This window comes from Pseudomonas sp. NY15354 (assembly GCF_048068075.1).
GTDB classification, from domain to species: domain Bacteria; phylum Pseudomonadota; class Gammaproteobacteria; order Pseudomonadales; family Pseudomonadaceae; genus Aquipseudomonas; species Aquipseudomonas guariconensis_C.
The window spans coordinates 1-54,861 of sequence record NZ_JBLUPV010000019.1 but is presented as its reverse complement, the minus strand read 5'-3'; the positions used below and the strand labels follow the sequence as shown (position 1 = coordinate 54,861).

Genomic DNA, 54,861 nt, shown 5'->3' with positions numbered 1-54,861 from the left:
TAGGTGGCATGTTGCGCCACCTGCGCGAGTCGCTGTTGCTGTTCTGCCCCAACGCCAACTCTTACCGGCGATTCCAGGCCAACAGCTATGCGCCGCTGGCGCCCACCTGGGGCGTGGACAACCGCACCGTGAGCCTGCGCGTACCGGGCGGGCCTGCCAACAGCCGGCATGTGGAGCACCGCATCTGTGGCGCCGACGCCAACCCCTATCTCGCTGCAGCTGCGATCCTCGCCGCCGCCCACCGGGGCGTGCGCGAACAGCTCGATCCCGGCGCACCGGTCGAAGGCAATGGCTATGCCCAGGCCAAGGAACACCTGCCCACCGAGTGGCTCACCGCCCTCGACGCCCTGGAGCACTCGGTCTGGGCTCGGGAGGCCCTCGGCGAGGCCTTCCTTGGCGTCTACCTGAAGGTCAAGCGCGCCGAGTATCGCCAGTTCATGGCCGAAGTCGGCGAGCAGGACTGGCGCTGGTACCTGCACCAGGCCTGAGCCCCTATTCACAGTAAGGAACGAACATGAATGCAGCAGTGAACAACGGACCGGCCCAGCGCGCGCCGTCCTATTACACCGCCACTCTCAACGACCCGACCCAATACCCGACCCTGACGGGAACCGAGCAGGTCGACGTCGCCATCATCGGCGGTGGCTTTACGGGCGTCGCCACCGCCGTGGAGCTGGCCGAGCGCGGCCTGAAGGTCGCCATCGTCGAAACCAACCGCATCGGCTGGGGCGCCAGCGGACGCAACGGCGGCCAGGTCACCGGCAGTTTGTCGGGCGATGAAGCCATGCGCACGCAGATGCGCAATCGCCTGGGTGAGCAGGTGGATGACTTCATCTGGCACCTGCGTTGGCGGGGTCACGAGATCATCGAGCGGCGCGTGCAGCGCTACGGCATCGACTGCGACCTCAAGCGCGGGCACCTGCACGCGGCAATGAAGCCGTCTCACATGAACGAGCTGCAAGCGAGCTACGATGAAGCCCAGCGCCGTGGCATGGGCGACCTGGTGCAGTTGCTCGATCGCAATGCGGTCGGCGAACACCTGCAAAGCCCGTTGTACCTGGGCGCACTCAAGAACCGCCGCAACCTGCACCTGCACCCGCTCAACCTGTGCCTGGGCGAGGCCCGGGCGGCCCATGGCCTGGGTGCGCTGGTGTTCGAGAATTCCGAGGTGCTGGAGATCGTCCATGGGCCGCGTCCGGCGGTGGTCACCGCCCGAGGCCGGATCGAGGCGCGCCAGGTGCTGCTGGCCGGCGATGTCTATCACAAGCTGGAAAAGCGCCAGCTCAAAGGCAAGATCTTCCCGGCCATGGGCGGCATCGTCACCACCGCGCCACTGGGCGCGCTGGCCGACCAGATCAACCCCCAGGACCTGGCGGTGTACGACTGCCGTTTCGTCCTCGACTATTATCGCCTGACTGCCGACAAGCGCCTGCTGTTCGGTGGCGGCGCCAACTATTCGGGCAAGGATTCGCGAGACATCGAAGCCGAACTGCGCCCGTGCATCGAGCGCACGTTCCCGGCGCTCAAAGGGGTGCCGATCGAGTTCAAGTGGAGTTGCGCCATGGGCATCGTGGTCAACCGCATCCCGCAATTGGGCAAGCTGTCGGACAACGTCTGGTACTGCCAGGGTTACTCCGGGCACGGCATCGCCACCAGCCACATCATGGGCGAAATCATGGCCGAGGCGCTGACTGGGACACTGGAAAAGTTCGACACCTTCGCGGCGTGCAAGCACATCAAGGTGCCGATGGGGGACTTGCTGGGCAATCCGCTGTTGGCGGCGGGGATGTGGTACTACCAGATGCTCGAGAAACTGCGCTGATCTCTTGGGGCTATTGCGATGGGCCGCGCAGCGGCCCTGGAATCCAATGCCTTGTGAGCAGAGGGCTGCGATGCAGCCCTGGCTCGATGACCTCAGGCGATCTTCTTCAGGCCCTGCTTCTTGAGCTCTTCATCACGCAGCTCGCGGCGTAGGATCTTGCCAACGTTGGTGGTCGGCAGCGCATCGCGGAACTCGATATGGCGAGGGACTTTGTAACCGGTGACGTTGGCGCGCATGTGCTCCATCACCTGCTCTTTGGTCAGGGTCATGCCCGGCTTGACCACGATGAACATCTTGATCACTTCGCCCGACTTTTCGTCCGGCACGCCGATCGCCGCGCACTGCAGCACACCCGGCAGGCTGGCGAGGACGTCTTCGAGCTCGTTCGGATAAACGTTGAAGCCCGAAACCAGAATCATGTCCTTCTTGCGGTCGACGATGCGCATGTAGCCATCGGGCTGGATGACCGCGATATCGCCCGTCTTCAGCCAACCGTCCTGGTCGAGGATTTCGGCGGTGGCCTCTTCGCGCTGCCAATACCCCTTCATCACTTGCGGGCCCTTGACGCATAGCTCACCGACCTCGCCCAGGCCCAGCTCGCGGCCGCTGTCATCGATCACCTTGCACAGGGTCGACGGCACCGGAATGCCGATGGTCCCGACCTGATTGGCCTCGGCGGGGTTGACCGCCGCGACCGGGCTGGTCTCGGTCATGCCGTAGCCTTCGCAGATCGCGCAGCCGGTAACGGTCTTCCAGCGCTCGGCTACGCTCAATTGCAGAGCCATGCCGCCGGAGAGGGTGATTTTCAGGGCTGAAAAGTCCAAGGCGCGGAAGGCGTCGTTGTTGCACAGGGCAACGAACAGGGTATTGAGGCCAACGAAGCCGCTGAACTTCCACTTGCCCAGTTCCTTGACCATGGCCGACAGGTCGCGGGGGTTGCTGATCAACACGTTGTGGTTGCCGATCAGCATCATCGCCATGCAATGGAAGGTAAAGGCATAGATGTGGTACAGCGGCAGCGGGGTAATGAGGATCTCGCAGCCTTCCTGCAGGTTCGCCCCCATCAGGGCGCGGCATTGCAGCATGTTGGCCACCAGGTTGCGGTGGGTCAGCATGGCGCCCTTGGCAACCCCGGTGGTACCGCCGGTATACTGCAGCACCGCAACGTCGTTCGGTTGCGGATTGGCCTCGGTCACTGCACCGCCCTTGCCAAGCGCCAAGGCATCGTTGAAGCGTACGGCGCCCGGCAGGTTATAGGCCGGCACCATCTTCTTCACGTACTTGATCACGCTGTTGATCAACAGGCGCTTGAGCGGTGGCAGCAAGTCGGCCACTTCGGTGACGATGACGTGTTTGACCTGGGTCTTGGGCACCACCTTTTCGGCCAGGTGCGCCATGTTGGCCAGGCACACCAGGGCCTTGGCGCCAGAGTCGTTGAACTGGTGCTCCATCTCCCGCGCGGTGTAGAGCGGGTTGGTGTTGACCACGATCAGGCCTGCGCGCATGGCACCGAACACGGCCACGGGGTATTGCAGGACATTGGGCAGTTGCACGGCAATGCGGTCACCGGGCTTGAGGTCGGTATGCTGTTGAAGCCAGGCGGCAAAGGCGCCCGACAGGGTGTACAGCTCACCATAGGTGAGGGTCTTGCCCAGGTTGCTAAAGGCCGGTTTGTCGGCAAAGCGTTGGCAGGATTGCTTGAGCACCGCCTGGATGTTGGGGAACTCGTCAGGATTGATTTCCGCCGTTATCCCGGCTGGGTACTTATCCTTCCAAAAGTTTTCGATCATGGAAGCCCGCTCCTTCAGCAACAGCGAATTCGTCACGCATTACGCGTTTATTATTGATATGGGATGACGGCTCATTGCAAACCGGATCATCTGAAAACGCGCCGAGAGTAACAGCTTTGCCAGGGGTCGCCTAGAGCCCAAATCGGCCCGCACGGTCACAAAAATGACTCAAAGAAATGTACCGGTCATTTTTAGAGTATTTATCCAAAACGTCGCAATTCAAGCCGAAAACGGCAGGATAGAGCGGTTTATAACCACCCTATTCTGCCGCTCGAAGAAGCCTGCGTGAAAATCAGGCGATATCCCGCAGCTCGCGACGCAGAATCTTGCCCACCGGGGTCATGGGCAGCGACTCGCGCAACACAATGTGTTTGGGCACCTTGTAGCCGGTGAAGTTTGCCTTGCAGTACGCCTTGAGCTCCTCAACGCTCAAGCCCGCCTCTCTGGGCACCACGAACAGCTTCACCGCTTCGCCGGAGCGCTCGTCGGGCACGCCAATGGCCGCGCAGTTGGCGACCTTGGGATGCCCCATGATCACGTCCTCGATTTCGTTGGGATAGACGTTGAAACCCGAGACGATGATCATGTCCTTCTTGCGGTCGACGATACGGGTGAAGCCATCCGGGTCGATCACGGCGATATCGCCCGTCTTGAGCCAGCCGTCGACATCCAGCGTCTGTGCGGTGGCCTCGGGTTGGCGCCAGTAGCCTTTCATTACCTGCGGCCCCTTGATGCACAGCTCGCCCCGCTCGCCCAGGGGCAGCTCATTGCCCTCATCATCGATGACCTTGAACGCAGTGCCCGGCACCGGGATACCCACGGTCCCCAGGCGCGCCAGCGAGCCATAGGGGTTGGTGCTGGCGACCGGGGAAGTCTCGGTGAGGCCGTAGCCCTCGACGATGCGACAGCCCGTCAGGCTCTCCCAGCGTTCGGCCGTGGCCTTGACCAAGGCCGTGCCTCCGGAGTTGGTGACCTTGAGCGCGGAAAAATCCAGGGACTTGAAGCCGGGGTGGTCCATCAGGGCGACGAACAGGGTGTTCAAACCGAGCAAGCCAGTGAAGCGCCATTTGCCCAGCTCCTTGATGAAGCCGGGAATGTCCCGGGGATTGGTGATCAGCACGTTGTGGTTGCCGGTGACCATCATGCACATGCAGTTCGCGGTGAAGGCATAGATGTGGTACAGCGGCAACGGAGCGATCATCACCTCTTGGCCGTCCTTGATCAGCTTCTGCCCATCCGGGCCGTGCTGGGAGAAACAGGCCAGCACCTGCAGCATGTTGGCCACCAGGTTTCCATGAGTGAGCATCGCGCCCTTGGCCAAGCCGGTGGTGCCGCCGGTGTACTGCAGCACGGCGACATCATCCAGGTTCAGGGGCACCGGCGTGGGCTGCTCTGCCCGTCCCTGGCGCAGCACCTGCTTGAACGATACGGCCTGCGGCAGCCGGTAGGCCGGCACCATCTTCTTCACTTTGTCGACCACGGTATTGACCAGCCAGCCCTTGGCGGCCGGCAGCAGGTCGCCCATCTTCGCCTCGATCAGGTACTCGATGTCGGTGTCGCCCAGCACCTGCTGCACCCGCTGGCCGAACATGTTCAGGTAAACCAGGGCGCGGGCACCGGAATCCTTGAACTGATGGCGCATTTCGCGCTCGGTGTAGAGTGGGTTGGTGTTGACCACGATCAGCCCGGCGCGCATCGCGCCGAATACGGCGATGGGGTATTGCAGGACGTTGGGCATCTGCACCGCGATGCGATCGCCGGGCACGAGGTCGGTGTGCTGTTGCAGCCAGGCGGCGAAGGCAGCGCTATAGCGCTCGAGGTCGTGGTAGCTGAGGGTCACGCCCAGGTTGCTGAAGGCCGGCCGGTCGGCGAAGCGCTTGCAGGAGCGCTCGAACACGTCGACGACCGATTGATAAGCAGTGATTTCGAGGGAGGAAGGCACGCCCGCCGGGCGTTTGTCATTCCAGAAGTCGGCTTGCATCTTGTTGTTGTTCCTCTGCCATGCGCTGTCCCTGACCTGCCTGCCCCAGGCTCGCGAGCGGGCAGGAAGGCGTTGGATCGACGTTAGCAGGTAAGCAAGAGACGGCATATACGCCAAGTGCCGCCATTAACATTGTGAATCTTATTTGTGCCCTTCCTGCAATCGGGTCCATTGGGCATACACTGTCTGCAACCCATGAGCCAAGGACTCGCCATGCCCCATGACGCCTTCTGGCTGCCTGCCAGCGAGCATTGCAGCCTATATGTCCATCAGTGGCTGCCGACAACGCCGGTCAAGGCCGTGGTGCTGCTGGCCCACGGCATGGCCGAGCACGCCGGCCGCTACCAGCGCCTGGGGCATGCCCTGACCGACGCAGGTTTCGCCCTGCTCGCCCCGGACCTGCGAGGCCATGGCCGCACAGCGGAGCTCGGCAATCTTGGCCTGTTCGCTCGTCATCATGGCTGGAACACCGTGGTCAACGACCTGGGGCTACTGGCCCAGCACATCGGCCAGCAGTTTCCCGGCACGCCGCTGTTCCTGTTCGGCCACAGCATGGGCAGCTACATCGCCCAGGCCTATCTGCTGCACCACAGCGCCAGCCTCCAGGGCGCTGTGCTCAGCGGTTCCAACTTTCAGCCGCCGCTGCTCTACCGCACCGCCGCGCTGATCGCACGCCTGGAAACCTGGCGCCAGGGGTATCTGGGCAAGAGCGCACTGATCGAATGGCTGTCCTTCGGCTCATTCAACAAGGCCTTCAAGCCCAACCGCACGCCCTTCGACTGGCTCAGCCGCGATGCCGACGAAGTCGACAAGTACATCGCCGACCCCCTGTGCGGTTTTCGCTGTTGCAACCAGCTGTGGATCGACCTGCTCCAGGGCCTGGCACAGATCAGCCGGCCCAGGAACCTTGCGCAGATCGACCCGAATCTGCCAATTCTGGTGATCGGCGGTGAATGTGATCCGGTCAGTGCCGGCAAGCGTCTGAAGAGTCTGGCCGACGCCCTGCGCGCGACCGGCAATCGCCATGTGCAGTTGCGCCTGTACCCCGCGGCGCGGCACGAAGTGCTCAACGAAACCAACCGTGACGAGGTCACCGCCGATATCCTCGGCTGGCTGGAACAGGCGCTGGCCCTTGGCCGCCCTGCCCGCAGTGAATGATGTACACTTCCTCGTCCGCCCTTTAAGGAAGCCCCGATGTCCCAGGTCACCAACACGCCCTACGAAGCCCTCGAAGTCGGGCAGAAAGCCAGCTATGAAAAGTCCGTGGAAGAACGCGACATCCAGCTGTTCGCCGCGATGTCCGGTGACCACAACCCGGTACACCTGGACGCCGAATTCGCCGCCAAGAGCATGTTCCGCGAGCGTATCGCCCATGGCATGTTCAGCGGTGCGCTGATCAGTGCCGCCGTTGCCTGCACTTTGCCAGGCCCCGGCACCATCTACCTGGGCCAGCAGATGAGCTTCCAGAAGCCAGTGAAGATCGGCGACACCCTGACCGTCCGCCTGGAGATTCTCGAGAAGCTGCCTAAGTTCAAGGTGCGCATCGCCACCAACGTCTACAACCAGAACGACGAGCTGGTGGTCGAAGGCGTGGCCGAGATCCTGGCTCCACGCAAGCAGCAGACCGTCGAATTGGTCAGCCCGCCGAACTTCGTTGCCAGCTGACAGAGCCCGTCGACAATACGCCTTCGCGGATAAACCCGCTCCTACAGGGCCTGCGCAGCCCTGAAAGCGGGTTTACCTGCGCCAGCGCTGCCTATCGATTCAACTCTTGCAGGCACCGCTCGATGTGCCGTCTCTCCGGCCCTTGCTGGGTAAGCGCCAGCGCCTGCTGCCAGGCTTTGCGGGCCTGTTCGTCCTGGCCCAACTGACGATGCAGCTCCGCCCGGGCAGCATGCGCCAGGTGATAATCGAGCAGCTCGCCACGCCGCAAAATCGCCTCGATCGCCACCAGCCCCGCCCTCGGTCCGTCACGCTTGGCCAACGCCGCAGCCCGGTTCAGCTCCACCACCGGTGACGGCCAGTGCCGTTGCAATACATCGTACAAGCCTACGATCTCCTGCCAGTCCGTCTGCTCGGCACTTGAGGCTTCGGCATGCACCGCGGCAATGGCGGCCTGCACGCTGTAGGCACCGAACTGCCGGCTGCGCAGCGCCTGCTGTACCAGTTGGCAGCCTTCAGCGATCTGCGAACGGTCCCACAGGCTGCGGTCCTGACGGTCCAGTACCACCAACTCCCCCGCCGCATCGCTGCGCGCCCGCAAACGCGAGGCCTGCAGCAGCATCAACGCCAACAGCCCGAGCACCTCGGCATCCGGCAGCAGTTGGGCGAGCAGGCGCCCCAATCGGATCGCCTCGTCACACAGCTCGCGCTGCACCACATCATTACCCGTGGAAGCTGAATACCCTTCGTTGAACACCAGGTACACCACCCGCAGGACACTTTCCAGGCGCTCCGCCAACTCAGCCAGCGCGGGGACCTGATAGGGAATGCGCGCATCGCGGATCTTGGCCTTGGCGCGCACGATGCGCTGGGCAATGGTCGCCGGGCTCTGCAGAAAGGCACGGGCGATCTGCTCGGTGGTCAGGTCGCAGACTTCACGCAAGGTCAGCGGTACCTGGGCATCGGCCGAGAGAGCCGGGTGGCAGCAGGTGAAGATCAGCCGCAGGCGGTCATCCACCAGGTCTTCCTCCTCCTCGGGGCCCCGGCCTTCATTCTCGAGCAACATGACCAGATCCGCCTGGGAGCGGTCGAAGCGGGCACGCCTGCGCAAAGCGTCGATGGCCTTGAAGCGGCCCGCAGACACCAGCCAAGCTCGCGGATTGTCCGGGATGCCATCGCGCTGCCAACGCTCTACGGCAATGAAAAACGCATCGTGCAGCGCCTCTTCGGCAAGATCGAAGTCGCCCAGCAGGCGAATCAGGGTCGCCAGGATACGCCGGGAATCCCGCCGATAGACCGCCTCGACCTCCCGGCGCACCTGCTGGGCATCGAGCATCAGTCCGGCATCCGCTGAGTCACCACCTCTACCAGCCGGTCCAGGCTTTCGCCCCAGCCCTGGTAGAAGCCCATTTCCTCATGGGCCCGGCAGTCGGCGGCGCTCCAATGCAGGGCACGCGCGGTGTAGCGGGTCTTGCCCTGTTCTTCATCGAAGGTCATCACTGCCGTCATGAATGCTTTGTCCGAAGGCACCCAGCCAGGCCCGAACGCATCGGTAAACACCAACCGCCGCGGCGCGACGATCTCCAGGAACACCCCCTGATTGGGGTACTCGGCACCATCGGGGGCCCGCATCAGGGTACGGAACAGGCCTCCCACCCAGAGTTGCAACTCGCATTCAGGGGTGGTCATGCCATGGGGCCCCCACCACTGCGTCAACCACTGTGGCTCGGTCCAGGCGCGAAACACCTTGGCCGCGGGGGCGTCGATCAAGCGCGTGATGGACAACTCGTGTGGCGACTGAGGCGGGCCGGGTTGTGCAAGGCTCATGCTGGTCATTCTCCGTTGTCAGGGTTGCAGCTCACGTACAGGTCTTACTTCGACGCTACCGACCCGCGCCGCCGGGATGCCCTTGGCGATGTTCAGTGCCTCGTTCAGGTCGCGCGCATCGACCAGGTAAAAGCCTGCCAATTGCTCCTTGGTCTCGGCAAATGGGCCGTCGGTCAGGCTCATGCGGCCACCCCGCACGCGTACCGTCGTGGCAGTCTGCACAGGCTTGAGCGCCTCGGCTGCGAGCATTCGGCCGGCCCCCTGCAGCGACTCGGCGTAGGCCATGCATTCGGCATCTTCAGGGCTGTCGGGCAGGCTATGCAGCAGCCCCTCGTCACAATAGACCAGGCACAGGTATTTCATGGTCGTCTCCAATGCGGCGCAAAGGTGCGGTTGCCGATGAGCGGCAGGTTCAAGGCTGGAGGTTGAACAGGGCTTTCTGGGTTTCCATGTCGAACGGTGCCGACCAGTGCTCATGTATGACCTGCCATTGTCCACCCCTACGACGATAGCCCACTGTCGCGCGGATGAAGCCACACTGGCTCTCGTCATCGGAAGGACCACAGCGGTTGAGCCAATGGGCCAAGCCCAGGTCGCCGTCTGCATGCACGGTCAGTTGTGCCTGTTCGAAGACCATGGGCCCTGTGCAGAAACTCATGCACATCTCCCAGTGCGCCCGGTAGGCGGCCTTGCCTTTGAATTGCAACGCCTTGATGGCATCGAATGCCACGATGTCGTCGGCATAGGGCGCGCAGATCGCATCCAGGTCGCGATCACGCACGGCCTGCATCCAACGTTCGATCAACTGGCTGATTTCGGTTTGGGCGGTATTCATCGGGTTTTCCTCCGATCGGTCATCAGTGGGCGGCGCCGTCTGAATCCGGCGCCTTCATGACTGGTCGAACGGTGATCGGGGAAATCGACAGGGGAGGAGAAAAAAATCAAAGCCGCAAATACGCTCCCAGAATCCTACTGCTGCTTTGCGGATCAGCTGCCAGATGTGGAGGGCAAATCACAGCGCTGATAAATCACAACGCCGGGCTTGCAAGGATGAACTCACGATATCCCGAAAGAACCACATACCCGGCAAAGTAGCAGAAGATCGCCGCCGACAGCAGGTACGACCACGTCAGCAATCGGTCCCCCAGCAAACGCCCGCCATGGCTGGCGATAGCGCACAGGCCGAGGCACCAGACCACCCCGGCGGCAAAGAAGCCTCCCAGGAACAGGCCGGCCTCTAGCAGCCCGCCGGCACCGGAGCGTGAAATCAGCACCCCGCCCACCGCGGCGAACCACAAGATCGCGCTGGGCGAAGACATAGCCAAGAACATCCCGCGCAAAAACTCGCGCCAGGCCGGCTCCACCACCGCCTGCCCACTGGCCTCCAGATGCCCGCCGCGCCAGGCCGCCAGCAACATCTTCAGCGCGAACCACGCCAGCAGGGCCGAGCCCCCCAGCCACAGCGTCCAGCGCACCGCTTCGAACTGCAGCAACACGGTCATGCCCGCCAGCGCGGCGATGGCGTAGATCAGATCGCCCACGCACGTCCCCAGCCCCAGCCACACGCCTTGCATGAAACCGCGTTGCATGGCCAGGGTGATCATGGCGATGTTGGCGACACCGATGTCCAGGCACAGTGACAGGCTGAGGAGGAATCCATTCGAAAAAGGCATGGGAGACTCGGTCATGCAGGTTCAGGGGAAGGCGATTGTGCCTGAGCGCGTCATGGCTTGTTCAGATCTTTCGCGCACGAAACCTCGCCTGAATACCCTCAAGCATCGAGTAACACCCGCGCATAGCGCTCACGGTCGATGTTCGCCCCGCTGAGTACCACCGCCACACGCTTGCCGGCCTGAAGCGCGCGCTCCTGCATCAACGCCGCCAGGGCGGCCGCGCCGGCGCCTTCGGCGGTATTGTGAGTGGCTTCATGGTAAAGGCGCATGGCGTGGGCGACTTCGTCGTCGGTGACGCGCACGATGCGTGCGGCGTGTTCGCGGACCAGGGCGAAAGCATCGGGATGCGGGACTCGGCAGGCCATGCCATCGGCGAAGGTGTCGGCGGTCTCGGTGGTGACGATCCGCCCCTGCTCGAAGCTCTGGGCATAGGCATCGGCGGCGCTGGAAACCACGCCGACAATCTGTGTCTTCAAGCCCAGCAGATTGCGTGCCTGGATCAACCCACAGATCCCAGAACCCATGCCGATCGGCACATAGACGCAATCGAGGTCGGCCACGGCATCGAACAGCTCCAGTGCATAGGTCGCCACACCGCGTACCAGTTCCGGGTGGAACGAAGGCACCATGGCGTAACCCAACGACTCGGCAAGCCTGGCCGCTTCTTCTCGGGCCACGTCGAAATCGACCCCATGCTCCACCAGCTCGGCACCCAGGGCACGCATGGCGGCGTTCTTTTCTCGCGAGTTGCCTTCCGGCACCACGATCACCAACGGCACGCCGGCCTGACGCGCCGCCAGGGCCATGCTCTGGCCATGGTTGCCCCGGGTGGCGGTGACCAGCCCGCGCACAGGCTTGCCAGTGGCCAACAGCGAACGGACATAGACCAACCCGCCACGCACCTTGAAGGCACCGGTCGGCGCGTGGTTCTCATGCTTGACCCACACCTTGCAGCCCAACCGCTCAGCCAGTAAGGGCCAGGCATGCTGCGCGGTAGCAGGAACGTGCTGGTGGACGAAATCGGCGGCTTCACGCAGGGCGGGCAGGTCGAACATGGACGATCATCCTTAATCAAAGAAAGGTCGATCCGATCCTAAGCCCGACCTGATGCCCAGGTAAACCTTATCTGTCCATCGACCGTCTCAGCCCTGGCTGCAGCCCTCACCCATGGCGCGATACTGGATGGTGTGCACCTGCCCCTGATGGTCTTCGTAGGTCATGGTGGCAGGCACCACTTCGCAGACGTTGGGAATGGTCGACAGGCTGATCACCCGCTTGATATCCAGGTTGGTGGAATAGTCGTACTGCTCGACCGCAGGTTGGGTGGTGGCGGCGGTCTTGACCTCATCGGCGAAGGCGAACGAGGACATACCGACCAGTGCGAGAATCAGTAAAGCTTTCATGAGAGGTTGGCCTTAAAAGCAATCAACTCGATTGACTTCATATGCCGTGAATGGCGCGGAGAAGTTGTCATCGACTGCGAAGATGACACGAAGTACCGATCCCGCTTCGTACTGCCGGGGGATGTTTGAAAGTCTACTCCCCGCCTGAAATAGTTGAACCCCGAACTCGGACAATCACTCTTGCGCACGCTGCAACAATCTGCGAAAAAGCCCCTCCCCCACGCCTATGCCCACGACCATGAATCCGCTCCATTGCAGCCCCTTGGGCAGCCTCGAACGCAAGCTGCTCGATCACTTCTACCGCCAGCATGGCACTCGCATGCGCGCCGCGGGCGATGGCCAATGGTGGGTGGCACGGGCAGGAGGCATCGTCGCGGGCATGAGCCTGAGCCCTGTGGCCGAAGGGCGCTGGCTCACGGGCCTGTTCGTTGCGCCACAATGGCGTGGCCAGCAGGTCGCATCGCAGTTGATCGAGGCGGCCTTGCAAACCGCCTGTGGGCCGACGTGGTTGTTCTGTCACCCTGAGTTGGAGGCTTTCTACCAGCGCCAGGCCTTCACCCTGACGAGCACGCTGCCCGAGGCCCTGGCTTCACGGCTGGCGCGCTATCAGCGCAGCAAGCGCCTGGTGGCGATGGTGCGCGGTCAGTCGTCGGGCGCATCAAGCCCTGGGAACAGCACCTCGGTGTAGCCGAACTTGCTGAAATCCTGAATGCGCGAGGGGTACAGCCGGCCGATCAGGTGGTCGCATTCATGCTGCACCACCCGGGCATGGAAGCCGTCGGCGAAGCGGTTGATTGGATTGCCCTGGGGGTCGATGCCCTCGTAGCGGATGTGCTTGAAGCGCGGCACGACACCTCGTAGCCCTGGGACCGACAGGCAGCCCTCCCAGCCGTCCTCGACCTCCGGGGACAAGGGCGTGATCACCGGGTTGAGCAAAATGGTCTGTGGTACGGGTTCGGCGTCCGGGTAGCGCTCGCTGCGCTCGAAACCGAAGATCACCAGTTGCAGGTCGACGCCGATCTGCGGCGCGGCCAGGCCCACGCCGCCCACGTGGCGCATGGTCTGGAACATGTCGTCGATCAGCGCTTGCAACTGCTCGCTGCCGATCAGGTCCGCCGGTACGGGCGGGGCGATGCGCAACAAGCGTTCGTCGCCCATCTTGAGGATGTCACGGATCATCGGGGGTTCGGCTCACTCGGCTGGGGCTCGACAGGATGTTCATGGCCGAGCACGGTCAATGTCTCCTTGGAGGTATGACCTGCGGCTTCCTTCTCGCCAGGGTTCTTGCCTTCGGCCGACATGTGTTCGATCACCGCGTTCATCTCGGCGCCGAGCAACAGCACAGCGGCGGAAATGTAGAAGTACAACAGCAAGACAATGATTGCCCCGATACTGCCGTACATGGCGTTGTAGTCGGCGAAGGTCTTCACATAGTAACCGAAGGCCAGCGAGGCGATGATCCACACCACCACCGCCAGCACCGAGCCGGGGGTGATGAAGCGAAACTCTTGCTTCACGTCGGGCATGACGTAGTAGATCAGCGCCACCGCCACCATCATCAGAATGATGATCGCCGGCCAGCGCAGGATGGTCCAGACCGTGACGATCACCTCCTGCATGCCCACCTGGGCGGCGATCCACTCCATGACCTGCGGCCCCAGCACCATCAGCGCAGCCGCGGCCAAGAGCATGCCGGCGATGCCGATGGTGTAGATCACCGACAGTGGGAGGCGCTTCCAGACCGGCCGGCCTTCGGGGACGTCGTAAGCGGCGTTCATTGCGCTCATCATCAGGCGCACGCCGGCCGAGGCCGTCCACAGGGCGATGACGATACCCACCGAAAGCAGCCCCCCTTTGGACTGCTGCAACTGATCGATCACCGGGTTGACCTGCTCCAGGGCCTGGGGCGGCAGCACCAGCTCCGACTGCAGGCGCAGCCAGGAGAAGAAGTCCGGCAGGTGCAGGAAACCGATCAAGGCGATGAGGAACAACAAGAAGGGAAACAGCGAAAACAGCATCTGGTAGGCCAGCGCGGACGCATAGGTGGACATCTCGTCATCGAGAAATTCGCGGACGGTGCGCACCAGCACGCGGTGCAGGGGCAAACCGCGCAGGTTGGGGAAAAACATAGCGTCTCCTTTCGCTGCAGGATCGTGTCGGATGACGGCCGGCCAACCGGGCAGGCCCATTCAATGATGCAAGTCTAATAGACCACACCGGACACGTTGCAGCTCAACGCCAGGCAAATAAAAGAAAACAGCTACAGCGGGCCGTCCGCCCTCACCGCCCTGCTCTTTCGGCCCAGCGAACCGATCCCCAGGCTTGTTTGCCCGCAGCCGGCCCCGCACAATACCAGGCCTTATCTCGCGTCAACCCGCAGGAACCTGCATGAAACTCGACAAACCCACCGCCATCGCCCGCCGCAACCAAGCGCTGGAGCGGCCGGTGCTCAACCGCGACAACACCCTGCTCGCGATCCTGGACCGCAAACGCAATCTGTGGTGGTTCGATGTGCCGACAGCGCTGTTGCGCAAAGGCCAGCCCGACTGGGTCAACCTGCTGCTGCACACTCCCGAGACCGATGAGCTCCAGCATCTGAAGGTGCCGACCAACTTCCTGCGCGCGCATCAGGAGCAGATGGAAATCCGTCATCCAGGCAAACGGCGCTCGACCATCAGCCTGGCCCTGAGCGCCGACCGCGACTCGCTGCTGCGCGACACCCGCCCAAGTGGCGAGCAACTGGACTTCACGCCCTTCCTGCAGGCCTGATCAGGCCCGTTCGATGCGATCGTCAAGGATGACGATGCGACCCTGCTTGTAGAGGGCGCCGATTGCTTTCTTGAAGTTGCCCTTGCTGACATTGAACAGTCGGCTGATGACTTCAGGGTCGCTCTTGTCGCACACCTCGAGCATCCCACCGGCCGCCTCCAGGCGCGCCATGATCTGCTCGGGCAGGCTGTCGACCAGGACCTTGCCCACCGGCTGCAGGCTCAGGGCGATCTTGCCGTCGTGGCGCACTTCCTTGATGTAGCCCTTCTCGTGCATGCCCGAACGCAGGAACTTGAACACTTCGTTCTTGTGGATCAAGCCCCAATGGCGGTTGTTGATGATCGCCTTGAAGCCCATGGGCGTCTGCCCGGCCACGAGCAGTTCCACCGGCTGGCCGGCCTGGTAGTCGGCCGGGGTGCGGTCCAGGTAGCGGTCAAGGCGCGCGGTGGCGGTGATGCGACGGGTGCGCTTGTCCAGGTAGACGTGCACCACGCAATACTCGCCCACCTTCAGCGGACGCGACTCCTCCGAATAAGGCATAAGCAGGTCCTTGGACAGCCCCCAGTCGAGGAAGATGCCCGCGCCGTTGATGTCCTTGACCTTGAGGCTGGCGAACTCACCGACCTGCACCTTGGGCTTTTCGGTGGTGGCGATCAGCTGGTCCTCGCTGTCGAGGTAGATGAACACGTTGAGCCAGTCGTCGATCTCGGCGTCGACGTCCTTGGGGATATAGCGCTTGGGCAGCAGGATCTCGCCGTCCGCACCGCCATCCAGGTACAGGCCGAAGTCCGTGTATTTCACGATTTGCAAACTGTTGTAACGCCCAAGCAAAGCCATTTACGAAGATCCTCAAGACAAGGCGGCTATTCTACACCTGAACAGCCTTCGCCGCCTGGCCGTCCATAACCAGGAACCGACGGAGCCTCCCTTGCGTCTACTGCCTGGCAAGCTCCAGCAAGGATCCGCCCATGCCCGTCACCCTACGTCCCCTGTTCATCCTCGTCCTGTGCCTGACCCTGGCCGTGGCCGCCTGCAGCCGCATCGACCTGGCCTACCGCAACCTCGACGTGCTGGTGCCCTGGTCCCTGAACGATTACCTGAACATGAACCGCCAGCAGAAAACCTGGCTCGACGAACGTCTCAAGCAGCACTTGGCCTGGCATTGCCGAACGCAACTGCCCGGCTACCTGGAGTGGCTCGACCAGATCCGTCAGATGATCATGACCGACCAAGTCACCGACCAGGCGCTGCGCCAGCGCACCGCTGAGGCCCGCCAGGCCGTCGGCCGGGTCGCCGAGGCGATCACCCCCTCCGCCACGGAACTGCTGCGCGATATGAGCGACGAGCAGGTGTCGCAAATGCGCCAAGCCTTTCGAGATGACATCCGCGAGCGCCAGGCCAACTATGTCGAAACGCCGCTGCCCAAGCAGATCAACGATCGTGCCAAACGCATGGAAAAACGCCTCGAGCCGTGGCTGGGCGAACTCAACGCGCCTCAACGCCTGCGCGTGCTGACCTGGTCCCAGGCCTTGGGAGACCAGAATCGCCAATGGATCGCCAACCGCGCCCACTGGCAAAAGCAGCTGATGCTGGTCATGGCACAGCGCGACACGCCCGCCTTCGAGCCCCGCATCGCGCAGTTGCTGCAACGCAAGGAAAGCCTGTGGAGCCCGGAATACCGCATTGCCTTTCAGAACTCCGAGCAACAGGCCCGTAGCCTGCTGGTGGACCTGATGAAGCAGAGCACACCGGGGCAGCGCCAGTTTCTTCAGGAGCGGCTAACCAAGGTGCGCAATGACTTCAGCGAACTCAAGTGCATGAAGGGGTAGCGCCTTTGCACTGCCGCCTGCTTCCACATCAGGGCGTAGGCTGGTGACAGGCCTGCGATGGGCAGCAAAGCAGCCGCGAACGCTCACCGCACCTTGCGCCGATACGGAAACACATCGATGACCTTCCCCTCACGAATCGTCGCCTGCAGTCCCTTCCAGTAATCGGCGTCATACAGCTCGCCATGCAACCGGCTGAACAGCCGTCGCTGGCCGATATCGGCGAACAAAAACGGCGGAAACTCCTCCGGAAACACATCGTGCGGCCCGATCGAATACCACGGCTCACCGGACATCTCGTCTTCCGGGTATCGCGGTGGCGGGATGTGCCTGAAGTTCACCTCGGTCAGGAAGCTGATCTCGTCGTAGTCATAGAAGACCACCCGACCATGGCGGGTGACGCCAAAGTTCTTGAGCAGCATGTCACCGGGAAAAATGTTCGCCGCCGCCAGTTGCTTGATGGCCAGGCCATAGTCCTCCAGCGCTTCGAGCACCTGGGCTTCGCTGGCCTGTTCAAGATAGAGATTGAGCGGAGTCATGCGCCGCTCGGTCCAGCAATGTCGGATCAACACCGTGTCGCCTTCGAGCTTCACGGTCGAGGGCGCCACCTCCAGCAGCTCGGCCAGGCACTGCGGCTCGAACTTGGCCTTGGGGAAACGAAAATCGGCGAACTCCTGGGTATCGGCCATGCGCCCGACCCGGTCGACGCTTTTGACCAGACGGTACTTGTCGATCACCGTGGCTCTGTCCACGGTCTTGGAGGGCGAGAAGCGGTCCTTGATGATCTTGAACACGGTATTGAAACCGGTCAGGGTGAACACGCTCATCACCATGCCACGTACCCCTGGCGCCATGACGAAGCGATCCTCGGTGCTGGCCAGGTGGTTGATCAGGGCGCGGTAGAACTCCGATTTGCCGTGCTTGTAGAAGCCGATCGAGGTGTACAGCTCGGCGATGTGCTTGCCCGGCAGGATGCGCTTGAGAAAATTGACGAACTCCGCCGGCACAGGCACATCGACCATGAAATACGAGCGAGTGAAGGAGAAGATGATCGACACCTCGGCCTCGTCGGTGATCACCGCATCCGCCTCGATCCCATGTCCTTCACGGTGCAGCAGCGGGATCACCAACGGCCACTGCTCGTCCGGTGTGTACAGCCGGCCCACCAGGTAGGCGCCCTTGTTGCGGTAGAGCACGGGCGAGAACAACTCGACGGCCAGCGCGGGGTCCTTGCAGACCCAATCCGGCAAGCTTTCGCGCAGCTGCTGCTCCAGACGTGCCACATCAGCGTCCAGGTCGCCGTAAGGCACGCTGAACGAGTAATCGGCAAAGATCGCCCGCAACAGGCTGCGGACGCTGCCCTCAGGCTGGTAGGTGCGGGTCTGCGCTGCCCGCTCATGCCCGCGCATCGATGGCCGGGTGGTGTGGATGAACATGCAGCCATCGCTGATCAGGTCATGACTGAACAGGCTACAGAAAATCGAGTTGTACCACGTCTCGGACAGCTCATCGTCCAGGCGCGGGTCGATCAGGCGGATGTAGGCGCTCTTCACCAGTGGCCATTGCTCCACATCCAGCAGCACCGCCTCGGCAAAGCCATCGCGCAGCCAGCCATTGACCTCGACAACCTTTTCTTCATAGAGATTGATGCGTGCCGCCGCAGCCTGCTGGATCTGTTGCCACAGCGCCTGCTCGAAACGCTCCCGCGCCCCCAGGGTGATGCACCGGAAGTGTTCGCGGTAATCGTCGAAGCCATCGAGGATCATCCGGGCGATCTCGGCCGCCGGCCAGGACTGGGACATGCAAGGGACTCCATGCTGGGGTTCAACACGCAAGCTTAGTTGCACCTGCTTTTGTCGTACCCTTTTCGCGGCAAATCCGTCCCAGGGCCAATTCACACAGCAAGAAAGGACAAGAACCACGCACATTCGATGGCGTACACTCGCGCCCTTGCCGATTGCTGGAGACCGCTGTGAGCCCCATCGCCCTTGCCCGTCTGCTGACCCTTGCCGCCGTCTGGGGGGCGAGCTTCCTGTTCATGCGCATCATCGCGCCGGAACTCGGCACGGTGCCGACAGCGTTCTTTCGCGTCTCGATCGCCTGCCTGGGCCTGATCGTCATTCTCGCCGCGGCGCGGGTGCGCTGGGACTTCAACGGCAAGCTGGGCGCCTGCCTGGTACTGGGGATGATCAACTCCGCAATCCCGGCCACCTTCTATTCAGTGGCGGCGCAGGTACTGCCCGCTGGCTACTCGGCCATCTTCAACGCCACCACACCGCTGATGGGCGTACTGATCGGCGTGCTGTTCTTCCGCGAACCCATGACCCTGGCCAAGCTGTGCGGCATTTTCTTGGGGCTGTTCGGGGTCGGCATCCTCAGCGGCGCCGGGCCGGTGGCACTGGATCTTGCCTTGCTGCAAGGCGCCCTGGCCTGCCTGGCCGCGACTACCTGCTATGGCTTTGCCGGGTTCCTTGCGCGGCGTTGGGTCAGCGAGCTGGACAGCCGGTTGTCGGCCTTGGGCAGCATGCTCGGCGCGACCTTGCTGCTGACCCCGGTATTCGCCTGGAGCGCCCTCACCCAGCCACCGGCCAGCTGGGGGGGGTGGTCGGTGTGGCTGTCGTTGCTGGGCCTAGGCCTGCTGTGCACAGCGTTCGCCTACATCCTGTACTTCCGGCTGCTGGCCGAGATCGGGCCGGTCAAGGCCAGTACCGTGACTTTTCTGATTCCGGTGTTCGGCGTGCTGTGGGGCGCCTGGTTGCTGGATGAGCCGCTGTCGATGGCGCACCTGTATGGTGGGATGCTGATCGGCGTGGCCTTGTGGCTGGTGCTACGCCCGGCTAAGAAACAGGCTCCTGCTGGGGTCGCGAGCCAAGCCCGCCCGCACAGGTGAATGGCGTATAGCGCCATCTCCAGAAAAAGGGCCGCAAAGCGGCCCTTCGATGCATCAGGCTTCAGCCGTGCGCAACCCAGGCTTGCGGAACACGAACAACAACCCGACGACGATCAAGCCCATCCCCAGCAGGCTCAGCGGCGCCAGCCGATTGCCGAAGATCAGGAAGTCCATCACGGCAGTCACTGCCGGCACCAAGTAGAACAGGCTGGTGACATTGACCAGGTTGCCCCGGGCGATCAGGCGGTACAGCAGCAAGGTCGCCAACAACGAGACCACCAGCCCCATCCACGCCAGCGCACCGATGAAGCTCGCACTCCATTGCACCTCAAGCGCCTGAAATGGCGCGAACACCGCGCACAAGGCAAAGCCGGCCAGGTACTGCAGCGGCAAGGTACCCATGGGGTTATCGGTGATGCGCTTTTGCAGGATCGAGCCAACGGTCATGCTGGCCAGCGCCAGCAGGGCGAACAGCATTCCCGTGAGAGAGACCCCGCCTAGGTTGAGGCCCTGGTAGACCACCATCACCAGGCCCCCGAGCCCCAGGCTCAGCCCGAACAGCCGGCTCCAGGAGCGCTGGCGCTCCATCAGTACCACGGTAAGGATCGGTTGAACCCCCATGACCGTGGCCATGATGCCGGGGGTGACGTGGGTGTTCAGCGCCAGCAGATAGAAGATCTGGTAGGCGCCCAGCAACACGCAGCCAGTGCCCAGGGCACGCAGGACCGCCCCCCTGCTGCGCGGCCAGCGCAGCCCCAGCAGCGGGCTGACCAGCAGCAGGCCGGCCAGTGCCAAGGCCGAGCGCAGCAGTAGGAAGGCGAAGGGGCTGGCCTGGGCCAAGCCGAGCTTGGAGACGATCGCCCCGCTGCTCCACAGCAGGACGAACAGGCTGGTCGTGGCCGCCGAGGCCACGGATGCTTTGGAAAAGACAGACATGTATTGCCACCTGTATAGGGCAAATGAGCCGAACGGCGGGCTGTCGCGCTAGCGAGGGTAGTAGCCGACCGTGTTCAGTAGGTTGCGAGTGCGATGGGGAGCGGCCAGAGGCCGATCAGCCCAGCACCACTGCGCAAGGAGGCGGAGCTACGCCGCCTACCACGCCACTGACAGGTGGTGGGTAATGACTGATCATGGCCGGCTGCTGGCTGCCACGCACAACCACGCCCGCGACAGGCGCGAGGACGACAGCGGTGAGGGAAGGGATGGCAGGCATGATCAGGTCTTCGGAGAAGAGAGTGTTTCGGAATATAACGGCGAATCCAGGGCCGGGCAATAGCTGTCTTTTGTATCGGCAGATCAGGCCCTTTCTGCGGGCCCCCACAGGCCCACCGCTGCCTTTGAGAGCGGCGCTGTACCTGTGGGAGCGAAATGGCAGGTGAATCAGAACAGCCAGCGGTACAGCAGGTACGCCACCACCACCGCCAGTACCGGCCGCAGAATGCGGTAGGCCTTGGGGTTGGCACGCTTGAACTGTTTCACGCGGGTGCTGATCTTGTTGCTGAAGCGCTTGCTCCAGGCATAGGCCTGGTTGATTCCGCCCACGCGCTCGTCATCGGTGTTCTGCGGCGCGGTGGCGCGGCCGAGGAAGGCACTGACCTTGCGGTTGATACGGGTCATCAGCGGGCTACTCAGCGGACGCTCGATGTCGCAGAACAGAATCACGCGCGTCACGTCGGTCTCGTTCTTCACCCAGTGCACGTAGGTCTCGTCGAACATCACGTCCTCACCGTCACGCCAGGCATACGGCTGGCCATCGACGTAGATGCGGCAGTTGTCCGAGTTCGGCGTGGACAGGCCCAGGTGATAGCGCAGGGAACCGGCAAACGGGTCGCGGTGCGGGTTCAGGTGGCTGCCGCCGGGCAGCAAGGCAAACATGGCGCCCTTCACGTTAGGAATGCGGCTGACCAGCTCGACGGTCTTGGGGCAGAGCATTTCGGCCGAAGGCAGCGGCTTGTCGTACCACTTCAGGTAGAAGCGCTTCCAGCCCTTCTTGAAGAACGAGCCGAAGCCTGCGTCGTTGTCCTTTTCTGCGGCACGGATGTAGCCCTCGTCGAACAGGCGCATGGCCTCTTCGCGAATCTCTTGCCAGTTGTCCTTGAGCACATCGAGCTCGGGGAAACGCTGGCGGTCCAGGTACGGCTTGGACGGCACGCCGGAAAACAGGTACATCAGGCTGTTATAAGGGGCGAACAGCGCCGAATGGTTAACGAACTGGCGCAGTACAGGCAGGCGCGCCTTGCCGCGCAGGTGCACGAACAGCACGCTGCCAAAGAACACCAGCAGGACACCCGCCTTGGCGGCAAAGGAAAAGGTCATGCAACACTCCTTGGAGAAGAAACCAGGCCGTGGCCTGTTCCATCTAAAATCATCCGGCCATCATAAACCCATCTGCCCCGGGTAAAAACATCCAGGGACGCAGTGCAGTTTTCAGGATTGTGCAACAAAGAGTGCGCCGCGGCATTGCGCCGGATCAGCGGTGCGGCATAAAAACGGGACCGCCGCGCGGCCCCGGTATCACCACGGCAGCGCTTTACTGTTGGTTTTCCTGCTCGGTGAACAGGTCACTGAACAGCATGCTCGACAGGTAACGCTCGCCCGAGTCCGGCAGGATCACCACCAGGGTCTTGCCCTGCATCTCCGGCTTCTCGGCCAGGCGCACGGCAGCGGCCATCGCCGCACCACAGGAGATACCGCAGAGGATACCCTCCTCCTGCATCAGCCTCAGGGCCATGGCCTTGGCCTCGTCGTCGGTGACGGTCTCGACCTGGTCGACGATGGACAGGTCAAGGTTCTTCGGCACGAAACCGGCGCCGATGCCCTGGATCTTGTGCGGGCTGGGCTTGAGCTCTTCGCCGGCCAGGGTCTGGCTGATCAGGGGCGAGGCCACCGGTTCCACGGCCACCGAAAGGATCGATTTGCCCTGGGTGTGCTTGATGTAACGCGAAACCCCGGTAATGGTGCCACCGGTGCCGACGCCTGCCACCAGCACGTCCACGGCGCCATCGGTGTCGTTCCAGATTTCGGGGCCGGTGGTCTTTTCGTGGATCGCCGGATTGGCCGGGTTCTCGAACTGCCCAGGCAGGAAGTAGGTGGCTGGGTCGCCGGCGACGATTTCATTGGCTTTCTCGATCGCGCCCTTCATGCCCTTGGCCGGGTCGGTCAGCACCAGCTCGGCGCCCAGTGCCTTGAGCACCTTGCGTCGCTCCAGGCTCATGGAGGCCGGCATGGTCAGCATCAGCTTGTAGCCGCGTGCGGCGGCGACGAACGCAAGGCCAATACCGGTGTTGCCCGAAGTGGGCTCGACGATGGTCATGCCCGGCTTGAGCTTGCCGCTGCTCTCGGCGTCCCAGACCATGCTCGCGCCGATCCGGCACTTGACCGAATAGCCCGGGTTGCGCCCTTCGATCTTGGCCAGGATGGTCACACCACGCGGAGCGATGCGGTTGATCTGCACCAGCGGCGTGTTACCGATGGAGTGGGCGTTGTCTGCGTAGATACGGCTCATGGCAGGAGTCCTTGAACTTTGAAGGAGCAGGGAAAGCTTCAAGGGTAAGCCTGCCCCGAGGGGCAGTAAAGCCTGTTCGAACTCCCCCGGGCCCGCGGCGGTCAACCGGACAACCCGCCCCGGAGAGCCCTCGATGAAAGCTCGCTATCGTTGGCCGCTGATTGGCCTGGCCAGCCTGGTCGCGCTGTTGCTGGCCCTGCATCTGGCCCTGCCCTATTTGGTGCGCAACTACCTCAATGACCGGCTCGCGGACATGGGTGACTATCGCGGGCAGATCGCCGATGTCGACCTCGCCTGGTGGCGCGGGGCTTACCAGATCAACGACCTGAAGATCGTCAAGACCACCGGCAAGGTGCCGGTGCCGTTTCTTGATGCACCGCTGATCGATCTCTCGGTGAGCTGGCGGTCACTGTGGTACGACCATGCCGTGGTGGCCGAAGTCGTCTTCGTGCATCCCGAGCTCAATTTCGTGGACGGGGGCAACAAACAGAACTCCCAGACCGGCCAGGGCACCGACTGGCGCCAACAGCTGGAGAAACTGCTGCCCATTACCCTCAACGAGGTGCGCATCGAAAACGGCACCCTGACCTTTCGCAACTTCAACTCCAAACCGCCGGTCGACCTCAAGGCCACTCAACTGCAGGCCAACATCCGCAACCTGACCAACGTGCGCGACGAAAAAGGCCGCCGCGACGCCCACTTCGACGGCACGGCGCGCCTGCTGGGCGATGCCCGGGTGGAAAGCCGCGCCACCTTCGACCCGTTCAGCGATTTCGACGATTTCGAGTTCCGCCTGCGCGCGACCGACATCCAGCTACGTCGGCTCAATGACTTCGCCAGTGCCTACGGCAAGTTCGACTTCAATGCAGGCCATGGCGATCTGGTGATCGAGGCCCAGGCCGAGAACGGGCGCCTGCATGGCTATATCAAGCCGCTGTTACGGGATGTGGATGTGTTCAACTGGCAGCAGGATGTGGAAGACAAGGACAAGGGGTTCTTTCGTTCGATCTGGGAAGCCCTGGTCGGCGCCAGCGAGACGGTGCTAAAGAACCAGCCCAAGAACCAGTTCGCCACCCGTGTGGAGCTGCGCGGCAGCGTGCATCAGCGCAACATCAGCGCTTTCGAGGCGTTCCTGCAGATCCTGCGCAACGGCTTTATCCAGGCATTCAACGCACGCTACGAGCAACCACCGCCCGATTCCGACTGAACCGGGGCGCGACGCACCATTCAGAGACTGAATGACCGGTCTGCGTTTTCACCCGCCTGGGCCCGCGTTATAGTCGCTGGCAATGACACACACGTAGCGCCCCTTTCGCGACCAAACCCGCACCCACAGAGGCCGCATCGAACCCTGTGGGTGCGGGTTCCCCTGCGAAAAGGCCCTCGATGACACCTGCAGAGGATCAGTTCCATGAAGTTCGAAGGCACCCGCGACTACGTCGCCACAGACGACCTGAAGCTGGCGGTCAACGCAGCCATCACCCTGGAGCGCCCGCTGCTGGTCAAGGGTGAGCCGGGCACCGGCAAGACCATGCTCGCCGAACAGCTCGCCGCCTCCTTCGGCGCCCGCCTGATCACCTGGCACATCAAATCCACCACCAAAGCCCACCAAGGCCTCTACGAATACGACGCGGTCAGCCGCCTGCGCGACTCGCAGCTGGGCGTGGACAAAGTCCACGACGTGCGCAACTACCTGAAGAAGGGCAAGCTCTGGGAAGCCTTCGAGGCCGACGAGCGCGTGATTTTGCTGATCGACGAGATCGACAAAGCCGACATCGAGTTCCCCAACGACCTGCTGCAGGAACTCGACAAGATGGAGTTCTACGTCTACGAGATCGACGAGACCATCAAGGCCAAGCAGCGTCCGATCATCATCATCACCTCCAACAACGAGAAGGAACTGCCCGACGCCTTCCTGCGCCGCTGCTTCTTCCACTACATCGCCTTCCCCGACCGCGACACCCTGCAGCGCATCGTCGACGTGCACTTCCCTAACATCAAGCAGTCGCTGGTCAGTGAAGCGCTGGACGTGTTCTTCGATGTGCGCAAGGTGCCAGGCCTCAAGAAAAAGCCTTCCACCTCCGAGCTGGTCGACTGGCTCAAGCTGCTGATGGCCGACAACATCGGCGAAGCCGTGCTGCGCGAACGCGATCCGACCAAGGCCATCCCGCCGCTGGCCGGTGCACTGGTCAAGAACGAGCAGGACGTGCAGTTGCTCGAGCGCCTGGCCTTCATGAGCCGGCGCGGCAACCGCTGACAGGAGCCGCCCATGCTGCTCAACCTGTTCAATGAAATGCGCGCGGCCAAGGTGCCGGTGTCGGTGCGCGAACTGCTCGACCTGCTCAATGCCTTGCAGCAGCGGGTGGTGTTCGCCGACATGGACGAGTTCTACTACCTGGCTCGGGCCATCCTGGTAAAGGACGAGCGGCATTTCGACAAGTTCGACCGGGCCTTCTCCGCCTACTTCAAGGGCCTGGAGAACCTCGACCGCCACCTTGAGGCGCTGATCCCCGAAGATTGGCTGCGCAAGGAGTTCGAACGCTCGCTCAGCGACGAGGAACGTGCGCAGATCCAGTCCCTGGGCGGGCTGGACAAGTTGATCGAGGAGTTCAAGAAGCGCCTCGAAGAGCAGAAGGGACGCCACGCCGGCGGCAATAAATGGATCGGCACCGGCGGCACCAGCCCGTTCGGCTCCGGCGGCTACAACCCTGAAGGCATCCGCGTCGGCGAGGCCGGCAAGCGCCAGGGCAAGGCGGTCAAGGTCTGGGACCAGCGCGAGTACAAGAACCTCGACGACCAGGTCGAACTGGGCACGCGCAACATCAAGCTGGCCCTGCGCCGCCTGCGCAAGTTCGCCCGCGAAGGCGCCGCCGAAGAGCTGGACATCGATGGCACCATCGACCACACCGCACGGGACGCGGGGCTGCTGAACATCCAGATGCGCCCGGAGCGGCGCAACACGGTCAAGCTGCTGTTGCTGTTCGACATCGGCGGCTCCATGGACGCCCACATCAAGGTCTGCGAGGAACTGTTCTCGGCCTGCAAGACCGAGTTCAAGCACATGGAGTACTACTACTTCCACAACTTCGTCTACGAGTCGGTGTGGAAGAACAACCTACGCCGCACGTCGGAGCGTTTCTCCACCTTCGACCTGCTGCACAAGTATGGCGACGACTACAAAGTGGTGTTCGTCGGCGATGCGGCCATGGCGCCCTATGAGATCACCCAGCCGGGCGGCAGCGTGGAACACTGGAACGAAGAAGCCGGGTACGTGTGGATGCAGCGCTTCATGGAGAAGTTCAGGAAGATCATCTGGATCAATCCGTACCCCAAGCAGGCCTGGGACTACACCGCCTCCACGCACCTGGTGCGCGAGCTGATCGAAGACAAGATGTATCCGCTGACCTTGCAGGGGCTGGAAGACGGGATGCGGTACCTGTCCAAGTAGCGAATGCCCTGGGGCCGCTTTGCGGCCCTATCGCGAGAAAGCCGCTCCTACAAGGATCGTGTGCAGGATCGGCCTGGTGCCGCGATAGGGCTGCACAGCAGCCCCAAAAACCTCAACGCCAACGTTGCAGATACGCCTGCTGCTCCCGCCAGGCCTCGTCCTGCACCACCGCCCTGAACCGCACCCCCACCCCCGGCAGGCACTGCGCCAACTGCGCCAACGCCAATGGCGTCAACGCCCCAAGCCGCGGATACCCGCCAATGGTCTGCCGGTCATTGAGCAGCACGATTGGCTGCCCATCTGGCGGCACCTGCACGGCGCCCAGGGGAATGCCCTCCGAGATCATTGCCCCGCCCTGGTAAACCAACTGCGGCCCCAACAGGCGAATGCCCATGCGATCGCCGCGGCTGTCCAGGGTCCAGTCCCGGTTGAACGCTTCGAACAGGCTGGTGCCACTGAACGCGCCGATCTGTGCGCCCATCACCAGGTCCAGCGTCGGCTTGTGCAAATAGGCCGGACGCAGCGAATCTGGCACCTCACGCAAGGCCGGCGAGCCCTCGGCGAACCGCAGCACCTGGCCTTTGCCGAGCGCCGAACCTCGTCCATCGACACCACCCAACCCCTCGCGGACCACCGTCGCGCAACTGCCCAGCACCGCTTCGGCCTGAAAACCGCCAGGCGCCGCGAGGTAGGCCCGAGCACCGTGGCGCGGTTGACGCAGGCTCAACCGCTGGCCCTTGGCGAGGCGGAAACTGCGCCACGGCTGCACGGGCTGGTCGTCCAGGCGCGCGTCCAGGTCGGCGCCTGCCAAGGCCAACGTACAGTCCTGGTCGGCCACTACGCCCAAACCGCCCAAGGTCACTTCTACTACCGGCGCATCCAAGGCATTGCCCAACAGCCAGTTGGCCCAATACATCGCCACCCAATCCAGCGCCCCGCCCTGGGTCACCCCCAGGTGACGCACGCCGAAGCGCCCAGCGTCCTGCAACTGGCACAGCGTGGTACTGGCCTCGATCGTCAATCGATTCATGCCTGGGCCTCCAACGGGCTGTCGTCGCCGCCCAATGCCATGAATCGCTCGTGCGACACCGCCACGAAGCGTACCCGATCACCCGGCTGTAGCAGGCTGTAGCCCTCACGTGCGTGGTCGAACAAGCGCACCGGGGTGCGCCCAATCAGATTCCAGCCGCCCGGCGAAACAGCCGGGTAGGCAGCGGTCTGGCGCTCGGCGATGCCCACACTACCCGCCGCCACGCGCTTGCGCGGGGTACTCAGCCGCGGGCTGGCCAGGCGTTCGTCCACCAGGCCCATGAAACCGAACCCCGGCGCGAAGCCGAGGGCGAACACCGGATACTCCCGCTCGCTGTGCAGGCGGATCACCTCGGCTTCGCTCAGGCCGCTGCGGGCGGCCAGCACCGGCAGTTCTGGCCCGACGCTGGCGTGGTACCACACCGGGATCTCGTGCCGACGCCCAGCATCGCTCGCATCCGGCTGCAAACCCGCCAGAGCCTGGCCGATCAGCGCCCGCGCCTGCCCTGGCGCCTGCTCGAACTGCACCATCAACGTGGTGTAGGACGGGACCAGGTCCACCAGCCCCGAGCCGAAAGCCGAACGCAGGCGCTGGCTGGCGGCCAGAATCCACGGCATGTTGGCCTCGTCGATGACGTCGAACAGGCGCACCATCAGGCTGTCGATGGCCACCACCTCGATGCGTGGATTCATGGCTGCACCAAAACGTCGAGAGCCTGGCGGATCTGCCGCACGGCGGCCACGGAGCTGTCGTTGTCGCCATGTACACAGAGGGTGCTGGCATCCAGACGCACCGCGCTGCCGTCATCGGCGACCAACGCCTCGCCACGGGCCAGGCGCAGGGCCTGCTCGATCACCAAGGCCGGGTCGTGATGCACCGCGCCGGGCAGGCGCCGGGAGACCAAGTGACCGCTGGCGGTATAGGCCCGGTCGGCGAAGGCCTCGAACCACAGCGGCACTCCGATCGCCTCACCCAGGGCACGTGCAGCGCTGTCGTCGGCGGTGGCCATGAGCATCACCGGCAAGCCCGGGTCATAGGCCGCCACAGCCTCGAGTACCGCGCGCAGCTTGAGCGGGTCGGCCATCATGTCGTTGTACAGCGCGCCATGGGGCTTGACGTAGGCCACGCGGCTGCCCAGCACTTTGCAGATCCCATCCAGGGCGCCGATCTGGTAGTGCAGCAGGTCGCGGATCTCATCGCTGCTGCAGGCCATGGAGCGTCGGCCGAAACCGACCAGGTCCGGATAGGCCGGGTGGGCGCCGATGGTCACCCCGTGCTCCAGTGCCAGGGCCACGGTGCGGCGCATGGTGCCCGGGTCGCCTGCGTGGTAGCCACAGGCGATATTGGCGCAATCGATGTAAGGCATCACCTCGGCGTCCAGGCCCATGCGCCAACTGCCGAAACTCTCGCCCATGTCGCAATTGAGTAGCAGGCGTTTCACCGGTCGAGTTCTCTTGTCGTTGTTCATGTGCCTACCTTACTGCGCCTGGAGTTCTTTGCCGCGTGTTTCAGGCAGGCTCAGGGCCGCAAGGATCACCACGCCGTAGGACACCGCGGCAAAGCCGCCAATGCCCAGGCCCAAGGGCACCTTCTGACTGAGCATGCCGATCAGCAGCGGGAAGAACGCGGCGATGGCCCGGCCTACGTTGTAGCAAAAGCCCTGCCCCGAACCGCGGATGCGGGTGGGGAACAACTCGGTGAGGAAGGCCCCCATGCCACTGAAGATGCCCGAAGCGAAGAACCCCAGCGGGAAGCCCAGCCACAGCATGACGCCATCGCTGACCGGGATCTGGGTGTAGAGCAGCACGATGACGAACGAGCCGACGGCGAACAGAATGAAGTTCTTCTTGCGGCCCAGCAGGTCGGTCAGGTACGCGCTGATCACATAGCCTACGTAGGAGCCGAAGATGACCATGGCCAGGTAGCCGCCGGTGCCCAGCACGCTCAGGCCTCGCTCGTTCTTGAGGAAGGTCGGCAGCCAGGAAGTGATGGCGTAGTAACCGCCCAGGGCGCCGGTGGTCAGCAGCGAGGCGCGCAGGGTGGTCCAGAGCATGCCCGGGGCGAAGATCTCGTAGAAATGCGACGGCGCCTGGGCCGTCTCCACCGCCTTGGCTTCGCGGTACACCTCAGGATCCTTGACCAGGCGACGGACGAAGATCACGAACACCGCAGGCACGATGCCCAGCAGGAACAGCGCCCGCCAGGCCTGCTCCGGCGGCAGGAAGGAGAACAGCAGCGCGTAGAGGATCGCCGTCAGGCCCCAACCGATGGCCCAGCCCGATTGCACCATGCCCACGGCCTTGCCGCGATCCTGGGCGCGAATCACCTCGCCGATCAGCACCGCGCCAGCCGTCCACTCGCCGCCGAAGCCAAAGCCCATCAAGGTCCGGGCGATCAGCAATTGCTCGTAGCTCTGGGCGAAGCCACACAGGAAGGTGAAGAAAGCGAACCACAGTACGGTCAGTTGCAGGGTGCGTACCCGACCGATGCGGTCAGAGAGAATGCCGGCGATCCAACCGCCCAAGGCCGAGGCAATCAGCGTGCTGGTGTGGATCAGCCCGGCCTCGGCGGTGGTGATGCCCCACATCAGGATCAACGTGGGAATGACGAAGCTCAGCATCTGGGTGTCCATGCCATCGAGGCCGTAGCCGATCTTGCAGCTCCAGAAGGTGCGTCGTTGCTGGCGGTCGATGTCGCGGTACCAGGCGAAGGGGCCGCTGGACGGCCGGGAGGATGCCTGCTGCACGCCGGTTGGGTTCATGATTGCCTCGGCTTGTTGGTATTGTTCTACGGGCGACGTCTTGCGTCGCGGCCTGGGCATCATTGTTCAGAGGCCGCGCGCCAAGCGTCCAACGATAAAAACCGCCGGTCTGGAACAAGAAAAACTGATCATGAACCTTCGCTTCCTCGAAACCTTCGTCTGGGTCGCCCGGCTCAAGAGCTTTCGTCTCACGGCAGAGAAGCTCTTCACCACCCAGGCCTCGGTGTCCAGTCGCATCGCCGCTCTGGAGGCGGACCTGGGCGTGAAGCTGTTGCTGCGCGATTCGCGCGGGGTCAGCCTGACACCGGAGGGCAGCAAGGTGCTCGAGTATGCCGAGCGCATGCTCGACACCGCCAAGGCCATGAAACAGTCGCTGGACAGTGACCGGGCCAAGGTCGGGCGGATCCGCATCGGGGTGATGGACACGGTGATCCACACCTGGATGAGCGCCTTGGTGGCCGAGCTCACCGAGCGCTATCCGCAGGTGGAGATCGAGCTGGTTGCCGACACCGCACTGAACCTGCGCGAACAACTGCAGAAAGGATTTCTCGATGTGATCCTTCAGACCGACCTGCTGCGCCAGGAGTCGATCCGCAGCCTGGACCTGGCACGCTACCCCATGGGCTGGATCGTCGCCGCAGGCTCGGCCCAGCAGCGTGACTATGCCTCACTGGCCGAGCTTGCCCGCGAGCGCATCGTCACCTTCTCGAAAAATTCGCGCCCCCACCAGGAAGTCCTCAGCCTGCTGCAGGCGGCCGGTGCCGAGACGCCTCGGTTGAACTGCGTGAACTCGGTGGCGGCCATCACCCGCCTGCTACGCGATGGCTTTGGCATTGGCGCCCTGCCCCCGGCGCTGGTCGATGCCGAACTTGCCCGGGGCGAGCTGGTGCTGCTCGGTGGCTTGCAGCCGCCGCCGAGCCTAGAGCTGGTGGTGGCCTGGCAGACCGGAGTGGAGTTGGTGGAAGAAGTGGTGAGCCTGTGCCGGCAGGTGCTGGAGCGCTATGCGCAGGATGCGGGGCAGCAGCGGATCGTGCTGGTCTGAGCCGACTGCGGTGACTTCTTCGCGGGTAACCCCGCCCCCACAAGGACCGCGTAAGTCTTAAGCGCGACGCAAGCCCGATGGCAGCCGGCGAAGCCTGCGATGGGTCGCCAAACGGACCCAGTGGCCCCTAGCGCCAGCTCTCTTTGACCGCCTTGCGCCGCCCGCCAAGCACCACCCAACCCAGCCCAACCAGCAGGCTCTCGACCACCAGCGCCAGCACGAACCCGGCGCCCAGGCCCCAGCCGATGGCCTCGGGCACCAGCAGGATCTGGTAGCTGTAGCCGTTGAGGGTTTCGTCACGCAGTTGCGGATCGGCCTGAACCAGCACATGCCAGGTTCGGCTCAGCCATGGGCCTTGCAGCGCCTGCCACTCGTTCTCCAGCAACTGGTTGCGGATCAGCAGGCTTTCGATGCTGTTGGCATCGCTGTTGAATACCGGATCGTCGCTGGTGCGGTAATGGCGGATGAGGGCTTGCAGGTCACCCTTGAAGAAGCGCTGGGCGGTTTCCTCGAACCCCGAGAGCGCCTCGCGCGACTCGAACAGGTGCGCCTCGACCCGCTGGCTGTAGTCCTTGATCAGCCCCGGAACCTGGAGACCGGCCAGCAGGCCGAAGGTGAACAACAGTAACCGCAGGTAACCTCTGAACATGCAATGGCTTCCCTAGCTCTGCCCGTGGGCAATGCACTCGCCATGCCGCCACAGGGCCCATTGACCCGGCTCGTAGCGGTGCCAGGTCTCGTTTTCGGTCAGGGCCTCGGTGGCGATCACCGTGACCACATCGTTGGGGGTGGTTTCGGCCTGGAAGTCGACGTTCAGGTCGAAGTCCTTAAGCCGCGCCGGCCCGAAGGGCGCACGCCGGGTGATGTGCACAAGCTTGGTCGAGCAGAAGCAGAACAGCCAGTCACCGTCGCTCAACAGACAGTTGAACACACCCAGACCGCGGTAGCCGGCACAGGCTTCGACCAGCACTGGCAGCAGCTGTTCGATGTCGACCGGTTCCGGGAAGGCTTCACGCACACGGTTGAGCAAATCGCAAAAGGCCGCCTCGCTGTCGGTGTCGCCCACGGGACGGTAAAACGTGGTCTGGCCACGGAAATCGCCCAACTGACCGTTGTGCGCAAAGCACCAGTTGCGCCCCCACAACTCACGTACGAACGGGTGGGTGTTGGACAGGCACACCTTGCCGACGTTGGCCTGGCGGATGTGGCCGATGACCACTTCGCTCTTGATGGGGTAGCGCTGCACCAGGTTGGCCACTTCCGACTCACTGCTCGCGGCCGGGTCCTGGAACACCCGTAGGCCACGCCCTTCGTAGAAACCGATGCCCCAACCATCGCGGTGCGGGCCGGTACGCCCACCGCGTTGCATCAGGCCGGTGAAACTGAAGACGATGTCGGTGGGGACGTTGGCACTCATGCCCAGCAGTTCGCACATGCTCGATGCCCTCTGCCTACAGACGTGGCTCGACCCGGCCACGGCCAGTGCCAACAGGCGCTGCCGGCAACGGGTCGTCGCGGTAGCGGTCGCGGCGGTCGGCGGCGACCGGCGCATCGACCATCACCTGCTCGTCCTCGGCGGCCTGGCGCTTGGCGGCGGCATCGGCATTGGCCCGGCGCTCGCGGGCGCGTTTTTCCAGCGGCCAGCGCACCACCACGAACAAACCGTACAGGATGAACGCGATCAAGCCATACATGGCCAGGTCCGAGGCAGCGCGCCAGGCGTTGTTGCCGACCTTGAAGGCGACGTCCAGGGCCGTGATGGCGATGGCCGGCGCGAAGCTTTCCTTGACCGGGTCAACGATGGTGGGGGTCAGCAGCAGCACCGCCAGGATCACCCGCAGCGGTTCGCGCAGCCAGCGCCACATCCAGCCAGTGAGCTTGAAACCCACCCACAGGCAGCCCAGGGCGGCAAGGGCGTACAGGCCCCAGGCGAGCGTATAGTCGTTCTCGGTCATGGTGTTCGTGCAAGCCAGGTAAAGAGACGCCTATGATAAACACTTTTGGACCGCGCCGCCCTCTTCACGGGCAATCCCGTACAGGCCGCCCCTTGCCATGAGACTGCCCATGCCCAACACGCCCCAGCCGCCCATTGCCCATGCCGACAACGCCCCCGATCCATACGCCTGGCTGCAGCAGCGCGACACTCCCCAGGTGTTGGACTACCTGAACGCGGAAAATACCTATCAGCAGGCCTGCCTGGCCGACCAGGCCCCGCTGCGCGAGCAGTTGTTCGAGGAGATCAAGGGCCGCATCCTGGAAACCGACCTGTCGCTGCCCTCCCCCTGGGGCCCGTACCTCTACTACACCCGCACCACCGCAGGCGACGAGTACCCGCGCCATTACCGTTGCCCACGCCCGGCGGACGACAGCAACACCGTCGATGAAAGCCGCGAAGAACTGCTGCTCGACCCCAACGTGCTGGCCGCTGGCGGCTTCCTGGCCCTGGGCACGTTCAACGTCAGCCCCGATCACCGTTTGCTCGCCTACAGCCTCGATACCAGCGGCGATGAAATCTACACCCTGTACGTCAAGGACTTGACCAGCGGCGCGATCACCACCCTGCCCTTCGAGGACTGCGACGGCAGCATGACCTGGGCCAACGACAGCCGCACGCTGTTCTTCGCCGAGCTGGACGACACCCACCGCCCTTGGCGCCTGCGCCGCCACACCCTCGGTGAAGACACCGCCCAGAGCGTGTTCGAGGAAGCCGACGGGCGGTTCTTCCTGCACTGCTACCGAACCAGTTCCGAGCGCCAGCTGGTGCTGCTGCTCAACAGCAAGACCACCAGCGAAGCCTGGGTGCTGGACGCCGCGACGCCGCAAGCGGCGTTCACCTGCCTGGCGCCAAGGGTCGAGGACCACGAGTACTACCCCGACCACGGCCAGCTCGACGGCCAGTGGCGCTGGTTCATCCGCAGCAATCAGGACGGTATCAACTTCGCCTTGTTCCAGGCACCGGCCGAGCAGGTGCCGAGCCGCGAGCAATGGCAAGTGCTGGTCCCGCACCGTGACGATGTGATGCTCGAAGGCCTGAGCCTGAACGCCAGCGCCTTGACCTTGAGCCTGCGTGAAGGCGGCCTGCCGATCATCGAAGTACGTCCGCGCGATCTGCCGCCCTACCGCGTCGAACTGCCGGATGCCGCCTACAGCCTGTACGTCCAGGACAGTCTCGAATTCATCAGCCCGCGTGTGCGCCTGCGCTATGAAGCGCTCAACCGACCGGCCCAGGTACGCCAGCTGGACCTGGCCAGCGGCGCCCAGGCCGTGCTCAAGCAGACCCCAGTGCTGGGTGAATTCGACGCCGACGACTACGTCAGCCAGCGCCTATGGGCGGTGGCCAAGGATGGCACCCGGGTGCCGATCAGCCTGGTGCGCCGCAAGGAGGATCTGGGCAAGTGCGTGCCGCTCTATCTCTATGGCTATGGTGCGTACGGCGAAAGCCTCGACCCGTGGTTCTCCCATGCCCGCCTGAGCCTGCTGCAACGGGGCGTGGCCTTCGCCATCGCCCATGTGCGCGGCGGCGGCGAGCTGGGCGAGGCGTGGTACCGGGCCGGCAAGCAGGAACACAAACAGAACAGCTTCGATGATTTCATCGCCTGCGCCGAACACCTGATCGCAGAAGGCGTGACCGACCGCGAACACCTGGCCATCAGTGGCGGCAGCGCTGGCGGCCTGTTGATGGGCGCGGTGCTCAACCAGCGTCCAGAGCTGTTCCGTTGCGCCATCGCCGAGGTGCCGTTCGTCGACGTGCTCAACACCATGCTCGACCCTGATCTGCCGCTGACCGTCACCGAGTACGACGAATGGGGCAACCCGCAGGAGCCTGAGGTGTACCAGCGGATCAAGGCCTACGCCCCTTACGAGAACCTCAAGGCCCAAGCGTATCCGGCCATGCTGGTGGTCGCCGGCTACAACGACAGCCGCGTGCAGTACTGGGAGGCGGCCAAATGGGTGGCACGCCTGCGCACCTGCAAGACCGACGACAACCTGCTGCTGCTCAAGACCGAAATGGGCGCCGGCCATGGCGGCATGAGCGGCCGTTACCAGGGGCTGCGCGATGTGGCGCTGGAATATGCGTTCGTGTTCAACGAGCTGGGGGTGGTGTAACCACGGAGCCCTGGGTCCACTCGGGGCCGCGCAGCGGCCCTAATCTTCGTGCGCCTTGGCCGGCGCCTTGGGCGGATCTGGCTGCAGCCCCGGCAAGGGTTGGTCCTTGCGCGGGCCGGGCAGCGGCATCGGCGGCAGCAGCGGCGCGCCTGGCTGGCTGTCGCCGGCCTTGGGAGGCGTGCTCGGGGTGATCTGTGGATAAGGGGTCGGCGTCGGCGTACCCGGTGCGCCAGGCACCGATGTGGTGATCCGCGGTTGCTGGCCCGCAGCCTCAGCCAAGGGCGCGACAGCAAGGATCAGTGCGGCGAGGATCGCAGGAAACATCAGCAACCTCCTGTCTAAAACCTACCTACAGGCTATGCCCAATCCTGCGTTTTCGCCTGTCCGTGGACAACGCAGGCGCGCTAGACTCAACGGTATAACCGTCATCCGCCTGATTACAAGAAAGGTAATACCCATGAGCTCGGCCTCTACCTCTGCCGCCACTGCCCGCCTCGACCGCATCCTCGCCGACGCCAAGCGCGACAAGGAAATGGGCTACCGCGACAAGGCCCTGAAGATGTACCCACATGTCTGTGGCCGCTGCGCCCGTGAGTTCTCCGGCAAGCGCCTGAGCGAGCTCACCGTCCATCACCGCGACCACAACCACGACAACAACCCCCAGGATGGCTCCAACTGGGAGCTGTTGTGCCTGTACTGCCACGACAACGAGCACTCGCGCTACACCGACCAGCAGTACTTCAGCGAAGGTTCCACCAGCACCCCAAGCGTTGCCAAGGCGACCCACAATCCGTTCGCCGGCCTTGCAAGCCTGCTCAAGAAAGACTGATCGTCGAATCGCCCCCGCTGCCGCCGGTGAGCCCGTATAATCGCGCTTTTTTTGCGAAGGGCCCCGGCACGTGGCAAACAAACGGTACAGCTGCATCGGCCTGTTCAATCCCAAGTCAGCAGAGAACGTAGGTTCGGTGATGCGCGCAGCAGGTTGCTACGGCGTCAATTCGGTGTTCTACACCGGCAAGCGCTATGAGCGCGCCCGCGACTTCGTCACCGACACCAAGCGCGTGCACTACGATATCCCACTGATCGGCATCGACGACCTGCAGCGCATCATCCCCTTGGGCTGCACGCCAGTGGCCGTGGAACTGGTCGAAGGCGCCCGCCCCCTACCCGACTACACCCATCCCGACCGCGCCCTCTACATCTTCGGCCCCGAAGACGGCAGCCTCAGTGACGAGGTGCGGGCGTGGTGCGAAGAAACCATCTACATCCCGACCCAGGGCTGCATGAACCTGGCGGCGACAGTAAATGTCGTGCTGTATGACCGCCTGGCCAAGGGACTCAATACCCGCTCCGGGCCCAAGTTCAAATGAACGCCGCCCTTGCAGGGGTAGTGTCTGCTCGCAGATAAACCCTTGCCAAAAGGTTCCGTCTGGCAATCGGACTGAACGGCCAGCAGCCGTAGTGGGTCAGTTGCATACACCCCACACGGAGACCAAGCCATGCGTGATACCCCTTTGCTTGTGCATACCCACAATGTCCACGGCTGGGAGCGCGCCAGCTCCCTGGCGGGGGGCGCGTTGATGATCGGCAAGGGCCTGCGCCACGGCGGCCCGCTCGGGCTGCTGCAGATCATGGTGGGCGGCATGGCCCTGGCCCGCGGGATCAGCGGGCACTGCTCGACCAAGGCGTGGTGGCAACGTCACCGGGCGGAGTATTTGCACCTGCGCGACGATATCGAACGCAGCGCAGAGCAGTTGAGGGCACTCAAGGCCAAAGGCTGAGCTGTCAGGGCCGACGCATTCGCGGGTAAACCCGCTCCCACAGGTTTTCCGCTGCGCTGACTGCAGTCGCTGGACCTGTAGGAGCGGCTTTAGCCGCGAAACAGGCGGCGCGGTGTCTGGCACCGGCTGCGCCGGTGTTCGCGGGTAAACCCACAGGTTTTTCGCTGCGCTGACTGCCGTCGCTGGACCTGTAGCGGGTTTTACCCGCGAAAAGGTCAGCGCAGGACCTTGCTGTCCAGCACCTCGGAGCGCCGCCCCAGCACGCTCTCGCTGAGTTGGATGAACTCTGCAGTGCTGACGCTGGACAGGCGCATCAAAGCGCGGGTGACATCGTCCAGCGAGCGTTTGTTCTGGGTGTGCAGGCGGATCTCGCGGTCCAGGGCCTGAAGCAGCAGTACACCTCGGGCGACCTGGGCGCTGTCGGCCTTCTCCCCCTGCAAATGCGTGACCTTGGCCGCCTGCTTGTGCAGGCGCGCCTGCCAGGCCTCGTAACGGTCGTCACTGATCCCCCCTGCCCGGCGCAGCAGCTCGGTCGCGTAGTAGTCCGCCAGGCTTTCGCCAAGCCAGTCGCTGCCCTCGCGGTCATTGATCTGAGCGAACACCTGAACCAACTCACGCAACAAAGGGCTCGCGCCACTTTCACCGATCAAGGGCCGGTTGCTGTGCAAATAGATGGAGTTGCGCCCGCCCAGCGCCCCTCGCCACATCTCATCCCGCGCGCCCACCAACAGCAGCTTGGGCGGATTGCGCGGAAACACGGCCTGCACCTGCGGCCAGACGAAGGTCAACAACGTCAGCGTGTCCATCCGGCGCAAACCCTGGCCTTGCGGCGCGGCCACAGTGACTTCCGTCTCGCCTAGTCGCGCCCGTCGGCTGCCAAGGTTGCCGGCAAGCATCCAACCGGTGGGGCGGTCGAACAGGCGCGAGACATCGTCGATGCGAAACTTCTGCTTGCCGATGCGCGGCCAGGCGGTTTCTATGCTCTTCCAGCCGGCTGGCAACTCGAACGCCAGACGGGCCAGCAACTCGGTGCCGTCCTGCTGGTCCAGCCGCGCGGGTGGCACCAGCTGATCTCCGCGAAACACCGCCCAGTGGGGCGTGATGCGGCTTTCATAGGCACCGCCCCGAGGTTTCTGGTCGAGCTGCACGCGATAGCTGAGCTGGGTCTTGCCCGACGCCGGGCGCCAGATCCCCCGCTCGCCCTGCACCTGCCACTGGCCATCGGCATGAAAATCGCTGTAGGCGCCATGCTTGCCCAAGTCAAAATCCAGGCTGCGCACCACACTGCCATCGGCCAGGGTCAGGTGCACCTCGGCCTGCCCGCTCGCGGGCAGCAGGCGCACCTGGTAATCCAGGTCGACCTTCTTGGCCCAGGCCGGCGTGCAGGCCACAAGGCCCAGAACCCACAACAGATGGCAACGCATGCAGAAACTCCTTGTTCCCAGAAGCGAAAGATAGAAAAAGCGCGGCGCGATCAACCGGCGCGGAAGATGAGGTGGTCTTCCCAGTCGTCCTCGTCGACGTCGTGCTCGCTGAGCATGCGCCCGGACTGGGAAATACGCTGTTCATGCACCTGCTTGCGATCTCCGCAGACCAGGTGATGCCAGGCGGGCAAGTCCTTGCCTTCGCTGACCAGGCGATAGCCGCAGGTCGTGGGCAGCCACTTGAACTGGTCGGCTTTGCCCGGTGTGAGCTGAATGCAGTCGGGCACCTGGGCGAAGCGGTTCGGGTAGTCGCTGCACTGGCAGGTGGTCAGGTCCAGCAGTTTGCAGGCGATGCGTGTGTAGTAGACGCTGTTGTCGTCCTCATCCTCGAGCTTCTGCAGGCAGCACAGGCCGCAGCCGTCGCACAGCGACTCCCACTCTTGCGGGTCGAGTTGCTCAAGGGTCTTGCGCCGCCAGAAGGGCGCGGTATCGGCGATCATCACACATGTTCCTGCATTGAACTTGAATCCGCGGCGCGCGGCGGCGCCAGTCTAGAGCCTGTCCCGGGTCAAAGCCAGACCGCTTGTCAGTGCCGATCAGACGCAGTAGCGTGCGCGCTTTCCCGTCCATTTGCAGGAGCACGCATGAGCGCCAACCCACGCATCGCCGACTACGCCATCAACGAGCAGTTCATCAACCGCTGGTCGCCAAGGGCGTTCACCGCCGAGCCGATCAGCGAGCAGACGCTGTTGAGCTTCCTGGAGGCCGCGCGCTGGGCGCCTTCGGCCTACAACTCCCAGCCTTGGCGCTTCCTGTATGCCCGCCGTGACACGCCGCACTGGGCGCGGTACCTGGAGATCCTCAACGAGTTCAACCGCAGCTGGGCGCAACAGGCCTCGGCGCTGGTGCTGGTGATGTCCAAGACCACTTTCGCCGCCCCCGGTGCCAGCGAGGAAAAGCCGGCCCTGTGGCACACTTTCGACACCGGTTCCGCCTGGGGCCACCTGGCGCTGCAAGCCAGCATCAGCGGCTGGCACACCCACGGCATGGCCGGTTTCGACCAGGAACTGGCCCGGGAAGCGCTGAAAATTCCCGAGGGCTACGCCCTGCACGCAATGATTGCGATCGGCAAACTCGGCGACAAGGCCAGCCTGGCCGAAGCCCTGCAGGCGCGTGAAGAGCCAAGCCCACGCCGGCCGCTGAGCGAGCTGGCAGCCGAGGGTGATTTCAGCCTCTGATCGCCACCCGATGGACAACGCGACATTTGTAGGAGCGACCTTGCGCCGCGAAAGGGCCGCAAAGCGGCCCCAGGTTTTCAGCGGCGCCACCAGCGTGACTGGGGCTGCGCTGCAGCCTTTCGCGGCGCCGGACCGCTCCTACTGGCTACGTCGGTCGGTTCAATACCCGCGCGCGAAGTCCACTTCCCCGCGCAATCCCAACCCCGCCTGATACGCCCGCAGGTTCTCGACGAACAACCGCACCATCGCCACGGGCGAGGTGGGCGCCGAGCTGTGCCCGGTCAACAGCAAGCCCCAGGCCGTCCAGAACGGATGCCGCTGGGGCAACGGCTCCTGTCGGCAGACATCGATCACCGCCCCGGCCAGATGGCCTTGTTTCAAGGCCTCGACCAGATCGGCGTCGACCACCGCCACGCCGCGCCCGGCATTGATGAACAACGCGCTGGGCTTGAAGCACTTGAACAGCGCAGCGTCGTACAGATCATGGGTCGCTGGGGTGTCCGGCAGCAGGTTGAGCACGTAGTCGGCCTGCGCCACCATACGCGGCAATGCCTCGAGCCCCGCCACTTCAACGAACGGCGCCTGCTCGCGTGCGCTGCTGGCAACGCCATACAAGGTCACGCCGAACGGCACGAGAAACTCGGCCACCCGCTGGCCGATATCGCCTGTGCCAACCACCAGCACCCGACGTCCTTCCAGGGAGCGCCCAGGGCGATCGTCCCAACGGCGCTCGACCTGACTGACCAGGCGCGCCAGCACGTCGCGCTCGTGAATCAGCATGTAGGTGAGCATGTATTCGGCCATCACCTGGCCGAAGATACCGACCGCACGGGTCAGGCGGTAATCACGCGGCAGGCCCTTGGCCAGCAGCGGCGTGATCCCGGCCCAAGTGGACTGTATCCAGCGAGGCGCATGGCCCTGACGCAGCAGACTGGCCAGCAGATCGGGTTGGCCCAGCCATACCGGGCAGTCAGGCGCCAGACGCGACAGTTCGGCGGAGTCGCCGCTGGTCACGATATCCAGCTCCGGCGCCGCCTCGCCCAGCAGGCGGGCATAGTTGGCATGATCCTGTTCAGCGATCAAAACGCGCATGTAGAAGACAACCTTGGCAAACGACGAAGGCGACCCGGTAGACGGGCCGCTTGGCGAACGATGGGGACCGAGCCGGGATCAGGCCGGGTCGTTGCGGCGCAGCAGCTCTTCAGGCAGGTGCTCGATGTAGTCGTCCTCGGGCGGCGGCATCTGCAGGTGGTAACCCTGGTTGTCGAGGTTCTCCAGGACCTTGGCGATGTCCTCGCGGGCCAGCTTGCGCTCGGGGGTCAACACCAGGTCGAAGGCATGCACCGGGGTGCCGAAGAAGGGCATCAGGCCCTCGGGCACACGCTCCAGGCCTTCGGCCTTGAGCACGTAGAGGTACATTTCGTTCTTGCGGGGGCTCTTGTAGATCGAGCAGATACGTTTCATCAGGATTCTCCGGCACCTGCCAGGCTGTCCAGCAGGGCCTGGCCCATGCGCTCGCGACGCCAGCCGCGCAGCGAATCGGGCAGTTGATAGGGGCCATTGGGGAAGCCGCTCTTGAGCAGGGCTTCGAGGGTTTTCTTGCGCAGCATCAGTTCCGGGGCGATGCCCAGACGCTCACCTTCGGCCTGGCCGACCGCGCGCAGGCGCTTGAGAATGCCGGAGGCCTCGATCGGCAGCGGCTCGGGCAGGGCTTGGGGCCATTGGTCGGCCGGCAGGTTTGCGGCGCGCTTGATCAGGCCCAGCAGGAACTCACCGTCCTGGCGGATGGTGCGCGGGTGCATGTCGTCGATCCGGGCCAGGGCCGACAGGTTGTCCGGCTGGCTCTTGGCCATCGGCCACAGCGAGTGCTCGCGCAGCACGCGGTTGCGCGGCACGTCGCGGCTGCGGGCCTCTCGCTCGCGCCAGGCGCACAGCTCGCGCAGCACCGCCAGTTGCTGGGGGGCCAGCTTCCAGGCGAGCTTCACATCGCGGTAGAGCGACTGCGGCTCGACTTCGCGGCGCAACTGGGCAACCAGCTCGGCGCCGTCTTCCAGCACCCAGGCGTACTTGTCGTCCGACAGGCGCGGGCGCAGGGCACTGAACAGCTCGGCCAGGTGCACGGCATCTTCGGCGGCATAGCTGACCTGGGTTTCGGACAGCGGTCGCTGCAGCCAGTCCGAGCGGGTTTCCCCCTTGGGCAGCTCGATGCCCAGCACCTCTTGCACCAGACGCGAGTAGCCCATGGAGAAGCCGATATTCAAGTAGCCGGCGGCCAGCTGGGTGTCGAACAGCGGTTGCGGCAGTTTGCCGGTCAGGCGCAGGAGCACTTCCAGGTCTTCGCTGCAGGCATGCAGCACCTTGACCACGCCGTTGTCCTCGAGCAGATCGGCCAACGGCTGCCAGTCGCGGATCAACAAGGGGTCGATCAGAAAGGCCCGGTTGCCTTCACCGACCTGGATCAGGCCGGCCTTGGGATAGAACGTGTCGACCCGCATGAACTCGGTGTCGAGGGCCACGAAGGGCAGCTCGCGCCAGCCCTGGCAGTGTTCGGCCAGGGTCTGGTCATCTCGGATCCAGTGTATTTCGATGCCCACGAGGCTCTCCCACAAATAATGGCGCGCAGTATATACGGCGCGGGCATTGGGGGTGAAACCTGCGCCATCCTTGGTTTGATCAACGGTCGGCTGTCATCCACGGCCGGCAGCTGGCGAACAGATCCATCGATTGCTGGTAGACCTCGGTGCGCACTTGCAACAGGCCGAGCATCGAATGGAACAGGTTGTCCTGGCTCAGCGGCGCGTCACGCAGGCGGCCCAGGCAGTCGGTGTCGAGGGAGAAATCCTGCCGATAGCTGTCGGAGAACCACACCAGCAACGGCACATGGCGCTGTTGCTCGGGCGCCAGCATGTAGGGCGTGCCGTGCAGGTACAGGTTGTATTCGCCCAGCGATTCGCCATGGTCGGACAGGTAGATCATCGCGGTGTCGACCTTGTCCTGGCGACTGCGCAAAAGATCGATCAGCGAACCCAGCACCTGGTCCGTGTAGGCCAGGGTGTTGTCATAGCTGTTGACGATGGCCTGCTGGTCGCACTGGTTCAGGGCGTTGCTCTGGCACACCGGGGTAAAGCGTTTGGCGCTGGCCGGGTAGCGCTTGTAGTAATCCGGACCATGGCTACCCATCTGGTGCAGCACCAGCACGGTGTCCTGGCTCAAGTTGTCGATCAGCTCGCCCAGGCCCTGCAGGAGGATCTCGTCATGGCACTCGCCATCGGCGCACAGCGTGGGGTCCTTGAGGTTGCTGACATCGACGAACTGCACCCGGTCGCAGGTACCCTTGCACCCGGACTGGTTGTCGCGCCACTGCACGCTCAGGCCTGCGCGCTGGAGGATGTCCAACAGCCCTTCGCGGTTCTTGGCCACACGAGCGTCGTAGTCCTTGCGCGGCATGCCAGAGAACATGCACGGCACCGACACGGCGGTTTCGGTGCCGCACGAATGCACATCGCTGAAGGCCAGCAGACCCTGTTCTTGACGCAGGCGTGGCGTGGTATCGCGTCCATAACCCAGCACACCGAAGTTCTCGGCCCGGGCGCTTTCCCCCACCACCAGCACGGTCAGCGACTTGCGTTCGTGGCGCTGCCAGGCCGCGGTGTCACGCTTGGCGTCCTCGCCGTAGGACTGGAACGGCCGCGCGGCACTGCCCAGGCGCTCGCTGACATAGCCGAACGAAGCGCCGACGATGTTGCTGGGGGTGAGCATCAGGCGGATTTCGTGGTGGTTACGAAACAGCGAAGACAAGCCCTGGTAGTTGACCAGCGCTACCGAGCCCAGGGCCGCCACACAGGCACCGCTGACCACCAGCTTGCCCAACAGCTCGCGATGCCAGGGCCGGTAGGCGATCTTGGTTTTCCACAGCAGCACCGACGGCAGGATGCCGAGCAAGCCGATGTAAAGGGCGAACTTGATCGAGAGCAGGTCGCGCACTTCGGCGACATTGGTCTCGGCCATATTGCGGAACATGCCCGTGTCGATCAGTACGCCGTACTGGTTCATGAAATAGGCAACGCCCGCGCCACTCATGAACAACACGATCAACAGCGGCTTGAGCACATACTTGAACGCCACCAGCGTCAACAGCAGGTTGAACGCGAACAGCATCAGCACAGCGAAGGCCAGCAACAGCCACATCCCCACCATGCCGGGCGGCACAACGGTTTCCAAGTGAGCCCAGAGCGCGGTATTGAACCCGATCAACAGGTACAGACTGGCCAGCAACGTGACCCATTCGGCCCGCAGTGTTTTGATGTTCAAGGTGATGTTCGCAGTCAAGAATTAAGATCGGCCCACGCACCTGGCTGGGCACCGGGGAAGTTGGCCGAACTCTAGAAAGCGCACCATCAATATTTTGTGAAAAAGACGCCAACAAAGGGTTGGCTGATATCTTTTTAATATTAAATGAATTTCATTTTTACTTGGCGGCCAGGTGGAGCTTGGCGTAAGGCTCGCGCTCGATATCCTGGACCTCCACGCACAGCTGGATATCCAACCCTTCTCGGGCGGTAATCACATCGCGCAGCACCTCCAGCAGGCTCGCGGACAACTGCTTCTTCACCTCTGCCGACCGCCCGCTGAGAATCGCCAGACGTACATGGGCAAACGCCCGCTCGACCGGTGCGGTGCCCACCCGGTACTGGGCGAAGGCCTGGGCACGGCTCTTGATGTCCAGCTCGTCGGCAAACTGACCGCTGCCCACCAGGGTGTGGTTCAGGCGCATCAGCAGCAGATCGACGTTCAGGTCGGCCAGGTTGTCGCTGTATTCCAGGTTCAGATGAGGCATGGCGCGGGTTCCAGGTCATGGCAGGAGTGCCACAGCCTACTCCAGTCCCGCAACCGGGCAAAGGCGACTATCCTCAAGGTTCAGGACTTTTTGCCAACCCCTGACCCGAGGTGAAGAAATGCCAGTCCCGCATGATCTGCTCGCTGACCTGCACATTTCCGCTGACGATTTCCAGGCGCTGATCGACAAGGACCAGACGCTCCATCAACTGCACAAGGAGTACAACGCCAAGGACAAGGAAGTGGTGGCCGCCGAAGGCAACGGTACCGCAGACGATGCGGTGAACCGCTTGCGCAAGGAGCGGCTGTTGATCAAGGACAAGATCGAACGGATCGTTCATCCCGCCAGATGACCTCCCCCTTCAAAACCCTCCGCGGGTGAACCCGCTCCCACCGGTGCGGCGAAAGCCTGTGGGAGCGGGTTCACCCGCGAAAGCGCCCAGACATTTGACGCAAGCGGTTGCCGTTACACCTCGGCCGATGCCTTGAGTCCGGTATCCAGATCCTCGATCAAGTCGCGGTAATCCTCGATACCCACCGACAGGCGCAACAGGTTTTCACTGATGCCCATCTGCCCCTTCTGTTCGGGGCTCAGGGAGTTGTGAGACATGGTCCAGGAGTGGTTGATCATGCTCTCCACCCCACCCAGCGAATCGGCCAGGACAAAGATCGACAGTGCCTCCACCAGGCGGTTGACTGCGGCCCGATCGCCCTTGATCTTCATCGCCACCACCGCACCGCCAGCACGCATCTGGCGCTTGCACAGGTCATGCTGCGGATGGCTTTCGAGCTCCGGGTAGTACACCTGCTCGACCTGCGGATGCCCTTCCAGGAACTGGGCCACGCGCAGGGCGTTGGCACACTGGCGCTCCATGCGCACGTCGAGGGTCTTGAGCCCACGCAGGGCCAGGTAGCAGTCGAACGGCCCCTGGATCGCCCCCACGGCCATGCTGATCCGGCGCAGGCGCTTGAGCAGCTCGTCATTGGCAGCCACCACCACGCCGCCGATCAGGTCGGAGTGGCCACCGATGTACTTGCTCGCCGAGTGCATCACCAGATCGACGCCCAGAGTGATCGGCCGCTGGTTCCAGGGCGAGCAGAAGGTGTTGTCGATGCAGGTGAGGATGCCGCGTTCACGGGCCAGCGTGCACACTGCCTGGATATCCACCAGGTGCAGCAACGGGTTGGTCGGCGATTCGATCCAGATCAATTGAGTCTCGGGACGGATGGCAGCGGCCACGGCGTCCAGGTCGTTCAGGTCGACGTAGGTGGTGGTCAGGCCCGAGGTGCGGCTACGGTAGTCCTCCAGCAGGCGGAAGGTGCCGCCGTACACGCCGTTCATCACCACCACATGGGCGTCCTTGGACAGCAGCTCCAGCACCGTGGCCGTGGCGCCGACACCCGAAGCGGTGGCGACCGCGCCCACGCCCTCTTCCAGGGCGGCGACGCAGGTTTCATAGGCATGGCGAGTGGGGTTGCTGACCCGGCTGTAGGCGTATTCGGGATGATCATCCAGGCCGCGCTTGATGAACGAACTGGTGGTGACGATGGCCGGGAAGATGGCGTTGTCGGCGACACTGGTCTGCTCGCCGGCGTGAATGGTACGGGTGGCGAAATTGCGCGGCTTGTTGTCGGACATGGTCGGGTCCATTGACGATGATGAGGGAGGAAGGCGCCACTATGGCATATCTGCTGCCCATCGCCGAGCGAGGGATGAATCTATCGCTGGAGCTGCCTGGCTATTCTCGTGGTTCTACCAACGCGCTAATCTCGAGAAACTTTTTCTCAACGTGCGCCCAAGACCGCTATGGACAGTTTCGACCAACATATCCTCACCCTGCTCCAGCGCGATGCCTCCATCTCCCTCAAGGACCTGGCCGAAGCGGTCAACCTCTCGACCACGCCCTGCTGGAAGCGGGTCAAGCGTCTGGAGGACGAGGGTTTCATCCGTGGCCGCGTCGCCTTGCTCGACCCCGAGAAGCTGGGCCTGGGGCTGACCGTGTTCGTCCAGCTCAAGACCCAGCGTCATGACAGCGCCTGGCTCGAGCAATTCGCCAAGGTCGTGACCGGGTTCGAGGAGGTGATGGAGGTGTACCGCATGTCCGGCGACTGGGACTACATGCTGCGGGTGGTGGTGGGCGATATCGCCGCGTACGACCGCTTCTACAAGAAGCTGATCACCAGTACCGACGGCCTGTCGAACATCACCTCGAGCTTTGCCATGGAACAGATGAAATACACCACGGCGTATCCGGTGCACCGATGAATGCCAGGGGCTGCTTTGCAGCCCCCGCTCCTCACCCGGCGTAGCTCACCTCGATCCGATTCCCCGGTTTGGCCTTTTCGAACTTGATCGCCACGAACTTCGACGTCGGGGTGTAGGTCCCCTCGCCATAGCTGTCCAGCGGCACCAGCGGGTTGGTCTCTGGGTAGTAGGCGGCCGCCTGGCCCTCGGGCAGGTCATAAGCCACCAGGCGGAAGCCCGATACCCGTCGTTCGCGGCCGTCTTCCCAAAGCGACACCATGTCCACGTGCTCGCCAGGCTCGAAGCCCAGGCGGCGGATGTCGGCCTCATTGACGAACACCACCTCGCGCAGGCCGAACACGCCCCGATAGCGGTCGTCCAGGCCGTACAGGGTGGTGTTGTACTGATCGTGCGAGCGCAGGGTCTGCAGGATCAGGTCCGGCTTGTCGCCACGCGCCAAGACCTGGGCGTTGACCAGCTGTTCAGGCAATGCGCTGGGCGTGAACTGGGCCTTGCCGGTGGCCGTGTTCCACTCGCGCCTGGCCGCCGCGTTGCCCAAGTGGAAACCTCCCGGTTGTGCCAGACGCGCGTTGAAGTCGGCAAAGCCTGGGATCACATCGGCGATCAGGTCGCGGATGCGCGCATAGTCGCCAACGGCCCACGTCCAATCGATCGGGTGTTTGCCCAGAGTCGCCTGGGCCATGCCGGCAATGATTGCCGGCTCCGAGCGCAGGTGTGGAGAGCGGGGTTTGAGCTGCCCGTGGGAGATATGCACCATGCTGAAGGTGTCCTCGACCGTGACGCCTTGCGGGCCTTCGGCCTGCAGGTCGATCTCGGTACGGCCCAGGCACGGCAGGATCAACGCGTCGCGGCCGGTCACCAGGTGCGAGCGGTTGAGCTTGGTGGAGATCTGCACGGTCAGCGCACAGTTGCGCATCGCCGCGTGGGTGCGCGGGGTATCGGGTGTGGCCTGGGCAAAGTTGCCGCCCAGACCGATGAACACCTTGGCGCGCTGTTCTTCCATGGCCTTGATCGCCAGCACGGCGTTATGACCATGGGCACGGGGAACCTTGAACTGGAAGCGTTTTTCCAGGGCATCGAGCAGACGCGCCGGGGGCTTCTCGTCGATGCCCATGGTGCGGTCGCCCTGCACGTTGCTGTGGCCGCGCACCGGCGACAGGCCCGCGCCTGGCTTGCCGACGTTGCCGCGCAGCAACTGCAGGTTGACGATCTCCTGCACGGTCGGCACCGAATGGCGATGTTGGGTCACGCCCATGGCCCAGCACATGATCACCCGCTCGGCCTTGCGGTACATGCGCGCGGCCAGTTCGATCTCGGCCAGGTTCAGGCCGGACTGTTCGACGATGTGCTCCCAGGAAGTCGCGTCCACTGCTGCCAGGTAGGCGTCCACGCCATCGGTGTGCTCGGCGATGAAGGCATGGTCGAAAACCGCCGGCTCGCCCTTGGCCTGGGCCTCCCGTTCCCACAGCAGCAGGAACTTGGCAATGCCACGCATGACCGCCATGTCGCCGCCCAGGGCCGGGCGGAAATATGCAGTGTTGGTCGGTTCCGAGCCGTTACTGAGCATCTCGAACGGGTGCTGCGGATGCTGGAAACGCTCCAGGCCCCGCTCCTTGAGCGGGTTGAAGCACACCACCTGGGCGCCACGCTTGACCGCCTCACGCAGCGGCTCGAGCATGCGCGGGTGGTTGGTGCCAGGGTTCTGGCCGATGACGAAGATCGCGTCGGCTTCTTCCAGATCATGGAAGACCACGGTGCCCTTGCCCACGCCCAAGGTGCTGGACATGCCCACGCCGCTGGCCTCGTGGCACATGTTCGAGCAGTCGGGGAAGTTGTTGGTGCCGAAGGCGCGCACGAACAGCTGGTACAGGAACGCCGCCTCGTTGCTCGCCCGGCCGGAGGTATAGAACTCAGCCTGGTCCGGCGATTCCAGCGCGTTGAGGTGCCGCGCGATCAGCGCGAAGGCCTCGTCCCAGGTGGTTTCCACGTAATGGTCGGTGGCCGCGTCATAGCGCATGGGGTGGGTCAGGCGGCCTTGGTACTCGAGCCAGTAGTCGCTTTGCTCGGCCAGGGCGCTGACGCTGTACTGGGCGAAGAACGCCGGGTCCACCGAACGCCCGGTGGCCTCCCAGTTGACGGCCTTGGCGCCGTTCTCGCAGAACTTGACCATGTCGCTTTCCGGCGACTCGCCCCAGGCGCAACCGGGGCAGTCGAAGCCGCCATTCTGGTTGGTCTTGAGCATCATGCGCAGGTTCTTGAAGGCGTTCTCGCTGCCCAGCCAGGCCTTGGTCACACTCTTGAGCGCACCCCAGCCCGCGGCGGGGCCGTTGTAATCCCTAATGTGGTTGTCTTCGCTCATGGGGTCCTCGGGCGCTTGAAAAATGCACCGGCAATGGATGTCCGGCTTTTTTCCAGCCTATGAAGAGCGGCCCCACCGCGTCCAATCGATATGCCTGACAGCGTGATAAACGGTTTCGATCAAGACTCGCAGGCCTTGTATTTCGTGGCCTGCAGCCATGATAGAGGAGACTGATCGTTTAGTCGGGGAAAGCAATTTGACGGGGGTGCGCACAGGTTATAGCTTGGAATGAGTCCGCGGCGCCGCGCCGCTTCACCCAACCTGCAGAGCACGATCGTGGAAGAAAACACCCGGGCACTGATCGACGGATTCAATCGGCGTATCGACTATCTGCGGATGTCGGTGACCGACCGCTGCGACTTCCGTTGCGTCTACTGCATGGCCGAAGACATGCAGTTCCTGCCACGCCAGCAGATTCTCAGCCTCGAGGAGCTGTATCAGGTGGCCGAGCGCTTCGTCGCCCTGGGGACCCGCAAGATCCGCCTGACCGGTGGCGAGCCCCTGGTACGCCAAGGCATCGTCGAGCTGTGCACACGCATCGCCGCCCTGCCAGGCCTGCGCGAACTGTGCCTGACCAGCAACGGCTCGCAACTGGGCCGCCTGGCCCAGCCGCTGTTCGACGCTGGCGTGTCACGCCTGAACATCAGCCTGGACAGCCTCGATGCCGAGCGTTTCCGCAGCCTGACCCGCACGGGGGATCTGAACCAGGTGATCGCCGGCATCGACGCCGCGCGCAGCGCTGGTTTCCGCCGTACCAAGCTCAACTGCGTGGTGCTCAAGGGCCGCAACGATCATGAAATCGTCGACCTGGTGCGCTTTGCCGTTGATCGTGACCTGGACATCTCCTTCATCGAGGAAATGCCACTGGGTGTGATCAACGAGCATGAACGCGGCGAGTCCTACTGCTCCAGCGACGACGTGCGCGCACGCATCGCCGAGCATTTCACCCTGGTCGAGTCGGCCGAATCGTCCCAAGGCCCGGCCCGCTACTGGCGTTTGGCCGAAGCACCACAAACCCGGGTCGGTTTCATCTCGCCCCACAGCCACAACTTCTGCGCCACCTGCAACCGCGTACGCCTCACCGTCGAGGGCCGCCTGCTACTCTGCCTGGGCAACGAGCACTCGATGGACCTCAAGCAGATCCTGCGCGCCCACCCAGGCGACGCCGAGCGCCTGGAGCAGGCCATTCGCGATGCCATGCAGCTCAAGCCCTACCGCCACCATTTCGAGGTCGGCGGCGAGGTGCAGATCCTGCGTTTCATGAACATGACCGGCGGCTGACCGGCCGCCTCTGGAACACCATGATCGTCCATCCCCGCCCCGATGTGCTGCGCGTGCTCTTCACCCTCAAGGGGTCGATCGTCAAGCGCATCGCCCTACGCTGCCTGATGGTGACTGTGCTGGCCGCGCTGATCGTGTTGGTCGAGCATCACTTCCCGGCGTTCTTCTACCCGGTCAGTGCCACGCCCTTCACGCTGCTGGGCCTGTCGCTGTCGATCTTCATGAGTTTTCGCAACAACGTCTGTTACGACCGTTGGTGGGAGGGCCGCAAGGCCTGGGGGCAGTTGCTCATCGAGACCCGCTCGTTCATCCGCCAAAGCCAGGCGATCGATGACGAACACCTGCGCGCCCGGCTGCTTCGCGGGCTGTGTGGCTTTGCCCATGCCCTGAACGCGCGCCTGCGCAACGAAGACGAACTGCGGGCTGCCGGCCCCTGGCTGGACGAAGCCCCACGCGCAGGCTCGTACAACCCTTGCGATGCCATCCTGCGAGAAATCGGCGAAGTGTGCTCGCGCCTGGCGCACGACAAGCAGATCAGCGAATGGCGCTATACCTTGCTGGAACAGCGCCTGGTGGGGATGTCGCAGGTGCAGGCGACCTGCGAACGGATCAAGACCACGCCGATGCCCTTCCCCTATACCTTGCTGTTGCACCGTACCAGCTACATCTTCTGCCTGTTGTTGCCCTTCGCCCTGGCCGAACCCCTGGGCTGGCTAGCCCCGGCGTTCACCACCATCATCAGCTACACCTTCTTCGGCCTGGACGCCATCGGCAACGAGCTGGAAGACCCCTTCGGACGCGACGAAAACGACCTACCGACCGACGCCTTGGTACGCACCGTCGAGCGCGACGTGCTCTCGGCACTGGGCCACGAGCCGCTACCACCGGCGTTGATGCCCGTCGATCATGTGCTGAGCTGAGCAACTCTCGCGGGCCACGCCACGTACCCTGTGCGGGTTCACCCGCGAATACATCAGTGGATCCATCACCGCATTCGCGGGTAAACCCGCTCCCACAAGTGTCAATTGCACATACCCGATACAGCGCATGAACCGCTATCGCTGGTGCTGATGCCAGCCGATCAGGTGTTGAGCTGAACCACTGCCGTGAGCCACGCCACAGACCCTGTGGGAGCGGGTTCACCCGCGAATACGTCAGTGGATCCAACACCGCATTCGCGGGTAAACCCGCTTCCACAGGCGCCAGCCCGCTTGTCTACCCCCGGCTTTCGCAGGCCCCCACCGCCTTGAGGTGGGGGACGAAATTGCATGGCCGGTGCCGCGCGTCCAGTTGCTCCACCAGAATGCCTTCCCAGGCCGTGCGGCAGGCTCCGGTCGAGCCTGGCAGGCAGCAGACCAAGGTGCCGTTGGCCAATCCGGCCAGGGCCCGGCTCTGTACGGTCGAGGTGCCGATATCGAGGATCGACAACGCCCGGAACAACTCACCGAAGCCATCGATGCGCTTGTCCAGCAAACACTCCACCGCCTCCGGCGTGCTGTCGCGCCCGGTGAATCCCGTGCCGCCGGTGATCATCACCACCTGCACCTGATCATCGGCGATCCATTGGGCAACCTGGGCGCGGATCTTGTAGAGATCGTCCTTGAGCAGCGCTCGCGCCACCAGGCGATGCCCGACCTCCACCGCCCGGGTGGCAAGCAGCTCGCCCGAGGTGTCATTATCAAAGGTGCGGGTATCGCTGACGGTCAGCACGGCGACATTGAGCGGTACGAACACCGCATCCGGTTTCACACTCACCTTGGGTTCCTCTGCGTAGGGCATTGTCCCGCCACGCTAGGGCCTAGCCCCGGGCGGCGTCCAATCGATATGGCAAACCGCATTATCGAGGGTGTCTATCAGACCCCAACGCCATCAAGGTGAATGCGTCAACAGTGTCAGCGCGTGGCTCGCCATGCCCTGACAACCACAGGCCAATCGGTGCCCTTGCAACACGACGGGGATGCCGTTCAAGCGTCGGTTCGGGTGCCCTTCGATAAAAGCGAACTCCCCCTTGTGCAAGGGGCACCTGGCCTTGTCACCGACCACGGCCGGCGTCTGACCGTTGAGCGTATGGGAACCGGCCAGTTGGCAGGCCACTACACGACCACCGCTGCTGATAGGGTCGCCCAGGCAAACAGGCGCGCTCATCCGGGAGAACCGTAGCTGAACGGGTCCTGGCCACGCGTCTTGCGGTTCTTCGCTTTGCGCGCTTCATCCGGTGGGCGGACCATCTGCACCGTCAGGCTGCCATCAGCGCCGGCATACACCACCGCACTCGTGCCACCCTCCAGGTAACTGGCGATGGTCGCCAGGTTGATCTGCACCAGCGCACCGCTGACACCGGTATTGCCCAGGCGTCGGCCGATGTCATAGCCCTCCTCCACGTTGCCAATGTCCAGGCCATGACCGTCGGTGTTGAGTGCATGCAGGGCGTTGGTGAGGGCGATTTCCGCTTCGAGGTTATGGGTGGTGTCGTAGAACACCCGCACGGGCTCATGGCCCTTGGGCAAGGTTTCCAGCGCTTGCAACCAACCGGCTTGCAACGCCTTGGCCTGCAACGCGGGCTTCAGGCGCTTGCCGTTTTCATCCTGCATCGGCACTTTGATCGGGCGGTGCAGATAACCCAATACTGGCGAGGCGTCGAACTCTTTGACCTGGTGTTGGGCCCAGCGGATGGGCAACCACGGGGACGGCTCGAAATGACCGGGGCCTCGGTTGCTGATGGTTTGCCAGAGTTCGGGGAGTTTGGATTGCCAATAGGCGGTGGACATGGTGCCTGGGCCATAGGGGCGCTCAATCCCCTCCGCACGCTTGGCCTCTTCATATACCTTTCTGAACTGAGGCGAGTACTTCCAGTAAAAGGCCCAGAGCTTGCCCAAGTCCGTGTTTTTGTTTTGGTTGTTCTCGGCTTCATCGACAGCGGAAAAACGAATGTACCGATCCACGCGATCTGACCGGGCAAGCAGTAATCCCGCCGCGTTCTCGTATACGGTCGGCACGACGTGGCCATTTTGCAATCCTAGCGTGCCTGCCACGCGTAAACTGTTGCGTTTAATGTCACCGTCCTCACTTACTATCAACGCCTGTGGCACCTTCACGTTGGCATCAAAGAACGTAAACAACCGCTCAATCATGTGTTGTGCATGGGTGGTGTCCTCAGCCTCTTGCCACAAAAAAAGTGTTACCCCTAAGGTGGCGGCATTTCGTCCACCCAAAATATTAGCCGCAGCGCCTGTATCAGATGGCTGCTTAGGGGGACCTATACTGAAAACGGGGATAGGCCAATAAGCGACTGACTCCCCTGCCGAGTGTTTAAATGCCAAGCGAGACTTTATATTCCGAGAGCTCCGTCTCGATGTTAAGGACGCTTCATACGATTTGGGATCGCGTGAGTATATCGACGCGAAATTATTATTCTTATCCTTGATAAACTTCCAAATTCTAGTCTGAGCATCTCGGTGAATCGCCACCCCTGCACCCCGTATTTCCAATGAAAACGTGTGTGCGGGCGCTGACTCCTGCTCCGCGAGCGCAGCCAAAAGCTCGCGCCTATAGGCAGCCTGCTTGGCCTTTTCGCTCGCCAAGGCATTGAGCCACCAATGGATGCTAAAAACCAAGGCTACGATACCGATAGCGGTTGAAACGCCCAAAGCCAGCAGCGGCTTAATATCACGCTGTACCATGTTGAATTCCTGTACCTTTGGATAAGCGTTCATCAAGTAACCGAACCAAAGCATAAACAGCACGCCGGCCAACCAAAGATAAGGTCCGAGAGAGGGACGCGCACTATCGTTTACCTTATCTCCCTTCACCACGCGCTCCTTCTTTATCGAGTCCAGTCATTAAGGACGGAGGCGTAAGAGATACCAAGTCAGTGGAAGGAAATTCACCTTCCACATAATAGAAATGACACGCTTCTACCAAGGCCTTTGTTTCACCACTGAGTTTTTTCCAACCAGGCAATTTAACAACCTCATCAAATCGCTCACTGTCTAGCTTCCAATCCGCAATCGCCACCAACACCTCCCGCAGCTGCGGATCATTCAGGCAATGCGCCTGCCCCACCGCAATATCCATGGCCGTCACCCAACGGTGGTTCTCCGGGCTGCGCAACACTGCCGAGTGGTAGCTGTTCGTCTCCAG

Annotated in this window: 58 protein-coding genes (1 of these 58 only partly in view); 21 read left to right on the top strand and 37 right to left on the bottom strand. The window is 63.3% G+C overall.

Going from position 1 to position 54,861, the window contains the following annotated elements:
• Together ACNFCH_RS17790 and ACNFCH_RS17785 are read left to right on the top strand one after the other, a co-directional pair.
• A protein-coding gene (locus ACNFCH_RS17790; RefSeq protein ID WP_416743224.1) for a glutamine synthetase family protein crosses the window boundary here: on the top strand, window positions 1–488 show its final stretch. The gene continues 877 nt to the left of window position 1, outside the view; the window shows 488 of its 1,365 coding nt (coding positions 878–1,365); its start codon lies beyond the left edge, outside the window; its stop codon occupies window positions 486–488.
• Between the two features lie 26 nt (window positions 489–514).
• Window positions 515–1,822, top strand: coding sequence for an NAD(P)/FAD-dependent oxidoreductase (locus ACNFCH_RS17785; RefSeq protein ID WP_416743223.1), 1,308 nt, complete (start codon window positions 515–517; stop codon window positions 1,820–1,822).
• Between the two features lie 92 nt (window positions 1,823–1,914).
• Here the strand turns inward: ACNFCH_RS17785 and fadD1 are convergent, their stop codons facing one another.
• Both fadD1 and fadD2 read right to left on the bottom strand, forming a co-directional pair.
• Complete coding sequence (fadD1, locus tag ACNFCH_RS17780; protein ID WP_070093246.1) at window positions 1,915–3,612, bottom strand: long-chain-fatty-acid--CoA ligase FadD1; 1,698 nt, start codon at window positions 3,610–3,612, stop codon at window positions 1,915–1,917.
• A 292-nt stretch (window positions 3,613–3,904) separates the two neighbouring features.
• Window positions 3,905–5,593: a long-chain-fatty-acid--CoA ligase FadD2 gene (fadD2, locus tag ACNFCH_RS17775; protein WP_337159892.1), complete on the bottom strand. Its 1,689-nt coding sequence runs from the start codon at window positions 5,591–5,593 to the stop codon at window positions 3,905–3,907.
• 213 nt (window positions 5,594–5,806) lie between these two features.
• On the opposite strand from fadD2, the gene ACNFCH_RS17770 reads away from it, so the two are divergent.
• Both ACNFCH_RS17770 and ACNFCH_RS17765 read left to right on the top strand, forming a co-directional pair.
• A complete protein-coding gene (locus tag ACNFCH_RS17770; RefSeq protein WP_337159890.1) occupies window positions 5,807–6,751 on the top strand; it encodes a lysophospholipase in 945 nt (314 codons plus the stop codon).
• Window positions 6,752–6,787: 36 nt separating this feature from the next.
• Window positions 6,788–7,258 (top strand): MaoC family dehydratase, encoded by a 471-nt coding sequence (locus ACNFCH_RS17765; protein ID WP_043209315.1) that lies wholly within the window; start codon window positions 6,788–6,790, stop codon window positions 7,256–7,258.
• A gap of 91 nt (window positions 7,259–7,349) precedes the next feature.
• Here ACNFCH_RS17765 and ACNFCH_RS17760 read toward each other — a convergent pair whose 3' ends face one another.
• From ACNFCH_RS17760 to ACNFCH_RS17730, 7 genes are all read right to left on the bottom strand, one after another.
• Window positions 7,350–8,591, bottom strand: a complete 1,242-nt coding sequence (locus ACNFCH_RS17760) for an RNA polymerase sigma factor (protein WP_416743222.1) — start codon at window positions 8,589–8,591, stop codon at window positions 7,350–7,352.
• Window positions 8,591–9,082 carry an SRPBCC family protein gene (locus tag ACNFCH_RS17755; protein ID WP_337159888.1) on the bottom strand — a complete coding sequence of 164 codons (492 nt, stop codon included), beginning with the start codon at window positions 9,080–9,082 and terminating at the stop codon, window positions 8,591–8,593. The genes ACNFCH_RS17760 and ACNFCH_RS17755 overlap by 1 nt, the downstream gene beginning before the upstream one ends.
• An 18-nt stretch (window positions 9,083–9,100) precedes the next feature.
• Entirely contained in the window at window positions 9,101–9,445 is a 345-nt protein-coding gene (locus tag ACNFCH_RS17750; protein ID WP_043209307.1) for a YciI family protein, read from the bottom strand.
• Window positions 9,446–9,494: 49 nt separating this feature from the next.
• Window positions 9,495–9,917, bottom strand: coding sequence for a YybH family protein (locus tag ACNFCH_RS17745; RefSeq protein WP_196164751.1), 423 nt, complete (start codon window positions 9,915–9,917; stop codon window positions 9,495–9,497).
• A 193-nt stretch (window positions 9,918–10,110) separates the two neighbouring features.
• Window positions 10,111–10,755 (bottom strand): LysE family translocator, encoded by a 645-nt coding sequence (locus tag ACNFCH_RS17740; protein WP_337159884.1) that lies wholly within the window; start codon window positions 10,753–10,755, stop codon window positions 10,111–10,113.
• 98 nt (window positions 10,756–10,853) lie between these two features.
• Window positions 10,854–11,810 (bottom strand): threonine dehydratase, encoded by a 957-nt coding sequence (locus ACNFCH_RS17735; protein WP_337159882.1) that lies wholly within the window; start codon window positions 11,808–11,810, stop codon window positions 10,854–10,856.
• A gap of 87 nt (window positions 11,811–11,897) precedes the next feature.
• Window positions 11,898–12,158: a DUF2790 domain-containing protein gene (locus ACNFCH_RS17730; protein ID WP_337159880.1), complete on the bottom strand. Its 261-nt coding sequence runs from the start codon at window positions 12,156–12,158 to the stop codon at window positions 11,898–11,900.
• 238 nt (window positions 12,159–12,396) lie between these two features.
• Here ACNFCH_RS17730 and ACNFCH_RS17725 point away from each other — a divergent pair, with 238 nt between their 5' ends.
• A complete protein-coding gene (locus ACNFCH_RS17725; RefSeq protein WP_337159878.1) occupies window positions 12,397–12,846 on the top strand; it encodes a GNAT family N-acetyltransferase in 450 nt (149 codons plus the stop codon).
• Here ACNFCH_RS17725 and def read toward each other — a convergent pair.
• Window positions 12,801–13,337, bottom strand: coding sequence for a peptide deformylase (gene def / locus ACNFCH_RS17720; protein ID WP_196164746.1), 537 nt, complete (start codon window positions 13,335–13,337; stop codon window positions 12,801–12,803). The genes ACNFCH_RS17725 and def overlap by 46 nt on opposite strands.
• Entirely contained in the window at window positions 13,334–14,287 is a 954-nt protein-coding gene (locus ACNFCH_RS17715) for a YihY/virulence factor BrkB family protein (RefSeq protein ID WP_337159875.1), read from the bottom strand. Before ACNFCH_RS17715 ends, def begins: the two co-directional genes overlap by 4 nt.
• Window positions 14,288–14,546: 259 nt before the next feature.
• On the opposite strand from ACNFCH_RS17715, the gene ACNFCH_RS17710 reads away from it, so the two are divergent.
• Window positions 14,547–14,927 carry a hypothetical protein gene (locus ACNFCH_RS17710; protein ID WP_337159873.1) on the top strand — a complete coding sequence of 127 codons (381 nt, stop codon included), beginning with the start codon at window positions 14,547–14,549 and terminating at the stop codon, window positions 14,925–14,927.
• Here the strand turns inward: ACNFCH_RS17710 and ACNFCH_RS17705 are convergent, their stop codons facing one another.
• Window positions 14,928–15,764: a S1 RNA-binding domain-containing protein gene (locus tag ACNFCH_RS17705; protein ID WP_337159871.1), complete on the bottom strand. Its 837-nt coding sequence runs from the start codon at window positions 15,762–15,764 to the stop codon at window positions 14,928–14,930.
• Between the two features lie 131 nt (window positions 15,765–15,895).
• Between ACNFCH_RS17705 and ACNFCH_RS17700 the strand changes: the two genes are divergently transcribed.
• Window positions 15,896–16,756 carry a DUF6279 family lipoprotein gene (locus ACNFCH_RS17700; protein WP_337159869.1) on the top strand — a complete coding sequence of 287 codons (861 nt, stop codon included), beginning with the start codon at window positions 15,896–15,898 and terminating at the stop codon, window positions 16,754–16,756.
• Between the two features lie 83 nt (window positions 16,757–16,839).
• Here the strand turns inward: ACNFCH_RS17700 and aceK are convergent, their stop codons facing one another.
• The gene (aceK, locus tag ACNFCH_RS17695) at window positions 16,840–18,555 is read right to left on the bottom strand and encodes a bifunctional isocitrate dehydrogenase kinase/phosphatase (RefSeq protein WP_337159867.1); all 1,716 of its coding nucleotides are present in this window, start codon (window positions 18,553–18,555) and stop codon (window positions 16,840–16,842) included.
• Window positions 18,556–18,725: 170 nt separating this feature from the next.
• Here aceK and ACNFCH_RS17690 point away from each other — a divergent pair, with 170 nt between their 5' ends.
• Complete coding sequence (locus tag ACNFCH_RS17690) at window positions 18,726–19,643, top strand: DMT family transporter (RefSeq protein WP_416743221.1); 918 nt, start codon at window positions 18,726–18,728, stop codon at window positions 19,641–19,643.
• A 54-nt stretch (window positions 19,644–19,697) separates the two neighbouring features.
• Here the strand turns inward: ACNFCH_RS17690 and ACNFCH_RS17685 are convergent, their stop codons facing one another.
• From ACNFCH_RS17685 to cysK, 3 genes are all read right to left on the bottom strand, one after another.
• A complete protein-coding gene (locus ACNFCH_RS17685; RefSeq protein ID WP_337159863.1) occupies window positions 19,698–20,579 on the bottom strand; it encodes a DMT family transporter in 882 nt (293 codons plus the stop codon).
• A gap of 444 nt (window positions 20,580–21,023) precedes the next feature.
• Window positions 21,024–21,959 (bottom strand): aspartyl/asparaginyl beta-hydroxylase domain-containing protein, encoded by a 936-nt coding sequence (locus ACNFCH_RS17680; RefSeq protein WP_196164740.1) that lies wholly within the window; start codon window positions 21,957–21,959, stop codon window positions 21,024–21,026.
• 214 nt (window positions 21,960–22,173) lie between these two features.
• Window positions 22,174–23,148, bottom strand: a complete 975-nt coding sequence (gene cysK / locus ACNFCH_RS17675; RefSeq protein ID WP_337159860.1) for a cysteine synthase A — start codon at window positions 23,146–23,148, stop codon at window positions 22,174–22,176.
• 133 nt (window positions 23,149–23,281) lie between these two features.
• On the opposite strand from cysK, the gene ACNFCH_RS17670 reads away from it, so the two are divergent.
• The 3 genes from ACNFCH_RS17670 to ACNFCH_RS17660 all read left to right on the top strand — a co-directional run bounded on the left by ACNFCH_RS17670 (window position 23,282) and on the right by ACNFCH_RS17660 (window position 26,596).
• Window positions 23,282–24,355, top strand: a complete 1,074-nt coding sequence (locus ACNFCH_RS17670; protein WP_416743220.1) for a DUF748 domain-containing protein — start codon at window positions 23,282–23,284, stop codon at window positions 24,353–24,355.
• A gap of 204 nt (window positions 24,356–24,559) precedes the next feature.
• Window positions 24,560–25,405 (top strand): AAA family ATPase, encoded by an 846-nt coding sequence (locus ACNFCH_RS17665; RefSeq protein WP_070093267.1) that lies wholly within the window; start codon window positions 24,560–24,562, stop codon window positions 25,403–25,405.
• Between the two features lie 12 nt (window positions 25,406–25,417).
• Window positions 25,418–26,596, top strand: a complete 1,179-nt coding sequence (locus tag ACNFCH_RS17660; protein WP_416743219.1) for a vWA domain-containing protein — start codon at window positions 25,418–25,420, stop codon at window positions 26,594–26,596.
• Window positions 26,597–26,708: 112 nt separating this feature from the next.
• On the opposite strand, the gene ACNFCH_RS17655 is transcribed toward ACNFCH_RS17660, so the two are convergent.
• From ACNFCH_RS17655 to ACNFCH_RS17640, 4 genes are read right to left on the bottom strand one after another with little or no spacing between them, the layout of a single operon-like run.
• Window positions 26,709–27,626, bottom strand: coding sequence for a biotin-dependent carboxyltransferase family protein (locus ACNFCH_RS17655; RefSeq protein ID WP_416743218.1), 918 nt, complete (start codon window positions 27,624–27,626; stop codon window positions 26,709–26,711).
• A complete protein-coding gene (gene pxpB, locus ACNFCH_RS17650; protein ID WP_337159852.1) occupies window positions 27,623–28,318 on the bottom strand; it encodes a 5-oxoprolinase subunit PxpB in 696 nt (231 codons plus the stop codon). The genes ACNFCH_RS17655 and pxpB overlap by 4 nt, the downstream gene beginning before the upstream one ends.
• Complete coding sequence (locus tag ACNFCH_RS17645) at window positions 28,315–29,094, bottom strand: 5-oxoprolinase subunit PxpA (protein ID WP_416743217.1); 780 nt, start codon at window positions 29,092–29,094, stop codon at window positions 28,315–28,317. The genes pxpB and ACNFCH_RS17645 overlap by 4 nt, the downstream gene beginning before the upstream one ends.
• Before the next feature lie 9 nt (window positions 29,095–29,103).
• Window positions 29,104–30,387 (bottom strand): MFS transporter, encoded by a 1,284-nt coding sequence (locus ACNFCH_RS17640; protein WP_416743216.1) that lies wholly within the window; start codon window positions 30,385–30,387, stop codon window positions 29,104–29,106.
• A gap of 130 nt (window positions 30,388–30,517) precedes the next feature.
• Here ACNFCH_RS17640 and ACNFCH_RS17635 point away from each other — a divergent pair, with 130 nt between their 5' ends.
• Entirely contained in the window at window positions 30,518–31,429 is a 912-nt protein-coding gene (locus ACNFCH_RS17635; protein ID WP_337159848.1) for a LysR family transcriptional regulator, read from the top strand.
• A gap of 127 nt (window positions 31,430–31,556) precedes the next feature.
• On the opposite strand, the gene ACNFCH_RS17630 is transcribed toward ACNFCH_RS17635, so the two are convergent.
• From ACNFCH_RS17630 to ACNFCH_RS17620, 3 genes are read right to left on the bottom strand one after another with little or no spacing between them, the layout of a single operon-like run.
• Window positions 31,557–32,078: a DUF2937 family protein gene (locus tag ACNFCH_RS17630; protein ID WP_337159846.1), complete on the bottom strand. Its 522-nt coding sequence runs from the start codon at window positions 32,076–32,078 to the stop codon at window positions 31,557–31,559.
• Between the two features lie 12 nt (window positions 32,079–32,090).
• On the bottom strand, window positions 32,091–32,864 hold the full coding sequence (locus tag ACNFCH_RS17625) for a class II glutamine amidotransferase (protein WP_337159844.1): 774 nt from the start codon (window positions 32,862–32,864) through the stop codon (window positions 32,091–32,093).
• 16 nt (window positions 32,865–32,880) lie between these two features.
• Window positions 32,881–33,384 (bottom strand): MFS transporter, encoded by a 504-nt coding sequence (locus ACNFCH_RS17620; RefSeq protein ID WP_416743215.1) that lies wholly within the window; start codon window positions 33,382–33,384, stop codon window positions 32,881–32,883.
• Between the two features lie 109 nt (window positions 33,385–33,493).
• On the opposite strand from ACNFCH_RS17620, the gene ACNFCH_RS17615 reads away from it, so the two are divergent.
• Window positions 33,494–35,536: a S9 family peptidase gene (locus ACNFCH_RS17615; RefSeq protein ID WP_337159840.1), complete on the top strand. Its 2,043-nt coding sequence runs from the start codon at window positions 33,494–33,496 to the stop codon at window positions 35,534–35,536.
• Window positions 35,537–35,575: 39 nt separating this feature from the next.
• Here ACNFCH_RS17615 and ACNFCH_RS17610 read toward each other — a convergent pair whose 3' ends face one another.
• A complete protein-coding gene (locus ACNFCH_RS17610) occupies window positions 35,576–35,860 on the bottom strand; it encodes a hypothetical protein (RefSeq protein ID WP_337159838.1) in 285 nt (94 codons plus the stop codon).
• 133 nt (window positions 35,861–35,993) lie between these two features.
• Here ACNFCH_RS17610 and ACNFCH_RS17605 point away from each other — a divergent pair, with 133 nt between their 5' ends.
• From ACNFCH_RS17605 to ACNFCH_RS17595, 3 genes are all read left to right on the top strand, one after another.
• On the top strand, window positions 35,994–36,365 hold the full coding sequence (locus ACNFCH_RS17605) for a YajD family HNH nuclease (RefSeq protein ID WP_070093278.1): 372 nt from the start codon (window positions 35,994–35,996) through the stop codon (window positions 36,363–36,365).
• 70 nt (window positions 36,366–36,435) lie between these two features.
• A complete protein-coding gene (locus ACNFCH_RS17600; protein ID WP_070093279.1) occupies window positions 36,436–36,906 on the top strand; it encodes an RNA methyltransferase in 471 nt (156 codons plus the stop codon).
• 129 nt (window positions 36,907–37,035) lie between these two features.
• The gene (locus ACNFCH_RS17595) at window positions 37,036–37,317 is read left to right on the top strand and encodes a DUF2892 domain-containing protein (protein WP_416743214.1); all 282 of its coding nucleotides are present in this window, start codon (window positions 37,036–37,038) and stop codon (window positions 37,315–37,317) included.
• A 215-nt stretch (window positions 37,318–37,532) separates the two neighbouring features.
• On the opposite strand, the gene ACNFCH_RS17590 is transcribed toward ACNFCH_RS17595, so the two are convergent.
• Both ACNFCH_RS17590 and ACNFCH_RS17585 read right to left on the bottom strand, forming a co-directional pair.
• The gene (locus ACNFCH_RS17590) at window positions 37,533–38,741 is read right to left on the bottom strand and encodes a hypothetical protein (protein ID WP_416743213.1); all 1,209 of its coding nucleotides are present in this window, start codon (window positions 38,739–38,741) and stop codon (window positions 37,533–37,535) included.
• Window positions 38,742–38,791: 50 nt separating this feature from the next.
• A complete protein-coding gene (locus ACNFCH_RS17585) occupies window positions 38,792–39,241 on the bottom strand; it encodes a YcgN family cysteine cluster protein (protein ID WP_196164716.1) in 450 nt (149 codons plus the stop codon).
• Between the two features lie 144 nt (window positions 39,242–39,385).
• Between ACNFCH_RS17585 and ACNFCH_RS17580 the strand changes: the two genes are divergently transcribed.
• Window positions 39,386–39,979, top strand: coding sequence for a nitroreductase family protein (locus ACNFCH_RS17580; RefSeq protein ID WP_070093283.1), 594 nt, complete (start codon window positions 39,386–39,388; stop codon window positions 39,977–39,979).
• A gap of 159 nt (window positions 39,980–40,138) precedes the next feature.
• On the opposite strand, the gene ACNFCH_RS17575 is transcribed toward ACNFCH_RS17580, so the two are convergent.
• The 5 genes from ACNFCH_RS17575 to ACNFCH_RS17555 all read right to left on the bottom strand — a co-directional run bounded on the left by ACNFCH_RS17575 (window position 40,139) and on the right by ACNFCH_RS17555 (window position 44,816).
• The gene (locus ACNFCH_RS17575; protein WP_416743212.1) at window positions 40,139–41,071 is read right to left on the bottom strand and encodes a D-2-hydroxyacid dehydrogenase; all 933 of its coding nucleotides are present in this window, start codon (window positions 41,069–41,071) and stop codon (window positions 40,139–40,141) included.
• A gap of 78 nt (window positions 41,072–41,149) precedes the next feature.
• Complete coding sequence (locus tag ACNFCH_RS17570; protein WP_070093285.1) at window positions 41,150–41,443, bottom strand: YcgL domain-containing protein; 294 nt, start codon at window positions 41,441–41,443, stop codon at window positions 41,150–41,152.
• A complete protein-coding gene (gene rnd / locus ACNFCH_RS17565) occupies window positions 41,443–42,573 on the bottom strand; it encodes a ribonuclease D (protein ID WP_337159830.1) in 1,131 nt (376 codons plus the stop codon). The genes ACNFCH_RS17570 and rnd overlap by 1 nt, the downstream gene beginning before the upstream one ends.
• 79 nt (window positions 42,574–42,652) lie before the next feature.
• Window positions 42,653–44,290 (bottom strand): phosphoethanolamine transferase, encoded by a 1,638-nt coding sequence (locus ACNFCH_RS17560; protein ID WP_416743211.1) that lies wholly within the window; start codon window positions 44,288–44,290, stop codon window positions 42,653–42,655.
• A gap of 157 nt (window positions 44,291–44,447) precedes the next feature.
• Window positions 44,448–44,816 (bottom strand): 5-carboxymethyl-2-hydroxymuconate Delta-isomerase, encoded by a 369-nt coding sequence (locus tag ACNFCH_RS17555; RefSeq protein ID WP_337159826.1) that lies wholly within the window; start codon window positions 44,814–44,816, stop codon window positions 44,448–44,450.
• Window positions 44,817–44,934: 118 nt separating this feature from the next.
• Between ACNFCH_RS17555 and ACNFCH_RS17550 the strand changes: the two genes are divergently transcribed.
• Window positions 44,935–45,168, top strand: coding sequence for a YdcH family protein (locus ACNFCH_RS17550; protein ID WP_043215824.1), 234 nt, complete (start codon window positions 44,935–44,937; stop codon window positions 45,166–45,168).
• 113 nt (window positions 45,169–45,281) lie between these two features.
• Here the strand turns inward: ACNFCH_RS17550 and ACNFCH_RS17545 are convergent, their stop codons facing one another.
• Window positions 45,282–46,466: a trans-sulfuration enzyme family protein gene (locus tag ACNFCH_RS17545; protein ID WP_416743210.1), complete on the bottom strand. Its 1,185-nt coding sequence runs from the start codon at window positions 46,464–46,466 to the stop codon at window positions 45,282–45,284.
• A gap of 156 nt (window positions 46,467–46,622) precedes the next feature.
• On the opposite strand from ACNFCH_RS17545, the gene ACNFCH_RS17540 reads away from it, so the two are divergent.
• The gene (locus tag ACNFCH_RS17540) at window positions 46,623–47,081 is read left to right on the top strand and encodes an Lrp/AsnC family transcriptional regulator (protein ID WP_070093290.1); all 459 of its coding nucleotides are present in this window, start codon (window positions 46,623–46,625) and stop codon (window positions 47,079–47,081) included.
• Between the two features lie 31 nt (window positions 47,082–47,112).
• Here ACNFCH_RS17540 and ACNFCH_RS17535 read toward each other — a convergent pair whose 3' ends face one another.
• Window positions 47,113–49,440 (bottom strand): FdhF/YdeP family oxidoreductase, encoded by a 2,328-nt coding sequence (locus ACNFCH_RS17535; RefSeq protein WP_337159820.1) that lies wholly within the window; start codon window positions 49,438–49,440, stop codon window positions 47,113–47,115.
• Between the two features lie 276 nt (window positions 49,441–49,716).
• On the opposite strand from ACNFCH_RS17535, the gene moaA reads away from it, so the two are divergent.
• Together moaA and ACNFCH_RS17525 are read left to right on the top strand one after the other, a co-directional pair.
• Complete coding sequence (moaA, locus tag ACNFCH_RS17530) at window positions 49,717–50,721, top strand: GTP 3',8-cyclase MoaA (protein WP_337159941.1); 1,005 nt, start codon at window positions 49,717–49,719, stop codon at window positions 50,719–50,721.
• A gap of 20 nt (window positions 50,722–50,741) precedes the next feature.
• Entirely contained in the window at window positions 50,742–51,641 is a 900-nt protein-coding gene (locus ACNFCH_RS17525; protein ID WP_337159818.1) for a bestrophin family protein, read from the top strand.
• Between the two features lie 295 nt (window positions 51,642–51,936).
• Here the strand turns inward: ACNFCH_RS17525 and moaB are convergent, their stop codons facing one another.
• From moaB to ACNFCH_RS17505, 4 genes are all read right to left on the bottom strand, one after another.
• Window positions 51,937–52,500 carry a molybdenum cofactor biosynthesis protein B gene (gene moaB / locus ACNFCH_RS17520; protein ID WP_254170971.1) on the bottom strand — a complete coding sequence of 188 codons (564 nt, stop codon included), beginning with the start codon at window positions 52,498–52,500 and terminating at the stop codon, window positions 51,937–51,939.
• A gap of 90 nt (window positions 52,501–52,590) precedes the next feature.
• The gene (locus tag ACNFCH_RS17515; RefSeq protein WP_081337479.1) at window positions 52,591–52,866 is read right to left on the bottom strand and encodes a PAAR domain-containing protein; all 276 of its coding nucleotides are present in this window, start codon (window positions 52,864–52,866) and stop codon (window positions 52,591–52,593) included.
• On the bottom strand, window positions 52,863–54,530 hold the full coding sequence (locus ACNFCH_RS17510; RefSeq protein ID WP_416743209.1) for a type VI lipase adapter Tla3 domain-containing protein: 1,668 nt from the start codon (window positions 54,528–54,530) through the stop codon (window positions 52,863–52,865). Before ACNFCH_RS17510 ends, ACNFCH_RS17515 begins: the two co-directional genes overlap by 4 nt.
• Window positions 54,517–54,861, bottom strand: a 345-nt coding sequence (locus ACNFCH_RS17505; protein ID WP_416743208.1) for an effector protein Tle3 domain-containing protein, incomplete at its 5' end; no start/stop codon positions are given. The genes ACNFCH_RS17510 and ACNFCH_RS17505, both read right to left, overlap by 14 nt.

Coding starts and splice junctions, on each gene's coding strand:
- ACNFCH_RS17595 (WP_416743214.1), top strand. CDS start 37,036: ATGCGTGATACCCCTTTGCTTGTGCATACCCACAATGTCCACGGCTGG.
- ACNFCH_RS17765 (WP_043209315.1), top strand. CDS start 6,788: ATGTCCCAGGTCACCAACACGCCCTACGAAGCCCTCGAAGTCGGGCAG.
- ACNFCH_RS17770 (WP_337159890.1), top strand. CDS start 5,807: ATGCCCCATGACGCCTTCTGGCTGCCTGCCAGCGAGCATTGCAGCCTA.
- ACNFCH_RS17620 (WP_416743215.1), bottom strand. CDS start 33,384: ATGACCGAGAACGACTATACGCTCGCCTGGGGCCTGTACGCCCTTGCC.
- ACNFCH_RS17715 (WP_337159875.1), bottom strand. CDS start 14,287: ATGTTTTTCCCCAACCTGCGCGGTTTGCCCCTGCACCGCGTGCTGGTG.
- ACNFCH_RS17625 (WP_337159844.1), bottom strand. CDS start 32,864: ATGTGCGAACTGCTGGGCATGAGTGCCAACGTCCCCACCGACATCGTC.
- ACNFCH_RS17540 (WP_070093290.1), top strand. CDS start 46,623: ATGGACAGTTTCGACCAACATATCCTCACCCTGCTCCAGCGCGATGCC.
- ACNFCH_RS17610 (WP_337159838.1), bottom strand. CDS start 35,860: ATGTTTCCTGCGATCCTCGCCGCACTGATCCTTGCTGTCGCGCCCTTG.
- ACNFCH_RS17655 (WP_416743218.1), bottom strand. CDS start 27,626: ATGAATCGATTGACGATCGAGGCCAGTACCACGCTGTGCCAGTTGCAG.
- ACNFCH_RS17660 (WP_416743219.1), top strand. CDS start 25,418: ATGCTGCTCAACCTGTTCAATGAAATGCGCGCGGCCAAGGTGCCGGTG.
- ACNFCH_RS17740 (WP_337159884.1), bottom strand. CDS start 10,755: ATGCCTTTTTCGAATGGATTCCTCCTCAGCCTGTCACTGTGCCTGGAC.
- ACNFCH_RS17635 (WP_337159848.1), top strand. CDS start 30,518: ATGAACCTTCGCTTCCTCGAAACCTTCGTCTGGGTCGCCCGGCTCAAG.
- ACNFCH_RS17645 (WP_416743217.1), bottom strand. CDS start 29,094: ATGAACAACGACAAGAGAACTCGACCGGTGAAACGCCTGCTACTCAAT.
- ACNFCH_RS17745 (WP_196164751.1), bottom strand. CDS start 9,917: ATGAATACCGCCCAAACCGAAATCAGCCAGTTGATCGAACGTTGGATG.
- ACNFCH_RS17535 (WP_337159820.1), bottom strand. CDS start 49,440: ATGAGCGAAGACAACCACATTAGGGATTACAACGGCCCCGCCGCGGGC.
- ACNFCH_RS17550 (WP_043215824.1), top strand. CDS start 44,935: ATGCCAGTCCCGCATGATCTGCTCGCTGACCTGCACATTTCCGCTGAC.
- ACNFCH_RS17705 (WP_337159871.1), bottom strand. CDS start 15,764: ATGGCTTTGCTTGGGCGTTACAACAGTTTGCAAATCGTGAAATACACG.
- ACNFCH_RS17760 (WP_416743222.1), bottom strand. CDS start 8,591: ATGCTCGATGCCCAGCAGGTGCGCCGGGAGGTCGAGGCGGTCTATCGG.
- ACNFCH_RS17615 (WP_337159840.1), top strand. CDS start 33,494: ATGCCCAACACGCCCCAGCCGCCCATTGCCCATGCCGACAACGCCCCC.
- ACNFCH_RS17555 (WP_337159826.1), bottom strand. CDS start 44,816: ATGCCTCATCTGAACCTGGAATACAGCGACAACCTGGCCGACCTGAAC.
- pxpB (WP_337159852.1), bottom strand. CDS start 28,318: ATGAATCCACGCATCGAGGTGGTGGCCATCGACAGCCTGATGGTGCGC.
- ACNFCH_RS17605 (WP_070093278.1), top strand. CDS start 35,994: ATGAGCTCGGCCTCTACCTCTGCCGCCACTGCCCGCCTCGACCGCATC.
- ACNFCH_RS17735 (WP_337159882.1), bottom strand. CDS start 11,810: ATGTTCGACCTGCCCGCCCTGCGTGAAGCCGCCGATTTCGTCCACCAG.
- moaB (WP_254170971.1), bottom strand. CDS start 52,500: ATGCCCTACGCAGAGGAACCCAAGGTGAGTGTGAAACCGGATGCGGTG.
- ACNFCH_RS17750 (WP_043209307.1), bottom strand. CDS start 9,445: ATGAAATACCTGTGCCTGGTCTATTGTGACGAGGGGCTGCTGCATAGC.
- ACNFCH_RS17785 (WP_416743223.1), top strand. CDS start 515: ATGAATGCAGCAGTGAACAACGGACCGGCCCAGCGCGCGCCGTCCTAT.
- ACNFCH_RS17630 (WP_337159846.1), bottom strand. CDS start 32,078: ATGTTCAGAGGTTACCTGCGGTTACTGTTGTTCACCTTCGGCCTGCTG.
- cysK (WP_337159860.1), bottom strand. CDS start 23,148: ATGAGCCGTATCTACGCAGACAACGCCCACTCCATCGGTAACACGCCG.
- def (WP_196164746.1), bottom strand. CDS start 13,337: ATGATCCGTGACATCCTCAAGATGGGCGACGAACGCTTGTTGCGCATC.
- ACNFCH_RS17585 (WP_196164716.1), bottom strand. CDS start 39,241: ATGATCGCCGATACCGCGCCCTTCTGGCGGCGCAAGACCCTTGAGCAA.
- ACNFCH_RS17525 (WP_337159818.1), top strand. CDS start 50,742: ATGATCGTCCATCCCCGCCCCGATGTGCTGCGCGTGCTCTTCACCCTC.
- ACNFCH_RS17665 (WP_070093267.1), top strand. CDS start 24,560: ATGAAGTTCGAAGGCACCCGCGACTACGTCGCCACAGACGACCTGAAG.
- ACNFCH_RS17545 (WP_416743210.1), bottom strand. CDS start 46,466: ATGGACCCGACCATGTCCGACAACAAGCCGCGCAATTTCGCCACCCGT.
- ACNFCH_RS17570 (WP_070093285.1), bottom strand. CDS start 41,443: ATGAAACGTATCTGCTCGATCTACAAGAGCCCCCGCAAGAACGAAATG.
- ACNFCH_RS17580 (WP_070093283.1), top strand. CDS start 39,386: ATGAGCGCCAACCCACGCATCGCCGACTACGCCATCAACGAGCAGTTC.
- ACNFCH_RS17575 (WP_416743212.1), bottom strand. CDS start 41,071: ATGCGCGTTTTGATCGCTGAACAGGATCATGCCAACTATGCCCGCCTG.
- ACNFCH_RS17730 (WP_337159880.1), bottom strand. CDS start 12,158: ATGAAAGCTTTACTGATTCTCGCACTGGTCGGTATGTCCTCGTTCGCC.
- fadD2 (WP_337159892.1), bottom strand. CDS start 5,593: ATGCAAGCCGACTTCTGGAATGACAAACGCCCGGCGGGCGTGCCTTCC.
- aceK (WP_337159867.1), bottom strand. CDS start 18,555: ATGTCCCAGTCCTGGCCGGCGGCCGAGATCGCCCGGATGATCCTCGAT.
- ACNFCH_RS17700 (WP_337159869.1), top strand. CDS start 15,896: ATGCCCGTCACCCTACGTCCCCTGTTCATCCTCGTCCTGTGCCTGACC.
- ACNFCH_RS17515 (WP_081337479.1), bottom strand. CDS start 52,866: ATGAGCGCGCCTGTTTGCCTGGGCGACCCTATCAGCAGCGGTGGTCGT.
- ACNFCH_RS17670 (WP_416743220.1), top strand. CDS start 23,282: ATGAAAGCTCGCTATCGTTGGCCGCTGATTGGCCTGGCCAGCCTGGTC.
- ACNFCH_RS17755 (WP_337159888.1), bottom strand. CDS start 9,082: ATGAGCCTTGCACAACCCGGCCCGCCTCAGTCGCCACACGAGTTGTCC.
- fadD1 (WP_070093246.1), bottom strand. CDS start 3,612: ATGATCGAAAACTTTTGGAAGGATAAGTACCCAGCCGGGATAACGGCG.
- ACNFCH_RS17640 (WP_416743216.1), bottom strand. CDS start 30,387: ATGAACCCAACCGGCGTGCAGCAGGCATCCTCCCGGCCGTCCAGCGGC.
- ACNFCH_RS17680 (WP_196164740.1), bottom strand. CDS start 21,959: ATGACCTTTTCCTTTGCCGCCAAGGCGGGTGTCCTGCTGGTGTTCTTT.
- ACNFCH_RS17590 (WP_416743213.1), bottom strand. CDS start 38,741: ATGCGTTGCCATCTGTTGTGGGTTCTGGGCCTTGTGGCCTGCACGCCG.
- ACNFCH_RS17710 (WP_337159873.1), top strand. CDS start 14,547: ATGAAACTCGACAAACCCACCGCCATCGCCCGCCGCAACCAAGCGCTG.
- ACNFCH_RS17685 (WP_337159863.1), bottom strand. CDS start 20,579: ATGTCTGTCTTTTCCAAAGCATCCGTGGCCTCGGCGGCCACGACCAGC.
- ACNFCH_RS17725 (WP_337159878.1), top strand. CDS start 12,397: ATGAATCCGCTCCATTGCAGCCCCTTGGGCAGCCTCGAACGCAAGCTG.